Here is a 56211-nt window from a genome sequence, read left to right as displayed (position 1 = left end):
TGATCACCCATGCGATGGGCGTCGTCGCCGAGACCGCGCAGCGTGTTGTCGTGATGTATGCCGGCAAGGTGGTGGAGGAGGCGCTCGTCGACGACCTCTTCGGCGATCCCCGCCATCCCTATACGCAAGGGTTGATCCGCTCGATTCCCCGCATCGACCTCGACAGCGAGCACAAGACGCGGCTGGAGGCGATCGGCGGCTCGGTGCCGATCCTGATCAATCCGCCGGTCGGCTGCCGCTTTGCCCCGCGCTGCAAGTTTGCCATGAAGGTCTGCACCGAGAAGGAGCCGCTGCTGCGCGAGATCGCGCCCGGTCACCGCATGGCCTGTCATCTGGGAGATACTAATTTGGGAGGCGCGGCATGAGCGAGCCCTTGCTCCGCGTCAACGGCCTGAAGAAGCATTTCCCTGTGCTCGGCGGCCTGCTGTCGCGCCAGGTCGGCACCGTCTATGCGGTCGACGGCGTGTCGTTCTCGGTCAATCGCGGCGAGACGCTTGGTCTCGTCGGCGAGTCCGGCTGCGGCAAGTCGACGACGGGACGCTGTGTGCTGCGCCTGATCGAGCCGACCGACGGCGAGGTCACCTTCGACGGCCAGGATGTGCGCAAGCTCGGCGGCAACGATCTGCGCGCGATGCGGCGGAACATGCAGCTGGTGTTCCAGGATCCGTTCGCCTCGCTCAATCCGCGCATGACGGTCGGCGCGATCCTCGGCGAGGCCTTCACCATCCACAATCTCGCCTCGTCCGCGAAAGAGCGCGAGGAGCGCGTCGCGGCTCTCCTGGTCAAGGTCGGGCTCAAGGCCGAGCACATGCGGCGCTATCCGCACGAATTCTCCGGCGGCCAGCGCCAGCGCATCGTGATCGCGCGCGCCCTCGCGGTCGAACCGAAGCTGATCGTCTGCGACGAGCCGGTCTCCGCGCTCGACGTATCGATTCAGGCGCAGGTGATCAACCTGTTGGAAGATCTCCAGGCCGAGTTGAACCTCACCTATCTGTTCGTCGCGCACGATCTCTCTGTGGTCGAGCACATCTCTGACCGCGTCGCGGTGATGTATCTCGGCCGCATCGTCGAGCTGGCGAAGGCGAGCGACCTCTACCGCAACCCGCAGCATCCCTACACCAGGGCGCTCCTATCCGCGGTGCCGGTGCCCGATCCCAAGCTCAAGCGCGAACGCATCCGCCTCAAGGGCGACGTGCCGAGCCCGATGAAGCCGCCGTCCGGCTGCCACTTCCACACCCGCTGTCCGATCGCCCAGCCGCGCTGCGCGGAAAGCGCGCCGGAGCTGAGAGAAGGGTCGGGCGGGCATTTTGTCTCGTGCCATCTGGCTTGATGCCGGCGGAGGGCCGCGCGGATCATTGGTGAAGCAGGCCGTGCTCCGAAAGGGCGTGCCTGAAGCTCTCCACTGACGTGTGGTGATGCGCGAACAGACCCGCCTCGCGTGCGCCGGCGACATTGGCCATGAGATCGTCGACGAACAGGGCGGTCTCCGGCCTCACGTTGAGCTCCGACAGACAGAGGCGGTAGCAGCGCGGGTCCGGCTTCGCGGTCTTGAACTGGGCCGAGGTGTAGATTCGGGAGCCGAACAGCGGGCGCAAGTCCGGCAGCAGCGTGTCGATATGGTCAGCGACCAGCGTGCTGTTGTTGGTCAGGACGGCAATGTCGACGGTCTTACGCAAGCTGCCGGCAATCTCCAGCATCGCGCGTTTGGCCTGCATTGAACGGCGCCGCGCCTCGACCCATTCGTCGAGCGAGAGCGGATAGCCGATGCGCTCGCCGAAGCCCCGCAAATAGTCGGCTGCATCGAGAGCCCCGCAATCGCCGAGCAGCTCGAATCCGCTGTCCCAGATCGCCTTGTGGATGAACTCGTTGGTCGATCCCGCAAGCTCCGCCAGACGCGCAACACGTTTTCCCCTGTCGTAGTCGCACAGGACATTGTCCATATCGAAGAGGACGAGCTTGATCCCATTAGTCACAGCAGCAACCTCGGAGTGGCCGAACATCCGGCCGTGATCCGAGTCATATCCTGTGCGAACACGGGCGACAAACGCGGAGCAAAGACCTGCCGATGCGAGGCCCGACGTCGGCGAGTTTCGAGGGCGAAATCTTCGTCACGCGCTCTTCGCGGGCCAGGGGACCACCTGTCCCGACATCACCAGCCGGTCACGGCCGCTGTCCTTGGCGGCGTAGAGCGCGCGGTCGGCGGCCGCGACCAGCGTGCTGCAGTCCATCGTGGTCTGGGACGGAAGAGCAGCCGCGCCGCCGACGCTCGCAGTCACCAGCCGGGAAGGCGGATTCTGCGCGTGCAGCATGGCGAGATCGAGCAGCGCCTGGCGGATTCCTTCGCCGACCTCGGCGCAACCATCCGGGCCGGTGTTCGGCAACAGCACCGCGAATTCCTCGCCGCCGTAACGCGCCGCGAGGTCGGCCGGACGCCTCGCGTAGGTGGACAGAATCCGGCCGAGCGCGCGCAGGCAGGCGTCGCCCGCCAGATGTCCGTAATGGTCATTGAACTTCTTGAAATGATCGACATCGATCAGCAGCAACGAGAGCTGCGTGCCGTCGCGCCGGGCACGCGCCCATTCGTCGGCAAGGCGTTCGTCGAATGCGCGCCGGTTGGCGAGACCGGTGAGGCCGTCGGTCGTTGCCAGCGAGGCAAGTTTGTCCTGAAGGTCCTTCTGCTCGGTCATGTCGCGCACCACCGCGACGACGCCGTCGATCGCACCGCTGTCCGACGCCAGCGTCACGTGCAGCGCCGCCTCGGCCCAGATCTCGCCCTTGTCGCGATGATGCTGGCGATAGACGAACCGCGCCTCCTCGGCCTCGCCGTTCCTCAGCGCGGTGATGGCCTGCCGGACCCGTTCCATGTCGTCCGCGTGAATGCCGGCGAGCGCCGACGTGCCCAGCAATTCCTCCGCGGACCAGCCGGTGATGCGCGCGCATGAGGGAGAGACGTAGAGTACCCGGTTGTCCAGTCCGATCCGGGTCACCATGTCGCTGGATTGCTCGGCCAGCAGGCGGAAATTTGCTTCCTTGGCGACCAAGGCCTGAGCCATGCGCTGCCGCTGCACCAGTTGACGGACCAGGTAGGAGCCGATCAATGCGATCAGCACAACGAGGCCGAGGACGAAGGTCATGCGTGTGGTCGCTGCGCGCCGCCAGGAGGCCAGCACGTCGTCTTGCGACTTGCTCGCCAGCACCATCAGGGGATAGCGGCTGCTGCGCTGGTAGTAGCTCAGCCGGTCCATGCCATCGATCGGCGACCTAAAATAGTAGACCGCCCCGGGGGGGCGGCTTTTCCAACTTCTGAACAAGGGCGCATTGGACAGGTCGCGTCCGACGAAGGCGCCTCTCTCGTCGCGACTGCGCGCCAGCATGGTGCCGCTATTGTTGAGCAGCGAGGCCGAGCCGTTCGGCCCGAAGTCGAAGCGCTCGTAGAATTTGACGAAATAGCTGACGTCGATCGTGAGCAGGGCAACGCCGGCGAAGCCGCCGTCGGAATCGTTGATCCGGCGGGACACGGTGATAATCCATTGGCCGCCGGCTTTGCTCTTGACGGGCGGTCCGATCAGCGTGCCCGTCGCCGGCGAGTCGCGATGGTGACGGAAATAGTCGCGGTCGCTGTTGTTGAGCTTGGAGAAGTCGACGTGTTCAGTCGTGGCAAGCCACCCGCCGGTCGCATCGTAGATGAAGATGCCGCGGATGCGGTCCGATGATTTGCGTGTCGGCAGATAGGCCTGGAGTTTCGCAATCGCATCCGGACCCGTCCCGTCGATTTCGAGCCGATGTACCAAACCGACCAGGATCGTATCGGCGAGTTCGAACGTATCGTCCGCGTGCTGGATCAGCGAATGCGCCAGATTGGTGACGTCGATCTCGGCGGTCCTGAGATCGGCATTGCGCGCTTCCCATTCGCGCCAGGCGCTCAAGCCGAGGATCTCAACGCAAATCAGCACGATGAACCCCGCCGCCCAGAGCGGAAGGCGCGTCTTGCCGAGTTCGCGGCTCGTCACCATCAGGCTTGCTCCATCTCGGAGCAAACCTCTCACTTTGGCCTTAACGGCCTATTGCAACTTCTGCGATGATTTTGCGCGTCCGTATTCACCCGGAGGGAGTTGACGATATCTTGATTGACTCTCCTCGGCGGTTGTTAACCACCGCGCCGCAGGGCGAACTTCGTCCGCGTTCGCTGCGTCATCCCTCCAGCGTGAAGCCGACGCGCAGCGTCACTTGATAGTGACGGACGGTGCCGTTCTCGATGTGACCCCGTGTCTGCACCACCTCGAACCATTTCATCTCGCGAATGGTCTTGGCAGCGCGGCCGATCGCGTTCTTGATCGCATCCTCGATCGACGTCTCGGATGATCCGACCAGTTCCAGGATCTTGTAGACGTGATCATGTTCGGCTGTGGGCATGATGAGCCTCCTCGGTTGCGCCGCGGCACGCGGCGCAGCGTGCGCTCTCATCTGAACGAGCGCCGGCCGATCCGGTTCCGTCCTTCGCATTTGCAGTGGGCTGGAGGCCTTACTCGGTGGCTTGCGCGGTTCGCGGCAGCGCGGGCGACGGCTGCATCCCGCGCAACAGCAGTCGCAGCAGCAGAACCAGCAGTGCCATCAGCGCGAAGCCGCCGATGGCGGGTGCGAAATGCTGATCGGGATCGGCCTTCTGCCCGAACTGCACCGCCAGCCGCCCCGATTGCAACAATCCATAGGCCCCAGCGAGCAGGACCAGCCCGTAAATCGCGCTGCGCTCGCGCTGGCTCGCCAGCTTGGCGAGCTCGGGCAGTATCAGGGCCAGACCGATTCCGAGCATCGGCAGATCGTAGTCATAGGCATAGGGACTGATCATCACCGACACCATCACGGTGACGCCGAGGGCGAACTTCGACGATGCGTTGCGCACCGGGCCGAGAAGGACGGCGAGCAAGGCTGCTCCCGCGACGGCCGCCTGCCCCCAGAAGGCAATGCTCGCCGGCAGGCCGGCCTTGTACAATGCGGCGTAGGCCGAGATCATCCGGAACAGCGGGTAGAAGCCCTGCTCGAGAAAGCTCGCCGATTCCCTGATCGCGCCAAGCCAGGCTGTCCAGATCTGCCAGCCGAACAGGAGCGTGCAGAGCAGCGAGCTCACCAGAACGACGGTCGCAGCCGTTCCGAGCGCAATCCAGCGCCGCGTCATCAGCAGATAGAGGCCGGCGGCAATCGCAAGGTGCGGCTTGATCACCATGGCCCCGAGGGCAAAGCCGGCGAGCCACTGCCGCCGTTCCACGTTGAGGCATACGAGCCCGATCAGCGCGCCGGTGAGGAATCCGTTCTGCCCGCAGCCGATGGTGATCGCCAGCGCCGGAAACAGGATCACGAGCACTTGTGCGAAGTTCCTGCCGGCTATCGCGCGGAGCGTCACGAGATAGAGCGCGAGTGTTGCGGTGGTGAAAAGGAGGTAGCCGACGCCGACCGGCAGGAAGGCGAACGGCGCGACCAGGAGGTCGTATTGTGGCGGATAGGTCCAGGGCATGAAGCCGGTGGCGCCGCCGGCGGCCTCCATCTGCATCTTCAGCAGCGCCTCGAAATGATAGACCTGGTCGAGATCGCCGCGCCAGACGTGCAGCGCGACGATGTGAAAGGCATCGAAGTCGGCGAGCTCGCGATCCGTCCAACCGCCCCAGCGTGCGAACCAGAAAGTCTTGAAGAGGACGATCGCCGCCAGAGCCACCAGCACGAAGCGAACATAGGCCGCCCGCTTCGACGGCGAGGACTGAACCGCTTCGAGCGTCTCGGCAAACATGAGCGACGACCTTAGACCTGACCGACCGGCGGCTGGGCAGGCGAGCGCGCGGATCCCGCCCAAACTGCCATTGGAGCCTTAAGGGACGGTAACGAACCGGAAACGATTCCGGGTTCGTGCTGGATTGCGGCCGAGGCGGAAATCTGCGGGTAAGCCGAAGCAGCCGGTCACCGTGGTTAACAATGAACTGACGCAATCGATCAGAATCGAAGACGCGGAAAATCCAGGATTAAGCCCTTGTGCCGTATGGTCATAACTGACGGCGGGGTCCTCGCGCAGGCCGCGCTTTGACTGGGGGAGTCGTGTGACGGTCATCGTTGGTGATTTCGGTCGCCTGAAAGAGGCGCGTGGGTCGTCGCCTGCGGGCCTGGGCGCTGTGTGGAGAAGCCCTTCAACGATCGCCGTACTGCTTTGGCTGTCGCTATTTGCGGCGGCGATCATCGTCAGCGTGGTTCTCTGCGACTTCAGGCTCGTATTCACGCTGGACGACGCCTACATCCATCTTGCGGTTGCGGATCAAATTCTCTCAGGTGGCTACGGCATCAACGCTGGGGAATATTCGTCGCCCAGTTCGTCGGTCCTTTGGCCATATATTCTGGCATTGACCGAGGCGATGCATCTCGGCGTTTTCGGTCCGCTGCTGATCAATGCTGCCGCGGCGTGTGCGACAATTTTTGCCCTGCTGCGCCTGTTCGAAACGAGTCGGCTGTTCGATGCGGGTCCACTTACCTGCGTGATCGTCCCGCTTCTCGTTTTCAACACGAGTGCCGTCGCGCTACCCATGACCGGCATGGAGCACAGCGTTCACGTTTGGGCATCCGTCGTGACCTTTGCTGGCCTTGCCGCGGCGGCGCGCAAATCCGCGCCAACCTCGCTGCATTTTCTCGCTCTGGTGCTTCTTCCCTTGATCCGCTTCGAAGGGGCAGCATTCGCCTGTGCCGCGACTGCCGGCTTCGCGATGCTTGGTTACAGACGCTTTGCCGCCGGCGCGGCATTTGTCATGATCATCAGCCTGTTGGGCTATTGCGCGCTGATGTCGTCGCGTGGCCTGCCGCTTCTGCCGAGTTCGGTGCTGTTGAAGGGGTATCTCGCCAACCTCGATGAGACCGCAGGCTCATTTTCGGCGATTATCAACAACGTGCTGCGGAGCTTGACGAACGTCTATGGTCTGCGGCTGATCATGCTCGGGCTTGCAGTTGCGATCTGCGCGAACTGGCTGCGCACAGATCGCGAGGCACTGATTGTCCTTCTGAGCGTCATAGCTGCCATCAGTGCGCATCTAGTCTTTGGCCAATACGGCTGGCTCAACCGGTATGAGGTCTACATCATGGCGCTTGCGACGGCTGCCCTACTATGGGCTGCCGGGCAGGTGAGGCCGCATCTCTCGGCGTTGCGGTGGTCGATTGCGAAGGTCGCCCTGGCCTTCGGGCTTGGCACTGCGGCCATGCCGTACGTGACCTCCGCGATAGTCTCGCCGATCGCCGCAAGCGATATCTACGAGCAGCAATATCAATTGGCTCGCTTTGCCCGTTCGTTCTACAGGCATGCGGTCGGGGTCAACGATTTGGGTCTGGTCGCCTACGGCAATACCGATTACGTGCTCGATCTCTGGGGCCTTGGTTCGGAGGACGTGCGCAAGGCGAGGATCGCGGGAGAGTACGGGCCGCCCGAGATGGCGGCTCTCGCGAGCAAGCATGGGGTCGGCCTGGCGATGATCTATGACGCCTGGTTTCCGAAGGGGGTACCTGCGGACTGGACAAAGGTCGCCGTTCTCGAGACAAAGACCGTGACCCTGTCACAAAGAAACGTCGCACTCTATCGAACGCCACTGGGCAACGAGGCGGAAGTGACCTCAGCGCTTCGTGCATTCAGCACGACGCTTCCGCCGCGGGACACGCTGCACATCATTGCGCCGTAGCGCGTGCGAGCCGGGGGAACGCGCGCCCTTACGGATCCAGCTCGGTATCCCAGTAAAGATAGTCCAGCCAGCTGTCGTGCAGATAGTTCGGCGGAAACAGGCGGCCGTTGCGGTGGAGCTGGTGCACGGTCGGCGCGAACGCGCTCTGGCGCGGAAACATTTTTGCTTGCGCCGGCGTGAGATTGCCTTTGCGCAGATTACAGGGCGAGCACGCCGCGACCACGTTCTCCCAAGTGGTCTGGCCGCCTTTGCTGCGCGGGATGATGTGATCGAAGGTGAGGTCTTCGGGCGAGCCGCAATATTGGCAATTGAAGCGGTCGCGGAGGAAGACGTTGAAACGGGTGAAGGCGGGATGGGTGGTCGGCTTGACGAAGGATTTGAGCGAAACCACGCTCGGCAGTTGCATCTCTAACGTCGGACTTCGAACCGCCTGGTCGTAATGCGCGACGATGTTGACGCGGTCGAGGAACACCGCCTTGATCGCGTCCTGCCACGACCACAGAGACAGTGGGTAGTAACTCAGCGGCCGGAAGTCCGCATTCAGCACCAACACCGGCCAACTGCCTTGCGAGACATGTGCGTTCAAGTAACGCTCCCGGCCTCCAATATACGCTGCGAAGCAGCATGTACTGACATACTACATGCAGCGTGACGGGATTGTGAAGCCCGTTGAGCGACTTATTCAGTCGCGAGCAATGCGGCGGCGGGGTGGCAAAAGCGCCCAAAAAGCCGCGATTCCGGGGGGCCATGCGGCAGGCCCGGAACCGCCTTCACGGTGCGTTGCGGCCCTGCCTTGGCTACTCCCGCACCCGCTCCAGCTTCTGCAGGCACCGAGTCGTGCGCACCGCGGCCGGCATCTCCTCGTCCGGAAAGCTGGTCTTCCAGTCGGTGACGCCGACCTCGCCGACATAGATGTCGCCCTTCGAATCCAGCGCGATGCCGTGGGGCGCCAGGAACTTGCCGCTGGCGACGCCCGGACCTTCTTCGCCGCCGAGCCGGGCAATACGCTTGCCCTTGTCATCTACGATCGACAGCCGCGGACCGAGATTAGGCACCTTGCGGTTGACGGCCATGCCGGGGCCGAACTCGCCGATCACGAAGGTCGGGCTCTTAGCCGCGCCGCAGCAGCACAGCGCGCAGGGGCGGTGCAGGTTGTTCCACTGCGTCTCGTATTTGCCCTCACCGTTGAACACCTGCACCCGATGGTTCTCGCGGTCGGCGACGTAAACCCAGCCGTCGGCGTCGGTGGCAATATTGTGCACGATGTTGAACTGCCCGGGGTCGGTGCCGGGCTCGCCCCAGCTCTTGAGCAGCCTGCCGTCGGGCGTGAACTTGTGCACGCGCGCATTGCCATAGCCGTCGGAGACGTAGATCTCGCCCTTCGGCGACAGCGCGGTGTGGGTGCAGCGATGGAAAGGATCGCCGCTCATGAATGGCGCCGGCTTCTCGGGGATGCCGATCGTCAGCAGCACCTTGCCACCAGTGGTGCACTTGCGCACCGTGTGGTCGCCGTCATCAGTGCAATAGAGATTGTCGTCCGCGTCGATATGCAGGCCATGCGCGCGCGAGAACAGGCCTTCGCCAAAACTGCGCAGGAAATTGCCCTGGCGGTCCAGCACCACCATCGGATGGGCACCGCGGTTGAAGACGTAGATCTGGTCCTTGCTGTCGACCGCGACCGAGGCGACGTCGGTGAGCTGCCAGCCGTCCGGCAGTTTTGCGAAGTTGTCGACGACGCGGTAGCGGTGCTCACCGGTGCCGAGAATGGCTGGCATTGGTCAGTCTCCTTTTTCGTAGCGGCGATGCGCGATCGTCTCCACACCGTCATTGCGAGCCAACGGGTCCGCGCGAAGCGCGGCCCGATGACAGGCTCCGCGAAGCAATCCAGACTGTCTCTGCGGAAAGATTCTGGATTGCTTCGCTGCGCTCGCAACGACGAGAGGCTTAAGCTGTGCTCACCTCACGTCCCAAAATCCCTTCCTCGATCGCCTTGATCTGCAGCGCGAGATATTTCGAGTTGATCCGGCACTGCGCGAGGCTGCCGGCGATGAACCAGAGACCCGGCTGTTTCGTGCGGGCGTACATGTTGCGCAGCTCGAAGCCGTCGCCAAAGCCCCAGACCGGACCGACGCGGTCGGCGATGGCGTCGCCAAACAATTTCCGCACCAGGTATTCCTGCGGCTTGTAGCCGGTGGAGAGTACGATGAGATCGGCCGGAATGATCGAGCCGTCCTTCATCCGCGCGCCCTCGGTGACGAAGCTCTCGATGTCGGAAAACTGCTTCAGCTTGATCGCGCCCTCGATGATCAGGTTGGAGCAGCCGACGTTGAAATAATAGCCGCCGCCGCGGGTGAGATATTTGAATTGCCAGCCGGTGCTGGCCTCGCCGAAGTCCAGCTTGAAGCCGACCCGCTGCAGGCCGTCGAGCAGCTCCTTGTCGAGCTCCTTCGACTGCTCCGTCAGCATTACATGGGTCTTCCTCGCGAGCGGTGTCGGCATCGAGGCCGCGATCAGATCATTGTCCTCGAGCGTGCCCTCATTGTAGGTCGCGTAGGCGAGCTGTGCCGAGGGCTCGATATTGGTGACGAGCGTCGGCGAACGCTGCACCAGCGTCACCTCGGCGCCGCTGGAGTAAAGGTCCTGCGCTATGTCGTGGCCGCTATTGCCGGTGCCGATCACGATGGCGCGCTTTCCCGTCCAGTTCTCGCCGTCCTCATAGCGGCTGGAATGCAGCAGCGTGCCCTTGAAATCGGCGAGGGTCGGAATATCAGGCATGTTGGCGATGCCGCTCACGCCGGTCGCCATCACGACATGGCGTGGATGCATGGTCCGCTTGCTGCCGTCGGCGCGCCGCAGCGTCACGGTCCAGTGCCCCTTCGCCTCGTCATAGACGCCGCCCTCGAATTCGGTGCCGGTCCAGAAGTTGAGCTCCATGGCCTCGACGTAAGACTCGAACCAGTTGGCGAGCTTGTCCTTGGGGATATAGGTCGGCCAGCTCGGCGGAAACGGCATGTAGGGCAGATGATTGACCTGCACTTGGTTGTGCAAGGTCAGGGCATGGTAGCGCTTGCGCCAGTTGTCGCCGATCCTCATCGCGCGATCGGCGATCAACGTGTCGACATTCAACTGCTTCAACCGCGCCGCAATGGAGAGCCCGGCCTGGCCGCCGCCGACCACCAGCACAGCCGGGTCGCGATCGGCGTAGTCACGTGCGGCGTTGCGCTGGTCGAGCCAGTTCGGCCCGCGAAAATCGCGCGAATAGGCCTGACCACGCGGCCGCGACGTGCCGAGCTGCTCCTCGAACCCCCTGAGTTCGTCGAGCGCGGTGAGCAGTGTCCACGCCTTCAGGCGGTCGCCATCGGCAGTATCGGGAACGAGCCGCACGATGCCGCTGCCACGTCCGATCGCGGTCTCGAAATTGAAGATCGCCTCGATAGTGCTGGTGCCGGCGCGCGTGACCCAACGTGGCGGCGCGCGGTTCTGCGCGATTTCGAAGTTGGTCGGCGCCGCTTCGCCCGCGAGCATCGCCAACGCCTGTGCGATCTCATCTCGTACGGCAAGCGTTTGCAGGTTCCAGCTCAGCGCCAGCACATCGCGCCAAAAGCTGTCGGCGAGGAACAGGCTGCTCAGCGCGTGGGGCTCGGGCTCGCCCAGCATGCGCTCGAACGCGTCGAACCAGGCTTGCGCGGAGACAGAAATATCCTTCGTCCTGTCCAGCATGCGCGACCTCGTGGCCGTCTTCGCGGCGTTTCCTCGCGAGCATGATCTGCAAAAGTGTGCAGCGGTTTTCCGAAGAGATCATGCTCCAATCATGGAGATCGAGGCTATACTGGAATAGCCTATGTCAAAAGCGCTTTACCCAAGCAGCGAAAGCATGTGGCCCTGCTCAGGCGGAATGCGGCCCCTCAGCGTATTGAGATAAATGCGCCGCACCGCCTCCGGCCCGCGGCTCTCGACCACGTCCAAGCACGTCTCCAGCAACGGCGCGAAGCCGGACCATGCCGCGCCAAAACGCTGCTCGATGCCGCCTGGGCCCCAATCCTTGGCACGCTTGCGGATGTGGTCGGGCGCGAAGAACCAGCGTGGCTTTGCGCCGGGCAGCGTGCCTTCGTCGGGATCAGTGGCGCGGTGCGTCAAGCCGACGCGCACCGAGCTTTTCATCTGGTCGTGGAAATGGTGATGCAGTTCGGCCCGCAACGCGCTGCTGCCGGCCATGTCGACGAAAGCAACCGGCGCATCCGTCGGCAGCTCGCTGACGCGATCATAGGTGACGACCTCGTCGTAGCAGGGCAGCGAGCCGACGAAGCCGGCATTGCCCGCCGAGGTCAGCCCGATCACCTTGCGGCCGCGCGCATGCAGGAGATGGGCGAGCCCGAACGCGGTCTTGCTGGAGGCGCTGGAGAGCAGCACACAGCGCGCGCCAAAGTCGTCGTTCTCCGCGAGGAAGTCGTCGACCAGGAACGACAGCATGAACAGCGGCCGCAGCAGCGCCTGAAGATCGCCCTGATGTCCGGCAAAGGCGGGGTCGCCGGTGACGCGGGAATAGAGGTTGTAGACGGGCGAGACCTGCTTGCGATGCTCGGCGCCGTCACGAAGCGCGCGCTTGCTGACGTCGGCCGCCTCGATGACGAGATGCGTCGCCATCGGGAAATAGCCGAACAACCGCTCGTCCACAGTGACGCCGGGATGTTTCGAGGCGATCACCTCGCCAAAACCCCACACCGGGATGTTGCCAAAATCCTGTGGTGCCGGAAATATCTGCCAGTATTTCAGCGCATCACCCATCACCGCATAGGTGATGTTGTTGGCGGTGAATGCGAAGCGCTCGACCTTCACCAGCAGCGCATCCGCCGGCAGTGCGGCTGCATCTGGAACCACGGTTTCGATCAGCTTGTACTGCTCGAGATCGTTGCGCGCGACGACGAAATCGGTCGATGTCATGGTGAAGGCCTCGGCTTTTTCCGTGCGGCCATCTTCTCTTTCACCCGTGAGGGCTTTGCAACAGCAACATTGTTTGAAACGGTGTTCGCCTCGCCGGCGATGATGCCCTCGCGTTTCTTCACCGCACGATAGTAGCTCCACCACAGATGCGCCGCCGCGCCGCGCAGCGGACGCCAGGGCTCGGCGAGCGGTGCCATCTGCTTCTCCGTCGGCCGCGTCTTCAGGCCGAGACCAATCTTGATCCCCTCCTGCACGGCGAGGTCGCCGGCCGGCCAGGCGTCGCCATGGCCCAGGCAAAACAGCAGATAGACGTCGGCAGTCCAGGGGCCGATGCCGGGCAGCGAGATCAACGTGTGATGCGCGGCGTCGGCATCCTCTTCGGCGAGCACCTCGAGGTTCAGCCGTTGCGCCGTGATCTCGCGCGCAAGGTGCTTCAGCGTCTTGATCTTGGCGGCGGACAGGCCGAGCCGCCCCAGCCGGTCGGTGCGGGCGCGGCGGACCGCCTCATGGTCGAACGGATCGAAGGCGGCGGCCAGCCGCCCCCAGATCGCCGCCGCGCTCGCCGTCGAGAGCTGCTGCCCACACACGATATGGGCAAGCCCCGCAAAACCCGGCTCGCGCCGCCGCAAGGCGGGCATGCCGGCGATTTCCAGCACGGGCTTGAGGCGCGGATCGCGCTTGATCAGCGCATGGACGGCCTCTTCGAGATCGGACTGGGATTCGAGGTGGATGGTCATTGCTTGCTCAACTCGTCATGCACGGGCTTGCAGTCTCTGCTAAAGCTGCGCTGGCCCAATACCGTAAAGCCCGCCGAAGCCTTCGGCGTAGGCGGGACCCGCGCATCCATCTCCTGACGAGAGTCCTGGAAGATGGATTGCCGGGTCAAGCCCGGCAATGACGAATACACCGAGAACTCATGCCACCCGTTTTCCGATTTGCCCCAAGCCCGAACGGCTTCCTGCATCTCGGCCACGCCTATTCCGCGCTGCTGAACTTCGAACGTGCACGCGAGACCGGCGGGCGGCTGTTGCTGCGGATCGAGGACATCGACGCGACGCGCTGTCGGCCGGACTATGAGACGGCGATCTACGAGGATCTCGCCTGGCTCGGAATCTCCTGGGAGACACCGGCGCGGCGACAGTCCGAGCATCTTGCCGACTATCGCGCCGCGCTGGAAAAGCTCTCTGCGCTCGGTCTCGTCTATCCGGCCTTTGAAAGCCGCGCCGAGATCGCAAGGCTTATAGCCGCGCGCGAGGTGGATGGGCCGTGGCCGCGCGATCCCGACGGCGCGCCACTTTATCCCGGCGACGCCAAGTCGCTGTCGGCCGGCGAGCGCGAGCGGCTGATGACATCCGGCGCGCCTTATGCGCTGCGGCTCGATATGGCGGCGGCCCGTCGGCGCGTCGCCGGCCTGAATTGGAACGAACTCGGCGCGGGGCCGGATGGCGAGCGCGGCATCGTGTCGGCGCGACCGGAAGCCTGGGGCGACGTGATCCTGGCCCGCAAGGAGACGCCGACCAGCTATCATCTGTCCGTGGTGGTCGACGACGCCCTCCAGGGCGTCAGCGAGATCGTGCGGGGCCAGGACCTGTTTCATGCCACATCGGTACACCGCCTGCTGCAGGTCCTGCTTGGCTTGCCGGAACCGGCTTATCGCCACCATGCTCTGATCCGCGACGGCGAGGGGCGGAAGCTGTCGAAATCGACCCGCTCGACCGGCCTGCGGGAATTGCGCGCCGCCGGCGCCACGCCGGTCGGCATCCGTCGATCGGTGGGATTAGGTTAAGTTTCTCTGGGGGTTAGCCAAACGCCGCCGTGACTCCCGGTGTTCCGCCGTGCCATGCTTGCTCGAGAGCCCGGGGTTCGAAGGGGATCTATGGCGGCGAAAACGCGCCCAATGCGCACCACGCGAACGTCCAGGCGACCGCCTCGGAAGCGGTCCGGGGCGGCCGGCCGGTTGCGTAAGCGCAGCACCAAGGCGGTCGCGCCTGATGTGGTCCAGGCCGCGCTCGCCGCCTTTGCCCATGAGGTCCGCACCCCCCTGACCGGTATTCTCGCGATCAGCGACCTGCTCGCGACCTCCGATCTCGGTGAGCGGGAGCGGCGCTGGGCCGACACTATCAAGGCCGGCGCCGAACATCTGGCGAGCCTTGCGACGCTGTTTGTGGACGCTGCCCGGACAGGTAAGGGGGGAAGCACGCTGCGGCAGGACCTATTCGACCTAAAGACGCTTGCCCGCAGCGCCGGCGATTCGCTGGCCGGCCGCGCCGCGGCCAAGGGTCTTCAGGCCCAGGTCGACATTTCCGAGAAGTTGCCGGGGTTGGTGGTGGGCGATCCCGTCCGCCTGCGCGCTGCGCTCGAGAACCTGATCGACAATGCCGTGAAATTCACCGATCGGGGCGGCGTGGCGCTTGCGGTGGCGCCCTGGCGTCCCGCCAAGGACGAGCGCAAAGGCAAAGCCAAGGATAAGGGCAGGGTCGGCATCGCCTTCGCGGTATCCGACAGCGGCATCGGCCTTACCATGGCCGAAATCAAGCGGCTGTTCCGCCCGTTCACCCAGGCCAATGTCACCATTGCCTCGCGCTTCGGCGGCGCCGGTCTGGGGCTATCCTCGGTGAAGCAGCTGGCGCGCGCAATGGGCGGCGACATCACGGTCGCTCCGCGCCGCGGCGGCGGCGCCACGTTCACGCTGACGGTGTCGCTGGATGCGGCGGGATCGGGCAAATCGCGCAAAGGAAAGAACGGTAGCGAGCCTGAGGCGGTGACCGCCCTCCGCGTGCTCAGCGTCGAGGACAATCCGTTCGGGCGCGTGGTGCTCAACACCATTTTGACCGAGCTCGGCCATCATGCCGAGTTCATCGGTCGCGGCGAGGATGCGGTCGGTCGGCTGGCGCAAGGAGGGTTCGACGCGGTGCTGATGGATATGGTGCTGCCGGGCATCGACGGCGTCGAGGCCATCAGGCGAATCCGCACGCTGCCGACGCCGCTGGCTCAGATCCCCATCATCGGCGTTTCCGGTCGCGGCGAGGACGAGGCGGCCTCGCGCGAGGCCGGTGCCGACGCCTTCCTGGTCAAGCCTGTGTCTCCGCGGGCTTTAGCGACTGCGCTGCTTGAAGCGACACGCCGTGAGGCAGCCGCGACTTGATGATCGCGGCATTGAGCTCGCCGCCGTACACGAAAATCGCGGCGATGAAATACAGAAACACCAGCGCGATGATGACCGAGGCGAGCCCCGCATACATCGTCACGTAATTGTTGGCGAAGCGCGCCAAGTATTGCCCGAACACGACGCCGGAGACCAGCGACGCCACCACCGTGAAAACGATGCCCGGCATGATCTGGAGGAAGCTGCGCCGTCCCGCCGGCAGCCAGGCATGCAGGATGAACAGCGCCACCACCAGCGCGCTGATGGTGATGCCGTACCGCACCCAGGTGAGGATGCTCTCGTTGGACTCGACGAACAGCGGGATATGGCGTCGCGCCGCTTCGATCAGGAGCGGGCCGAGCACGATCAGGAACGCCATGGCAAGCGCAGTGAAAGCTGCGATCAACGTGTAGGCAATCGATTCCAGCCGCAGCCAGTACCACCGCCGCATCTCCACCACGGCATAGGCGCGGTTGAGCGCGACGCGGAGCGCCTCGACGCCGTTGGAGGCGAAATAGACCGACAGCGCCGCGCCGATGGTCAGAACGCCGGTGCGGGTCGTGGTCAGCACGTCGTGGACCTCGCCGGAGATCGAATCTGCGACCTGCTTGGGCCAGATCTGGAGCATCAGGCTGGCGGCCTGGTCGGCCAGTTCCTTGGAGCCGAAGAAGCCGGCAAGCGAGGTTAGCACGATCAGGAACGGGAACAGCGCCATCAGCGTCGACAGGGCGATGTGGCTCGCGATCGCCCAGCCGTCGTCAGCGAGGAACGTGTAGAACGCGTCCATCACGACGACGTAGATGTAGCGGATCGCTTTCATGCGCGACCTGTATTGGCTGTCGACTCTCTCCTACGCTCGCAGCGTCGTTCGCCTCGCCCCGCTTGCGGGGAGAGGCCGACGCGCTCGGCAGCACAACTGGGCGCCAGAGCGCGGCGGGTGAGGGGAAGCCTCCGCAAGGATGGTGAGAGTTGGATTCGCGGAGAGCCGCCCTCACCCGAATTCGATCTGCGATCGAATTCGACCTCTCCCCGCAAGCGGGGAGAGGTGAAGGGCGGCTGCATCAAATCCAAGATCATCCAGCTAGCTTCTGATATTATTGGCCTAAAAGCCAGATCGCGCAGGCGATAGCCTGTCCCTCTCCGGCGTCATTCCGGGGCGCGCGCAGCGCGAGCCCGGAATCCATTTAGCGGCAAAGTACCTGGAGCGATGGATTCCGGGCTCGATGCTCCGGGTCGCGCGTCGCGCGGTCCCGTCGCATCGCCCCGGAATGACGCCGGTGCCTGCCGCAGCACCATGGCGCATCTGCAAGCACGGTGTTATCTACCCCTAATGGCATCTATCTTGAGTACTTTCATCCTGCCGATCGCGGTCGGCGCCGTGGCGCTCGTGCTGCTGCTCGGGCTCATCAACATGATGCGTGGCGGCTCGCCCAACACCTCGCAGAAGCTGATGCGCTGGCGCGTGCTGCTTCAGTTCGTGGCGATCATCCTTGCTATGCTCGCAGTTTGGGCCATGGGGCGGTAGAGCATGATCCGGACCCGAAGGGCCGCGTTCGCGCAAAGTGTGAAGCGGCTTTCCGACGAGATCATGCCCCAAAATTAAGAGGTCTACGTGGTCACGTTGAACCGCATCTACACGAAAACCGGTGACGACGGCACGACGGCGCTCGGCTCGGGCGAGCGTCGTCCGAAATACGATCTGCGCATCGAGGCCTATGGCACCGTGGACGAGACCAATGCCGCGATCGGCGTGGTGCGGCTCCACACCTCGGCTATGCCCGAGCTCGACGCGATGCTTGGCCGTATCCAGAACGATCTGTTCGATCTCGGCGCCGATCTTGCGGTGCCCGAGTGCGAAGGCAAAGCGGAGCGGCTGCGGGTGGTGGCGAGCCAGGTCGAGCGGCTCGAGCGCGACATCGACGCACTCAACGACAAGCTCGCGCCGCTGACCTCCTTCGTGCTGCCGGGCGGCACGCCGGCTGCGGCTCATCTCCACGTCGCGCGCACAATATGCCGCAGGGCGGAACGGGTGATGGTGAAACTGGCGGCTCAGCCCGGCGAGCCGGTCAGTGCGGCTGGCATCCAATATATGAACCGCCTGTCGGACTTCCTGTTCGTGGCCAGCCGAGCCGCCAACGGGAATGGCGCCGGCGACGTGCTCTGGGTTCCCGGCCAGAACCGCTGACCCATTGAGCGGGCGCATTTCTAAGGTCTAAAATTTGGCTCGTTCGCGCGTTGACCGGGCCTGATCAGGCCTTTAGGTTCCGCGCCAGTTGATAACTCCCCTCCCAAATTGAGTGAAAGAGGATCGATGAAGGTCTTAGTGCCGGTAAAGCGGGTGGTCGATTACAACGTCAAGGTCCGCGTCAAGAGCGATGGATCGGGCGTTGAACTCGCCAACGTCAAAATGTCCATGAACCCGTTCGATGAAATCGCGGTCGAGGAAGCGCTGCGCCTGAAGGAAGGCGGCAAGGCGACCGAGGTCGTGGTGGTCTCGATCGGACCTGCGCAGGCATCGGAGACGATCCGCACCGGTCTTGCGATGGGCGCCGACCGCGGCATCCTGGTGAAGGCCGAGGGCAATGTCGAGCCGCTCGCGGTCGCCAAGATCCTGAAGAAGGTTGCTGAAGAAGAGCAGCCGGGCCTGATCATCCTCGGCAAGCAGGCGATCGACGACGACTCCAATCAGACCGGCCAGATGCTGGCCGCGCTACTCGGCTGGTCGCAGGCGACCTTCGCCTCCAAGCTCGAGGTCGAAGGTTCTGACTTCAAGGTCACACGCGAAGTCGACGGGGGTCTGCAGACCGTCAAGCTGAAGGGACCGGCGATCGTCACCACCGACCTCCGTCTCAACGAGCCGCGCTATGCCTCTCTGCCCAACATCATGAAGGCCAAGAAGAAGCCGATTGCGGAAAAGACCGTCGCCGATTACGGCGTCGACGTCGCCGCGCGTCTCGAGATTCTCAAGACGACGGAGCCGGCGGGCCGCAAAGCGGGCGTCAAGGTCAGGGACGTCGCCGAGCTGGTGTCGAAACTCAAGAACGAAGCCGGGGTGCTCTGATGACGACGCTTCTGATTGCCGAACACGACAATGCGTCGTTGAAGGACGCGACCAACAAGGCGCTCACCGCGGCGGCCGCGCTCGGCGCGGACGTCGAGGTGCTGGTGGCCGGCCAGAACGCCAAGGCCGCGGCGGATGCCGCCGCCAAGCTTGCCGGCGTCAAGAAGGTGCTGCTCGCCGATGGCGAGACCTACGCGCACGATCTCGCCGAGCCGCTGGCCGCACTGGTCGTGTCGCTGGCGTCTAGCTATGACGCGATCGTCGCGCCCGCGACCTCGCGCTTCAAGAACGTGATGCCGCGTGTCGCAGCCCTGCTCGACGTCATGCAGGTCTCGGAGATCATCAAGGTGGTCGCCCCCGACACCTTCGAGCGTCCGATCTATGCCGGCAATGCCATCCAGACGGTGAAGTCGAAGGACGCCAAGAAGGTCATCACGGTCCGCACCTCCACCTTCGCCGCAGCAGGCGAAGGCGGCAGCGCGCCGGTCGAGAACGTGGCGGCGGCGGCCGATCCCGGCCTGTCGTCCTTCGTCGGCGAGGAAGTCGCCAAGAGCGACCGTCCCGAGCTGACCTCGGCCAAGATCATCGTCTCCGGCGGCCGCGCCATGCAGAGCCGGGAAAACTTCGCGAAATACATCGAACCGCTCGCGGACAAGCTTGGCGCCGGCGTCGGTGCCTCGCGCGCGGCGGTCGACGCCGGCTATGCGCCGAACGATTGGCAGGTCGGCCAGACCGGCAAGGTCGTGGCCCCCGAGCTCTATGTCGCAGTCGGCATTTCCGGCGCGATCCAGCATCTGGCCGGCATGAAGGACTCCAAGGTGATCGTCGCGATCAACAAGGACGAGGACGCGCCGATCTTCCAGGTTGCCGATTACGGCCTGGTGGCCGATCTCTACCAGGCAGTTCCGGAGCTGACGGCCGAACTCGGCAAGCTCGGCAAGTAAAACGAGCCAAAAACACCGGCCGGAGCTATAAACTCCGGCCGGTGTTGCTTTTTTGAGGCGTTTTCTTTGGCGTGGGGCCGCCTTCGAAGCGATCCAATCTAGGTTTCGAGCCAAGGTTCTGATTAAATCGGACCTCCCGGCTCAAGGGGATAGGCAGGCGCGACATGCGCGCCGTTCCGGTGGATGACATTTATGGCGGCAGTGATCAAGAAGGTCGGCGTGATCGGCGCGGGTCAGATGGGCAACGGCATCGCGCATGTTGCGGCGCTGGCCGGCTTCGACGTGGTGCTCAACGACGTCTCGGCTGACCGCCTCAAGTCGGGCATGGCCACCATCAACGGCAATCTGGCGCGGCAGGTCTCCAAGAAGGCCGTCACCGAGGACGACAAGGCCAAGGCGATGGCGCGGATCAAGCTTGCCGAGAAGCTGGACGACCTCGCCGATTGCGATCTCGTGATCGAGACCGCGGTCGAGAAGGAGGAGGTCAAGCGCAAGATCTTCCACGAAGTCTGCGCCGTGTTGAAGCCGGAGGCGATCGTCGCCTCCGATACGTCGTCGATCTCGATCACTCGGCTCGCCGCCGCCACCGACCGGCCCGAGCGCTTCATCGGCATTCACTTCATGAACCCGGTGCCGCTGATGGAGCTGGTGGAGCTGATCCGCGGCATCGCCACCGACGATGCGACCTTCGAGGCGTCCAAGGAGTTCGTCGCCAGGCTCGGCAAGCAGGTCGCGGTCTCCGAGGATTTCCCGGCCTTCATTGTCAATCGCATCCTGCTGCCGATGATCAACGAGGCGATCTACACGCTGTACGAAGGCGTCGGCAACGTCGAGGCGATCGATGCCGCGATGAAGCTCGGTGCGCACCATCCGATGGGCCCGCTGGAGCTCGCCGATTTCATCGGGCTCGACACCTGCCTCTCCATCATGCAGGTGCTGCACGAGGGCCTGGCCGACTCCAAGTACCGTCCGTGCCCGCTGCTCGTGAAATACGTCGAGGCCGGCTGGCTCGGCCGCAAGACCCAGCGTGGCTTCTACGACTATCGCGGCGCCAAGCCGGTTCCGACGCGCTGATCCGTTCCCGGTGCCGTAGGGTGGGCAAAGCGAAGCGTGCCCACCGCTTCAATCCAATTTGCGGACAGATGGTGGGCACGGCGCAAGGTGCGCCTTTGCCCACCCTACGGCACCACGGATCTGTGACAATTCATGTCCCATTAACCCCTCGCGCCTAGGTTACGGCCGGTAAGAGGGTTCGCGTAATGGACATGATGGCGATGGTCAGCACCATGCTGGCCGCTCAGCAAGGCGCGCTGCAATCGAATATCGCGGCGACGCTGACCAAGCAGAACATGGACATGGAGAAATCCACCGTCCTGACGCTGCTGGGCGCCGGTCAGCCCTCGCTCGCCAATATCGGCCCCGGCGTCGGCGGCAATCTGAACGTGACGGCCTGAAATCTTAAAGCGACGCGGCGGCCTTGCCGGTCGCGGCGCGGATCAGCTTGAGCGCGTCCTCGCTCGCCCACTCCGCCGGCCCCGCGATCGTCGCGATCTCGCAGCCTTGCGGATCGACCAGCACCGATGTCGGCATCCCCAGTGCCCGGCCTATTGCCTTAAGATCCTGAAAAACCTTGGCTTTCTGGTCGTTGAAATAGCCGAGCCGGGTCAGATTGGCCTCTTTCAGGAAGGTCTTGGGCTTCTCCGAATCGCGGGTGTCGATATTGATCGCCACCACCTCGAAATTCGGGCCCGATAGCTTGCCCTGAAGCTCGTCCAGCGCCGGCATCTCCTTGCGGCAGGGCACGCACCAGGTGGCCCAGAGGTTCACCAGCAGCGTCTTGCCGCGGAAATCGGACAATTTCTTCGGCTTGCCGTCGGCGTCCTCGAAGGCGAGGTCGGGCAGCTTCAACGGAGCGCTCGCCATGGTCAGCGCCGCCACCTCGCCATGGGCGAGCGGCGCGATCTTCTGCGCGGTCGCCACCGCGGACCGGCAGGATGGATCGCCCGACGGCACCCGGCTCAGACCCAGCCCGTACAGCGCGGCGAAGCCGGCCACACCCCCGATCGCCACGGTGGCGATGACGAGGGGGATCCGGCGCGTGGCGGAGGGCGTCTTGTCGAGCATATCGTTTGTCATCCGGTCGCAGATATGGCTATCAGGGGCCTCTTAATACGGCTGGCGGCGGCCAGCAAACGTGCGGCAAATCAAGGCGTGAGCAGGGGATCATGAGCAACAAGATGTGGGGCGGCCGGTTCTCGGAACGTCCCGATGAGATCATGGAAGAGATCAACGTCTCCATCGACGTCGATCGTCACCTCTTCGCCCAGGACATTGCCGCGTCCAAGGCCCACGCCGCGATGCTCGCCAGCCAAGGCATCATCACGGCTTCTGATGCGAAAAATATCGGCAAGGGTCTAGACACGATTTTGTCAGAGATCGGCGAGGGCGGCTTCGCGTTCAAGCGCGCGCTCGAGGACATTCACATGAATGTCGAGAGCCGCCTGTCCGAGCTGATCGGCCCCGCCGCCGGAAGGCTGCACACGGCGCGCTCGCGCAACGACCAGGTCGCGACCGATTTTCGCCTGTTCGTCCGCGACGTCATCGACGAGACCGATGCCGCGCTCGCCGCGTTCCAGCAGGCGCTGGTGGAGCGCGCGCTGGAGCACGCCGCAACCGTGATGCCCGGCTTCACGCATCTGCAAACGGCGCAGCCCGTCACCTTCGGCCACCACCTGCTTGCCTATGTCGAGATGGCCGCGCGCGACCGCGGCCGCTTCCAGGACGCGCGCAAGCGGCTGAACGAATCCCCGCTGGGCGCGGCCGCGCTCGCTGGCACCTCATTCCCGATCGACCGCCACGCCACCGCGAAGGCGCTCCTCTTCGACCGCCCGATGGCGAACTCGCTCGATGCGGTGTCCGACCGCGACTTCGTGCTGGAGACGCTGTCGGCAGCCTCGATCTGCGCCGTGCACATGTCGCGCTTTGCCGAGGAGATCGTGATCTGGACCTCGCCGCTGGTCGGCCTGATCCGGCTCAGCGACAAGTTCACGACCGGCTCGTCGATCATGCCGCAGAAGCGCAACCCGGATGCCGCAGAGCTGGTGCGCGCCAAGACCGGCCGCGTCATCGGCGCGCTCAATGGTCTCCTGATCGTGATGAAGGGCCTGCCGCTCGCCTATCAAAAGGACATGCAGGAGGACAAGCAGGGCGCCATGGAGGGTTTCGCCGCGCTGTCGCTGGCGATCCGCGCCATGACCGGCATGGTCCGCGACCTCGTGCCCGACGAAGCGAAGATGAAGGCGGCCGCAGGCGAGGGCTACGCCACCGCGACCGATCTTGCCGACTGGCTGGTCCGGACGCTGAAGATGCCGTTCCGCGAGGCCCACCACGTCACCGGCCGCATCGTGGCCAAGGCCGCCGAAGGCGGCGTCGCGCTGCACGAGCTGCCGCTGAAGGAGATGCAGGCGATCGAGTCCAAGATCACCAAGGACGTGCTCGGTGTGCTCTCGGTCGAATCGTCGGTGAAGAGCCGGACCAGCTTCGGCGGCACCGCGCCGAAGAACGTGGCCTCGCAGGCCAAGGCCTGGGCGAAGCGGCTGGAAAAAGAGCGAAAATCGGGCTGAGGGCAAAATTTCGCTTATGTTTCATGGTCATCCGGCTCTCGCCAGAGCGCGCCAATCTCTGTATGGTGCGCGCCGCGTAGTGGGGATTTCGTCGTGACGTCAAAGTTTCGCCCGGCCGGCTCGGGGTGGGCCATCATTGTCCTTAGCCTGACGGCGCTGGCGCTCGCCGGTTGCGGCCGCAAGGGCCCGCTGGATCTGCCGCCGACCGCCTCCAATGCACCCACGGCCAACGGTGCTGCGCCTGTTGACACCGAGACCGAAGCCCAGAGGACGCCGAGCGTGTTCAATCCCACCTACGGTGTGGACGCCGCGCCTGCGGCGGCCAAGGGCAGGAAGAAACCGTTTATTCTTGACCCGCTCCTGGACGAACCTCCCGGCAATAAATAAGCCGGGACAACCGAGCCTGCGCCATGAACCATTTCGACTATCGCAACGGCGTGCTGCACGCCGAGGCGGTGAACCTGTCCGAGCTGGCCGCAACCGTCGGCACGCCGTTTTATTGCTATTCGACTGCGACGCTGGAGCGGCACTACCGCGTCTTCACCGAGGCCTTCGCCGGCGAGAAGGTGCTGGTCTGCTACGCCATGAAGGCGAACTCCAACCAGTCGGTGCTACGCACGCTGGCCAAGTTGGGAGCCGGCGCTGACGTCGTCTCCGGCGGCGAGTTGAAGCGTGCGCTGGCCGCCGGCATTCCGGCCAGCAAGATCCTGTTCTCCGGTGTCGGCAAGACCGAAGACGAGCTGCGCGCTGCGCTTGCCGCCGACATCCTCTGTCTCAACGTCGAATCCGAGCCTGAGCTCGAGCTGTTGTCGCGGCTTGCAACCGAGATGGGCAAGACCGCGCGGATCTCCGTGCGCGTCAATCCCGACGTCGATGCCGGCACGCATGCAAAAATCTCCACCGGCAAGTCCGAGAACAAGTTCGGCATTCCGATCGCCCATGCCCGCGAGGTTTATGCGCGCGCCGCAAGACTCCCGGGCATCGAGGTGACCGGCACCGACGTGCATATCGGCAGTCAGATCACCGATCTCTCCAAGATGGAGACCGCATTCCGTATCCTCTCCGAATTCGTGCAGACGCTGCGCTCCGACGGCCACAACATCAGCCATGTCGATTTCGGCGGCGGCCTCGGCATTCCCTATTACATGGATCGCGAGGCGCCGCCGGCACCCGACGCCTATGCCGCCATGGTCAAGCGCGTCAGCCACAATCTCGGCTGCACGCTGATGTTCGAGCCGGGGCGCATGATCGTCGGCAATGCCGGCATCCTGGTCACCAAGGTCATCTACGTGAAGCACGGCGACGGCAAGAATTTCGTGATCATCGACGCGGCCATGAACGATTTGATCCGCCCGACGCTGTACGAGGCGCATCACGACATCCTGCCGGTGACGCAGCCCGCCAAGGGCACTGGCACCATCATGGCCGACGTCGTCGGCCCGGTCTGCGAGACCGGCGACTACCTCGCGCTCGACCGTACGTTGCCGGCGCCGAAGGCTGGCGACCTACTCGCCATCATGACCGCCGGCGCCTATGGCGCGGTGCAGGCCGGCACCTATAACACGCGGCCGCTGGTGCCGGAGGTGCTGGTGAAGGGCGACCAATACGCCGTGGTGCGCCCGCGGATCGAGGTCGAGCAGCTGATCGCGATGGATACGCCGGCGCCTTGGCTGTGAGGCGCGTCGGCGGCTCAACAAATCCGATGTCGTCCTGGCGAAGGCCAGGACCCATTACCCCAAGGGGGCGTTGTGGCGCGAAGCTGCTAACCACGAATCTTCGCCAAACCTCTCGCTGGGGTAATGGGTCCTGGATCTGCGCTTCGCTTGTCCAGGACGACATCGGGGGAATTGCGCGCGATGCTACTTCCCAGCCAACCCACCCTTCGCTCCGACCACCACCCCCGCCTTCCGCTCGATCGGCTTGATCGCCGCGGTGAAATCGGATTCTGCGCCTTCCGCGCTGATCACCGTCTCCCACAACCGCCCCACGGCATCCGCGACTTCCATCGACAGGCCGAGCTGCTTCATCTCCTCCAGCGCCAGCCGCACGTCCTTCACCATCAATCCCGTGGCAAAACCGAAATCGAACGTACGCGGCAGCACCGAGCGCGGAAACTTGTCGCGGCTCGCGGTGTTCATGCCGGAGCCCGCATTGATGACGTCGATCATCACCGCGGGATCGAGCCCGGCCTTGACGCCCATCACCACGGCTTCCGACGTCGCCACGATCGCGGTGGCCGAGAGGAAATTGTTGGCGAGCTTCATGGTCTGCGCCGCGCCCGGCTTCTCGCCGATGAAGAACACTTTTCCGATCACGTCGAGCGCGGGTTTCAGCAGCTCGAACTCCGCCTTCGGCCCCGAGACCATCACCGCCAGCGTGCCTTTCTCGGCGCCGCCGACGCCGCCGGACACGGGACAGTCGATCTGCACGATCTTGCGTTTGGCCAAGAGGCCGTGAATCTTTGTAGCCATCGCCGAGCCGACGGTGGAGAGGTCGATGAAGCGTTTCGCGCGCTTGCCCTCGATCACGCCGTTTGCGCCCGTCGCGACCTCGAGCGAAGCCTGCAGCGAAGGCAGGCTCACCATCACCGTCTCGACCTGGTCGGCGACGTCCTTCGGCGATGTCGCAGCAGTGGCACCGCGCGCCACCAGCTTGTCGATCATCTCCTTGCGCGCGTCGAACACGACGAGCTTGTGTCCGGCCTCGATCAGCCGTCGCGCCATCGGGAAGCCCATGTTTCCAAGCCCGATGAATCCGATGTCCATGGTGTTTCCTTGTGGTTGTTGTTCGTTGTTGTGAAAGATGCGCACTCCACCCTCGGTGTCGTCCCGGACCAGCGCGCCTTAAGCGCGCGCCGATCCGGGACCCATAACCACAGGCAGGAATTGTTGCGCGAAAGCGGTAACTCCGAGTCCCCGCAACCACATCGGCCTGTGGCTATGGGTCCCGGATCTGCGCTTACGCTTGTCCGGGACGACGGCGGAGGGTGGCTTGCCGCTCACGCTTTCCCATCGATCTCCGAAAACACCTCGCGCGCGATACGGAAACTGTCGACGGCGGCCGGCATGCCGCCATAGATCGCGACCTGCATCAGGATCTCGCGGATCTCCTCGCGGGTGACGCCGTTGGTCAGCGCGCCCTTCAGATGTGCGCGGAATTCGTGCTGACGGTTGAGGATCGCGATCATCGCGATGTTGAGCATGCTGCGGGTCTTGCGCGGCAGTTCCTCGCGGCCCCACACCGTGCCCCAGCAATATTCGTTGAGCATTTCCTGGAACGGACGGTTGAAATCGTCGACGTTCTTCAGGGCGTTGTTGACATAGGCCTCGCCCAGCACCGCTTTGCGGACTTCCAGGCCCTTGTCATGCATCTTCTTGTCCATGGCGTTTCCTTCGTTTTCCTCGGGATGGCGCCACGGAAATTACGGGGTCGAGCCGGGCCAGTCACGTCCTCGTGTTATGCGGGAAAAGGGGTGTCTCCCGTCCAGGAACGGATGCCTCAGTGCTGCCGTTGTGATAGGCTTCTCTCTACCGGGCAACCTGGAGAGCTGATTGAACGGCGTCACCCCCGACCCGTCAGACCCGATCCGCGATGGGGACGCTCTGTCGCGGCTGAAGCTGGCGCAGGCCCTGGATCGGGCCATTTATGCCATTGCATGGGAGCGTGCCTGGCCGAACCTGGCGCGGGTTCTGACCGTCGTCGGCCTGTTCCTGGTGGTGTCCTGGGCCGGCCTCTGGCTGTCCTTGCCGTTCGTCGCCCGCGCCATCGGTCTCGTCATTTTCGCCGGCATCGCGATTGCCGCCCTGTTCCCGTTGATTCGCTTCCGCTGGCCGAGCCGCGAGGAGGCGCTGAGCCGGCTCGATCGTGGCTCCGGCATCCGTCACCGCCCGGCCACCACGCTCACGGACACGCTGACCTCGCAGGACCCGGTTGCCAAGGCGCTGTGGCAGGCGCAGCGCGAGCGCACGCTGGCCTCGCTCAAGCGCATCCGCGCCGGCCTGCCGCATCCGCGGCTCGCGCTCCACGATCCCTGGGCGCTGCGCGCGCTCGTCATGGTGATGCTGGTTGCGACCTTCTTCGCCGCCGGCGACGAACGTGCGATGCGGCTCGGGGCCGCCTTCGACTGGAACGGTGTGCTGGCCCCGACCAATGTTCGCGTCGACGCCTGGGTGACGCCGCCGCTCTACACCGGCAAGCCGCCGATCATCCTGTCGGCCGCCAACAAGGAGGCCGCGGCACTGCCCGCCAGCGGCCCGCTTGCCGTTCCCGCCGGCTCGACCCTGATCGTACGTTCCTCCGGCGGCAGCCTGGATGTCGCGGTTTCCGGCGGCCTCAAGGAGGTCGCCCCCACGGAAGCCGCGCCCAAGGGCACCAACGAAAAGCACTTCGCCATCGCCGCCGACGGCACCGCGCATGTCCGCGCGCCCTCGGGCCAGCCGCAATGGGCCTTCGCGGCAACGCCGGACCGTCCGCCGACGATCGCGCTTGCCAAGGACCCAGAGCGCCAGGCGCGCGGCGCGCTCCAGCTCTCCTACAAGATCGAGGACGATTACGGTGTCACCGGTGCCGATGCGCACATTGCGCTGCGCCCCGCCGACACCAAGGATAACGCGGCCAAGGATAACGCGAAGGACAACAGCAAGGACGCCGACGCCAAGGGCGCGGCGCGGCCGTTGTTCCAGCCGCCGCAATTCCCGCTCGTGCTGCCGAACGCGCGCACCCGTAACGGCGTCGGCCAGACGGTGAAGGACCTCAGCGAGGATCCCTATGCCGGCGCCGACGTCACGCTGACGCTCACCGCCAAGGATGAGGCCGGCAACGAGGCGCGAAGCGAGCCCTTCAACCTGCGCCTGCCCGAGCGTCTCTTCACGAACTCGCTCGCGCGAGCGCTGATCGAGCAGCGCCGCATCCTCGCGCTAGACGCCAACAGGAATTCCGAGGTCTACACCGCGCTCGACGCGCTGATGATCGCGCCCGAATTGTTCACGCCGGACGCCGGCTGCTATCTCGGCCTCCGCAGCCTGGCGTCCCAGCTCGAGGCGGCCCGCACCGACGACGCGCTGCGCGAGGTGGTGGCGAGCATGTGGGCGTTCGCGGTCACCATCGAGGACGACGGCGTCGCTGGCAGCGTCAACGCGGCGCTGCGCTCGGCGCAGGATGCACTCAAGGCGGCACTGGAACGCGGGGCCAGCGAGGACGAGATCAGGGTGCTGACGCAAAAGCTCCGCGAGGCCATGGCCGGCAAGGTGCGCGACCTCGCCCGGCGCGCCGAGCAAAATCCGCTCGGACCGCGGCAGCCGTTCCCCGCGGAGGTCCAGCTCATCCTCGACAAGGCCGTCGAGTTGCGACAGAAGACCCAGCATGCGACGCCCGAGCAGCTCGAAGAGCTGGCGCAGCAGCAGGACGCACTTCGCCAGCAGCTTCAGGCCTATCGGAAGTCGGCGAACAGCCGGGCCAAGGCGGGTAACGAGGGGGCCAACCAGTTTACGCGAGACCGGAAATGCGGAAGCTAGCACGCGTGCCAGTCTTGAGGGCGATGTCGATCGCCAGTCTCGCCTTCTTGTTGGGAGGCTTGTCGCCTGCGGCTGCCCAGCTGGATCAGGATCCCGATGCGCTGCTCGACGGCGCCGAAAAGGCCATGCAGGATTCCGGCGACAGCCTCAGACAGAAGGAATCCGGGAAGAGCCTGAACAACCAGTCCGATGCCATCCAGAAGCTCGAGGACTACAAGCGGGCGACGGAACGGAGCCAATCCTCCAGCCGTGATCGCAACGTCATCACGCAACGCGATCTCGACGAGCTGCTGAAGCAGATCGAGAAGGCGGCGCGCGAAGGCAATCGCGAGGCGGCCCAGCGCATGCTCGAGCAGCTCGCGCAGATCATGGAAAATCTCCAGATGGCGCAGCCTGGGCAATCCGGCGACAGCGACATGGAGCAGGCGCTCAACGAGCTCAGCGACATGATCCGCAAGCAGCAGCAATTGCGCGACAAGACATTCAAGCAGGGTCAGGATTCCCGGCGTGACCGCTCACGCGGCAAGCAGGGCGATCAGTCGATGTCGGACCTTCAGCAGGACCAGCAGGCGCTGCGCGACCGCCTGAAGAAGTTGCAGGACGAGCTCGCCAAGCGCGGCCTCGCGCAGAAGGGACAAAAGGGTCAGAAGCAGCAGGGGCAGAAGGGGCAGCAGGGCGAGCAGGGCCAGTCCGGCCAGAATGGCGATCAGGACGGCGACCAGGGCGATGACGACAGCAGTCTGGATGACGCCGACGGGGCCATGGGCGATGCCGGATCGAAGCTCGGCGAAGGCAATGCCGACGGCGCCGTGGATTCGCAGGGCAAGGCCCTCGAGGCCTTGCGCAAGGGCGCGCAGAAGATGGCCGAGGCGATGCAGCAGGGTGATGGCGACGGGCAGGGCGATGGTCCCGGCAATCGGGCCGGCCGTCAGCAGAGCGGCGGCAATCAGACCGATCCGCTGGGCCGTCCGCTTCACGGCCGCGATCTGAGCGACGATTACACCGTCAAGATCCCCGGCGAGATCGACGCCCAGCGTGTCCGCCGCATCCTCGAAGAGCTCCGCCGCCGCTTAGGCGATACCTCGCGCCCGCAAATCGAGCTCGACTATCTCGAGCGGCTGCTGAAGGATTTTTGACAACTCGATTTCTGGCCGCACACCCAGTGTCATCGCCCGGCTTGACCGGGCGATCCAGTATTCCAGAGACGGAAGTGATTGAATCGAGAGGCCGCGGCGTACTGGATGCCCCGGTCAAGCCGGGGCATGACAGCGGAATGTGTAGCTCGCCCCGCCGCTACCTCTTCTTCGCCGCCAGCGCATCCGCCACCGCGGTGCGGATGTCGGCGACCGAGAACGGCTTGGTCACGACGTCGTGCACCAGTGCGTTGAGGTTCGAGGCGCGCTCGCGCTGGTCGGCAAAGCCGGTCATCAGCAGGATGGTCAGCTCGGGGAAATCGCGCGCGGCGGAGAGGGCCAGTGCGATGCCGTCCATGACAGGCATCTGGATGTCGGTGAGCAGCAGGTCGAACGCGCCGTCCTCGCGAGTCAGGATCTCCAGCGCCTCGGCGCCGTCCTGCGCGGTGACGGTCTCGTGGCCGTCCATGGCGATGGCGCGCGCCACCAGCGTGCGCATCGAATCCTCGTCGTCGGCGATCAGGATTTTCGGCATGAGAGCAAACCTTGGGACCAACTCCCGCTTGCGAGGCTGATTATACGCTGCCGCCGGCAATGTCGCGGCGGTTGAAGAAGCGAACGTCGATATTGCGGCCCTCCGCCGGCGGCGAGGCCAGGCGCGAGCGGAAGAAGGCGCGCTCGCCGGGCCGCAGCACGGTCTGCTCCAGCACCGTGTTCCAGGCGTAGATCTCGGCGCCCTGCGCGTCGCGCACGGCGAAGCGCAGGCGCGGGATGTCGAGCGGCTTCTTGCCCTCGCCGACGATCACGCCTTCGATCACCAGCACCTGCTTACCGTCGACGGTTTCGCTGGACAGCTTGACGTCCTTGAACGCTAGTCCGCGCAAATTAACCTCGAGCCCGACCAGCTTGTAGAACGCCGCCGTCTGCGGCAGCAGCCGCACCATGTCGCCGCGCCAGATGACCAGCGCCAGAACCAGCGCGCCCATGGCGGCGCAGGCGGTCGGCAGGCCGAAATAGGATTTTCGCGGCGCCGCGGCGGCAGCCGGGCGGCTGACCCGTGCGCCGCGGCGACGGAACAGGCCGCGGAACCAGGACTGATGCTGCGCGCCAGCGACGTCCTCCTCGGCGGCCCGGGCCGCCGCCGACCACTCGTCCTCGATCTCCTTGGTGTCCTCGGTCGGCCAGTCGCTGGCGATCGAGGGGCTTTCGACCATCGGGGTGTCGGCCGCGCTGTCGTCCTTGGCGTAGGAGTTCCAGTGCTCGGCGAGGTCGGACTGGTCCTCGGCTTGGCTTGCCGCGGCCATGGCCGGGACGGACGCCTCCTCGATGGCATCCTCAGCATGGGCGACCCAGGTCTCCTTGCAACGGGAGCAGCGCACCGTCCGGCCGTTCGCGCCCAAGCTCGCGGGCTTGATGGCGTAGGATGTCGTACAATGGGGGCAGACGATATGCATGGACGAGCCTTGATGCATGAACGAGGACTTGGACTGGTCTTGACGATGCCACGGTCGTGGAGAACCGGGCGACCCTTATGCTACCGGGCGAGCGTTAACGAACCGGAAACCATAACGGTCGCAAAACCCGTTAATCGCGTATGGCGGGGCACAGCCGTGTGGCCCGCGCCCCCTCTCGAACGGAGCTGAGCTTGGTTCGGTTCGAAAATGTCGGATTGCGTTACGGTCTGGGGCCGGAGATCCTGCGCGACCTCAGCTTCCAGATCCCGGCGCATTCGTTTCAGTTTCTCACCGGACCGTCCGGTGCCGGCAAGACCTCATTGTTGCGCCTGTTGTTCCTGTCGCATCGGCCGACGCGGGGCCTGGTCAATCTGTTCGGCCACGATATCTCGCGGCTCGGCAAGGACGAGATCGCCGACCTGCGCAAGCGCATCGGTATCGTGCTCCAGGATTTCCGCCTGCTCGACCACATGACGACCTATGAGAACGTCGCGCTGCCGTTCCGCGTCATGGGGCGTAGCGAGTCGAGCTATCGCAAGGAGGTCATCGATCTCCTGCGCTGGGTCGGCCTCGGTGACCGCATGGATGCGCTGCCGCCGATCCTGTCGGGCGGCGAGAAGCAGCGCGCGGCGATCGCGCGCGCGGTGATCTCGCGCCCGCGGCTGCTGCTCGCGGACGAGCCGACCGGCAGCGTTGACCCGACGCTCGGCCGCCGCCTGCTGCGGCTCTTCATCGAGCTCAACAAATCAGGCACGGCCGTCATCATCGCGACCCACGACATCGGCCTGATGGACCAGTACGAGGCGCGGCGCCTGGTGCTGCATCAGGGACGGCTGCACGTCTATGAGTAGGACCGACGAGCGCGGCGTGTTGGTCGACCTCGGGCAGGAGCGTCCGCAGCTTCCGGCCAAGGCACGCAATATGTCGCCGATCGTGCCGCGTGCCTCGATCCACGGCCGCGCGCTGGTCGCCGTCGTCGCCATCATGACCTTCCTCGCCTCGATGACGACAGGCACGGTGCTGCTGGTCAGCGCTTCCGCCGCCGAATGGCAGTCGGAGGTCGCCAGCGAAATCACCATCCAGGTCCGTCCGCTGGCTGGCCGCGATCTCGAACGCGACACCGCGGCGGTGACGGAGGCGATGCGCGCGCAAGCCGGCATCGTCGAGGTCAAGCCGTTCACCAAGGATGAAAGCGGCAAGCTGCTCGAGCCCTGGCTTGGCACCGGCCTGTCGATGGACGATCTGCCGGTGCCGCGCATGATCATCGCGCGCGTGCAACCGGGCACGCCGCTCGATCTCGGCGCGCTGCGCGCACGCGTCACCCAGGTGGCGCCGAGCGCCAGTGTCGATGATCACCGTGCCTGGATCGAGCGCATGCGCTCGATGACCAATGCCACCGTCCTCGCCGGCATCGGCATCCTCGCGCTGGTCATCATCGCCACCATCATCTCGGTGTCGTTTGCGACCCGCGGCGCCATGGCGGCGAACCGCCCGATCGTCGAGGTCCTGCATTTCGTCGGCGCCGGCGACCGTTACATCGCCAACCGCTTCCTGCGCCATTTCCTCAGGCTCGGCCTGGAGGGCGGCGTGATCGGTGGCGGCGCCGCCATGCTGCTGTTCGGCTTCTCCGAGTCGATCGCCGGCTGGTTTTCCGGCACCCCCGTCGGCGACCAGTTCGCAGCCCTGCTCGGCACCTTCTCGCTGCGGGCATCCGGCTACATCGTGCTCGCGGTCCAGGCGGTGCTGATCGGCGCCATCACGGCCGTTGCCTCGCGCCAGACGCTGTTCGCGACGCTGAACGATGTCGATTGAGTTCTTTTTCTTCCCTTCTCCCCTTGTGGGAGAAGGTGGCGCGAAGCGCCGGATGAGGGGTATCTATCCATGCGCACGAACGTCCAGACGAATGTGCGGAGAGACACCCCTCACCCGTCTCGCCGCTAACGCGGCGAGCCACCCTCTCCCGCAAGGGGAGAGGGGAATCGAGCTCGCCGCCTGAGTATTCTTCGCGTTCGTAGCCCGTCAAACCAGACTCCACTTCGCCTCAAAACGTCTTAAAATCACCTCAGGGAAGGGATCACCGACATCGCATGACCTCGCCGACCGAAGATCGATCGCCGAAACTGCCGCGCGGCTGGCTGCGCGCGACAATCGTGTCGACGATCGCGCTTGCCTTCGTCGGCGCGGCGGCAGGCTTCGTTGCGTTCCTGTCGCAATTGCGCGGCGCCGAGATGGTGCCGGACCGCAAGGCTGACGGCATCGTGGTGCTGACCGGCGGGTCCTCGCGGGTGTCGGACGCGATGGAGCTGCTCGCTGCCGGCTACGGCAGGAGGCTGCTGATCTCGGGCGTGCATCCGACCTCGACGGCGAGCGACATCTCCCGGACCCTGCCGGAAAACCAGTCCTTCATGACCTGTTGCGTCGACCTCGACCGCACCGCGCTCTCGACCCGCGGCAATGCGGCGGAGGCGCGTCGCTGGGCCGATGGGCGCCGGTTCAAATCGCTGATCGTGGTCACCTCGAATTATCACATGCCGCGCGCGCTGGTGGAATTCTCGCACGCGATGCCGCAGACGACGCTGATCCCGTTCGCAGTCGTCGGCGACAAATGGCGCGAGGAGCCGTGGTGGACTTCGCCGTCGACGTTGCGGCTGCTGCTGTCGGAATATGCCAAGTACGTCGCGGCCGAGGCCAGGGTGCGGCTGGAGAATTTCGGGATTGACCTTTCGCCCGAAGTGTCGGAGCAGCCTTCAGGCTTGCAGCCGAAGCGGCCTGCCACCGCACAGGCCAATTGACCGGCAATGATCGGATCGTCGATGTTTCTGATTTTCCTGCGCTCGCTCGTGTTCAACGTGCTGTTCTACGCCGTGCTGGTATGCCTGGCGATCGTGGCGCTGCCGACCTTTGCGCTGCCGCCGCGCGCCATGCTGACAGTCGCGGAAGGGTGGGCGAAGGCGACGCTGGTCCTGATGCGCGTGATCTGCAACATCAAGGTGGAATTCCGCGGGGTCGAGAAGATTCCGCAGGGCCCATTGCTGATCGTGGCCAAGCACCAGTCGTTCTGGGAGACGTTCGTGCTGCCCGGCTTCTTCGACCGTCCGATCTTCATTCTCAAGCGTCAGCTGATGCAGATCCCGGTCTTCGGTCAGTTCCTGGTCAAGACCGGCATGATCGCGATCGACCGCAATGCCGGCGTGAAGGCGCTGCTGGACATGACGCGGCGGGCGCGCGTAGCCGTGCGCAGCGGCCGCCAGCTCGTGATCTTTCCGGAAGGCACGCGCCGCGCGCCGGGCGCTGCCCCCAACTACAAGACCGGCTTTGCGCAGATCTATTCCTCCTGCGGCGTGCAGTGCCTGCCGATCGCGCTCAATTCCGGCCTGTTCTGGCCGCGCCGCACCTTCATGCGCTATCCCGGCACGCTGGTGGTGGAATTCCTCGATCCACTGCCGGCGGGCCTACCGAAGGACGAGTTTCTCGCGCGCGTGCAGACGGCGATCGAAGACGCGACCGGCCGCCTCGTCGAAGCCGGCCGGAAAGAGCAGGAGCAGTTGATCGGCTTCGCGCCGAGCTATGCGCCGTCGGAGAGTTAGCGATTCTCGCGATCTTCGGCCGGCGCCGGCGCGTGCAGAGAATGCGCATCACCGTGCAGCATCGTCGCAAGCCGGTGCAGCTGCGTGTCGCGAAAGCCTTCGGCCTCGATTGCTTTCACCGTCGCGGTGACGTAGTCCCGATTGGCGCCGGACTGGCCATGGCCCTGGATGACATGGCTGTGCTGCTCGGTGAGCGACAGCCGGCCGGCATATTGGACATGGCCGCGGTCGACGACATAGGTGAGTGCGGAGACGCGCTGGCGCGCATCGTTCTCCAGCCACACCGAGCGCATCACCTCGCGGTAGACCGAGGTGACCTGCTCGCGTTCGCGCAAATAGGCGACGACCTCGGTGCGGTTCTTCTCGGCGACGCGGAAGGCAATGCCGCGGCAGGCGCCGCCGCGGTCGAGCCCGAGCACCAGGCCCGGCTTCTCCGGCGTGCCGCGGTGCACGAAGGAATAGACGCAGAGCGCGCGATGCTCGCCGACCAGCCGCGCCGGGACGCGCTCCTCGAATTCGAAGCCCGGCCGCCACATCAGCGAGCCGTAGCCGAACACCCAGAGGTCGTCCTTGGCTGTGGTGATGGAGGGGAGGGGGATTTCCGACATTTCGGGCACGGCTACCAGAACCGTGCCCCCAAGCGAAGCGAATTCTCCGCCTTTCGTCGCAGGCGGGCCTCGCTTACATTTGCCAAAATCCGGGGTCAAAGGGTCGCCGCATGTCCAATATGACCGTTGCCGCAGGCCGCCGCTCCCGTTGGGGCCTTTTCATTGCACCCGTTCTCGTCCTGATCCTCGCCGTCGCCTGGAGCTGCTTCTGGTTCTATGCGGCGTCGCAGGCCGAAATCGCCGCAGACGCCTGGCGCGCGCAGGAGGCCAAGTCAGGCCGCATCTATGATTGCGCCAAGCGCTCGATCGCGGGCTTCCCGTTCCGCTTCGAGGTCCAGTGCTCCGGCGCCAGCGTCGCCCTGGTGTCGCAGAATGCGAGCAAGACGCCGTTCACGGCGAAGCTCGACAACATCCTGGTCGTCGCCCAGGTCTACGACCCCAAGCTCGTCATCGCCGAGTTCTCCGCGCCGGCGACGCTGACCGACGGCGTCACGCAAAACACCTTCGTGGTGAACTGGAGCAAGGGCCGCGCCAGCGTGGTCGGTCTGCCGGCTGTGCCGGACCGCGCCTCCATCGTGTTCGACGATCCCGGCCTCAACCGTCGCGACGGCAGCGTGCAGGTGCCGCTCGCGCGTGCCAAGCAGGTCGAGCTGCACGGCCGCCTCGCGGATGGATCGCCGTCCGATCACCCGGTGATCGAGACCGTGCTCCATGTCGCGCAGGGCAGCATCCAGGGCGTTCATCCCTTGCTCGCCGAGCCGTTCGAGGCGGACACGCGCGCGAAGGTCACCGGCCTCTCCGACCTCACGCCAAAGCCCTGGCCGCAGCGCTTCCGTGAGATCCAGGCCGCCGGCGGCCATATCGAGATCGTGCAGTCGCGGATCCAGCAGGGCGAGATGATCGCGGTTGCGGCCGGCACGCTTGGCCTTTCAGCCAATGGCCGGCTCGACGGCGAATTGCAGATGACGGTGGCGGGCCTCGAGCGCGTCATCCCGGCGCTCGGCATCGAGAAGATGCTGGAGGAGGGCGTGCCGCAGGCAACGCTCGACCGCGTCGCGCCGGGCGTGAAGTCGCAGGATCTCAACAATTTGTTCGGCGCGCTCGACCGCGCCGTGCCGGGCCTCGGCAAGGTCATCAAGCAGAACGCCAATGCCGGCGTTGCCGCCGGCATCAATTCGATCGGCACCGAGAGCACGCTGGAAGGCAAGAAGGCGAGAAGCTTTCCGCTGAAATTCGTCGACGGCGCCGTGCTGCTCGGCCCGGTCAAGGTCGGCCAGATCCCGCCGCTGTATTAAGGGCGGTGATTTGCGCCAGAACTCTCCACACCGTCATTGCGAGCGCAGCGAAGCAATCCAGACTGTCTCCGCGGAGGTATCCTGGATTGCTTCGCTACGCTCGCAATGACGAAGAATGAGCAGTTTCGCTACGGCTTCTTCAGCGCCGCATGGGGCCGGCCGAAATCCGGCGCGGCCGAATCCTGGCCGATCTCCACGATGCCGCGGCGGATGGCGCGGGTGCGGGTGAAGTGGTCGAACAGGGCTTCGCCGTCGCCGCGGCGGATCGCGCGGGTGAGCTTGGCGAGATCCTCGGTGAAGGTGCCGAGCATCTCCAGCACGGCCTCCTTGTTGGCGAGGAAGACGTCGCGCCACATCGTCGGGTCGGAGGCCGCGATGCGGGTGAAATCGCGAAAACCGCCGGCGGAGAATTTGATCACCTCGGATTCCGTCACCTGCGCCAGCTCGTCGGCGGTGCCGACGATGGTGTAGGCGATCAGATGCGGCAGGTGACTGGTGATCGCGAGCACGAGATCATGATGATCCGGCGTCATCACCTCGACCTTGGCGCCCATCGCCGCCCAGAAGGCACGCAGGCGATCGGTGGCAGCCGCATCGACGCCTTCCGGCGGTGTCAGGATGCACCAGCGGTTGATGAAGAGCTCGGCGAATCCGGAATCCGGACCCGAATGCTCGGTGCCCGCCACCGGATGCGCCGGCACGAAATGAACGCCCTGCGGCAGATGCGGGGCCATGTCCTTGACCACCGCGCCCTTGACCGAGCCGACGTCGGAGATGATCGCGCCCGGCTTGAGATGCGCGGCGATCTCCCGCGCCACCTCGCCGCAGGCGCCGACGGGAATGCAGAGGATGACGAGATCGGCATCCTTCACCGCCTCCGTATTGGTCGCCACGACGTGGTCGACGATGCCGAGCTCGGCGACCCGTGCGCGCGTCTTCTCCGAGCGCGCGGTGGTGACGATCTCGCCAGCTAAGCCCTGGAGCTTCGCCGCACGCGCGATCGAGCCGCCGATCAGGCCGAAGCCGATCAGCGCGACGCGCTGGAAGTGTGTCTGCGCACTCATTTGCCGGCCATGAAGTCGCGCAGGGCCTCGATCACGAGGCGGTTAGCCTCCTCGGTACCGATGGTCATGCGCAGCGCATGCGGCAGGCCGTAGTTCTTCAGCGCGCGCAGCACCAGGCCCCGTTTGGTGAGGTAAGCGTCGGCATCGTCCGAGGTCTTGCCCCTGTCGGTCGGGAAGTGGATCAGCACGAAATTGGCGACGCTCGGCGTCACCTTCAGCCCGAGCTTGCCGATCTCTTCGGTGAGCCGATTGCGCCAGGTCTCGGTGAACTGCTTCGACATCGCCTGGTGCGCGGTATCCTCGATCGCGGCGACTGCGGCATACATTGCCGGCGTCGACACGTTGAAGGGACCGCGGATGCGGTTGACCGCGTCGATGATGTGCTCGGGGCCGAACATCCAGCCGATGCGCAGCGCCGCAAGACCGTGGATCTTGGAGAAGGTGTGCGTCACCACGGTGTTCTCGGTGGTGGCGACGAGCTCGATCCCCATCTCGTAATCGTTGCGCGAGACGTAGTCGCAATAGGCGGCATCCAGCACCAGCAACACGTGCGAGGGCAGGCCGGCGCGCAGGCGCTTGACCTCGTCGAACGGCAGATAGGTGCCGGTCGGGTTGTTGGGATTAGCGAGCCAGATCAGTTTTGTCCGCGGTGTCACGGCCTTGAGGATGGCGTCGACGTCGGCGGTGAAGTTGGTTTCGGGCGCGACCACGTTCTTGGCTCCGTTCGCCATGGTCGCGATCGGGTAGACCAGGAAGCCGTGGGTGGTCGAAATCGCCTCGTCACCCTGGCTGAGATAGGTGTGCGCGAGCAGATTGAGGATCTCGTCCGACCCGGCGCCGCAGATGATGCGGTTGGGGTCGAGCCCGAAGCTGCGGCCGATCGCCTCGCGCAGCACGCGCGAGGTGCCTTCCGGATAGTCTTCCAGGTGATCCGCCACGTGCTTGAACGCCTCGATTGCCTTCGGCGAGGGTCCGAACGGCGTCTCGTTGGCCGAGAGCTTGAACACCTTGCGGCCCGGCTCCGGCACCGGGCTCTTGCCGGGCGTGTAGGGCGCAATATCGAGAATGCCGGGATTCGGCACGGGGCGGGACATCTTAAACTCCGGATTGGCGGGACGGCTCGCGACTTACGATTTCGGCCCGGTCGGGGGCACCGTATAGCGCGTTGCGTGGCTGCCGACGAGGGCCGTGGAGCGCACCGAGGCCCCCGCCTCGATCAGGGCAGCCTTGATTTTGTCGATGCTGGTCGCGCTCGTGACCGAGACCAGCAATGCCGCGCCGTCGAAGGCGGCATCGGGCACTGCCACGATCTCGGCAAGCGGCGACAGCGCGCGCGCGACCTCGGCGTTCCACCCGGAGACGCGCACGCTGAAGGTCTCGACCTCCGTCACCAGGGCGCTGTCGGCGACGCGCGAGATCGCGAACACCGGCAGTGCGGCCGGATGGTCGGCGCGCTCGACGAACGGCATCCGCGCGATGATCTTGGGCGCGCCGTCGGCTTCCAGCTCCAGCCACCACGGCGTGCGGCTCGAGGTGGCCGAGACCAGCGCCAGGTCGCCCTTGGATTTCGCCGCCGCCTCCACCGCGGCCTGCGCGCTGAAATGGGCGACGTAAGGCACGGTGAAGCCGAAATGAAAGCGCGCGGAATCGCGCATCGCCGGCTCGCTCACCGAGATGTCGGCATGCACGGAGAACGGCGCCTGCACATAGGTGAAGGTCGAGATGATCACGCGCCAGATGCTCTCGACCGTATCGAGCGGCAGGATGCCGCGATGGCGCTGCACGAGGTCACGCATCATGGCGGCCTCACGCGCCGGGCGGAACGCCGAGCCGACTTCCTGGGTCTGCTTCACCTGGATCAGACGGTCGATGATGTCGCCGCGCTGCATCAGGAGGCGATGCATGCCCTCGTCGATCGCGTCGATCTCCTTGCGCAATTCCTGAAGCGATGGTGGCGCGGGCGGACGTTGGGACATGACTGACAAAGAGCTGTTGAGAGGTGCCGATCCGCAAAAGCGGTCAGCTGCGGTCTATCCTGATTAGGCAGGATAGGCAGCGAAAGCAAAGAGAAATGACGGCCTTTTCGATCGACCGCTCGGAGGCAAATCCGGTTGACCTGGGCCGCGACTTGACGAAAACCGCCCCAGACGGTAGTTTTTGCCCGTTCCGTGGTCATTTGAGCCGGCCGGCTTGCAGCCACGTTAAAAAACTCGCTAAACAGGCCGGGGACGCTTCCGATCCCGGCCGAACCTATCGTTCAGGCCGGGTTTTTCATGGCCTGATGTCACTGCGGTCTGAAGTCCGATCGCAAACGAGGTCGATGGTCAAAATGGGTAGCGTCAAGTCGATACCGAGTCCTGCGATCAGCACCGATGATCGGTCACATGAGGTCGATCATCCGAGTTCGCAGGTTATGCGTTTCGGCGCCGATCAGCCGCTGCGGCTCGATTGCGGCATCGATCTGTCGCCGTTCCAGATCGCCTACCAGACCTATGGCGAATTGAACGCCGATCGCTCCAACGCCGTTCTGATCTGTCATGCGCTGACCGGCGACCAGCATGTCGCCAATGTGCATCCCGTCACCGGCAAGCCCGGCTGGTGGGAGACGCTGGTCGGCCCCGGCCGACCCATTGATCCCAAGCACTACTTCATCATCTGCTCCAACGTGATCGGCGGCTGCATGGGCTCGACCGGTCCGGCTTCGATCAATCCCGCCACGAGCAAGGTTTGGGGCCTCGATTTCCCCGTCATCACCATCCCCGACATGGTGCGCGCGCAGGCGATGCTGATCGACCGGCTCGGCATCGACACGCTGTTTGCGGTCGTGGGCGGGTCGATGGGTGGCATGCAGGTGCTGCAATGGACCGCGGCCTATCCTGCTCGCGTGTACTCCGCACTGGCGATTGCTTGCTCGACGCGGCACTCGGCGCAGAACATCGCGTTCCACGAACTCGGCCGCCAGGCAGTGATGGCCGATCCCGACTGGCACAATGGCGGCTATGCCGACCGCGGCATCCATCCGCATCGCGGGCTTGCGGTGGCACGCATGGCGGCGCACATCACCTATCTTTCCGACGCCGCGCTGCACCGAAAATTCGGCCGCCGCATGCAGGACCGTGAGCTGCCGACCTTCTCGTTCGACGCCGACTTCCAGGTCGAGTCCTATCTGCGCTACCAGGGCTCGTCCTTCGTCGAGCGCTTCGACGCCAATTCCTATCTCTATCTGACGCGCGCGATGGACTATTTCGATATCGCCGCCGATCATGGTGGCGTGCTGGCGAAGGCGTTTGCCGGCATCAAGACCCGCTTCTGCGTGGTCTCCTTCACCAGCGACTGGCTGTTTCCGACCTCGGAATCGCGCGCGCTGGTGCACGCGCTGAACGCGTCGAGCGCGCGCGTGTCGTTCGCCGAGATCGAGACCGATCGCGGTCACGACGCCTTCCTGCTCGACGTGCCCGAATTCTTCGACATCTCCCGCGCCTTCCTGCAATCGGCAGGCAAGGCACGCGGTCTCGACGGCAAAGGTGGCTAAGATGTCGGTACAGGAAGTGCTGCCGTTGAACGGCGTTGCCGCCGGGCCGTCGGGTCAGTTTCGCGCCGACCATCTGCTCGTGGCCGATATGGTCAAGCCGGGCTCGAAGGTGCTCGACGTCGGCTGCGGCGAGGGCGATCTGCTCCAGCTGCTGGAAACGCGCGGCATCGACGGTCGCGGCATCGAGCTGTCGCGCGAGGGCGTCAACCGCTGCGTCGCCAAGGGGCTTGCGGTGGTGCAGGGCGACGCCGACACCGATCTCGTCAACTATCCCGACGATGCCTTCGACTATGTGATCCTGTCGCAGACGCTGCAGGCGACGCGGCAGCCGCGGGTGGTGCTGGAAAATCTGCTGCGCATCGGCCGCCGCGCCATCGTCTCGTTCCCGAATTTCGGCTTCTGGAAGATGCGGCTCCAGCTCCTGATCGGCGGACACATGCCGCGCACCGAGAACCTGCCGGCGACCTGGTACGACACCGCCAACATTCATTTCTGCACCATCAAGGATTTCGTCGAGCTCTGCGACGAGATCAACGTCAAGATGGAGCGTTCGGTGGCGCTCGATCTCTACGGCCGCCCGGTGCCGCTGAACCTGCCGTGGTGGGTGTGGAACATGTTCGGCGAGCAGGGCGTGTTCTTGCTGAGTCGCGGGCAGGGAAAGTAGTTTCTCGTCATTGCGAGCGCCGCGAAGCAATCCAGAGTCTTTCCGCGGAGGGATTCTGGATTGCTTCGCTACGCTCGCAATGACGGCGTGTGTGGCGACGCCTTCGTTCTAGTGCGCCACTGACCGCGGATCGCGCACCGGCCATCGTCCGGCTTCCACCAGCATCACAAACCGCTCCACGCTCTCGTTGAACCGCGCGGGTTCTTCGAGATTGAGCACGTGGCCCGACTTCGGAAACATCGCGAGCCCGGCCGCCGGAAGGTGCTTCTTCAAGAACAGGCTCGGGCCGACGCACGGGTCGTCCTCGTCGCCGCAGATGATCAGCGCCGGCGTTGAGGCGCGCTTGATCGCGTCCGTCATCGTGTAGATCGAGGGACGGCCGCCCTGGAAGCCGCGCATCGTGCGTGCCGAGCCGCTGGCATCGTGCCGCGCCAGCGCGGCGTAGAAATCGGCGTGGCCGCGCGGATCCTTCACCAGGAAGGGAATCCGGCTCGGCGCCTCGCGCGTAATCTTTGCGACTTCCGCGGAACCTGATGTCTCGAACTGCTCGGCATTGGCGCGGCACTGCTTGCGCCAGGCATCGAGGTTCTCGATCTCTGAGCCGGAGCCGACGCCGGCCAGCGTCATCGACAATGCGCGCTGCGGCGTGTTGAGCCCGATCTGGAGCGACGAGTAGGCACCCATCGACAGGCCGACGAGATGCGCGCGCTCGATCCCGAGATGATCGAGCACCGCGAGCGCATCGGTGTAGAAATGCGTGTAGGTATAGACCTCGCCCTCAGGCACGTCCGAGGGCGTGTAGCCGCGCGCAGAGTAAGTGATGCAGCGATGACCGCGCGAGAAGTAGCGCATCTGCGGCTCCCAATTGGTGTAGTCAGCCGCAAACTCGTGCAGAAAAATGATCGGCGATCCCTGGCCCGCCTCCTCGAAATAGATGCGGACGTCATCCCTGGTCGTGGCGTGGGGCATTAACCGTTTCCCTCTGTTCAAGCCGCATTTGGAGGATCGCAGTTAATGCTGTTGTCCGCAATACGGCAGCATCAGACGAGTATTGACGCAAAATCATCGCAGCTATTCGCCGACGCGGCGTCTTTTTCTCGCCACATGGGACGGCTTAACGGCCTGACGGATGTCGGCCGCCGCACTGGCCGGCGGGAAGCGGGGGTGTCAGTCAAGGATGAAGAATGTTTGAGTTGTTTGCGTATCGCCTGTCGCGTTGTGTTGTCGCGCCGGCGCTTTTCTTCGCGGCGGTCGCCGTGTTCGTCTCTCCGGCCTCAGCGCGGCCGCATCATCGTCATAGCGCAGAGCGGCACGTGCACGTGCATCACGCCAGACATCATCACTACCGCCACCATGCACGCAGCTCGCGCTTCGAGCGCAGCGCGGCGCAGTTGCAGGCGAGTGGATTCGCCAACACCCAGGCGAGCTATGATCCGAACGCCAATAGCGGCGGCATGGCCAACAACGCGATGAGCAACGGCGGCTTCGGCGGCGGATCGGGCCTCGTGTCCGAGGCGCGCCGCTATCTCGGCGGCAATCCGACCGGACGCGGCAGCCTGTGGTGCGCGCGTTTCATGAACATGGTGCTGCAGCACACCGGGCATCAGGGCACCGGCTCCGACATGGCGAACTCGTTCGCGCGCTACGGCACGCGCGTCTCCGGTCCGCAGGTCGGCGCCATCGCGGTGATGTCGCGCGGCGGCCGGGGCGGCCATGTCGGCATCATCACCGGCGTCGATGCAAAGGGAAATCCGATCATGATCTCCGGCAACAACGGCAACCGCGTCCGCGAGGCGCCGGTCTCACGTGGCCAGATCTATGCGTATGTGATGCCGAACTAACGACGGAGCCGTAGGGTGGGCAAAGGCGCAAGAGCGCCGTGCCCACCGGCGGTGCGTCAGCGTTCGCTAGCAGGAACGGTGGGCACGCTTCGCTTTGCCCACCCTACGGCAGCGGTGCCTCGTCACACCAGCTTCGGCTCTTCCACCGCGACCGCATCGCCGACGCCGATCTCGCCACCTTCGATCACCTCGGCATAGATGCCGCAGTCCATGTGGCCGAGATTGCGCGAGAGCGTGGGCGGGATTTCGAGATCGCGCTTTGCTGTGACGGGGTCGACATTGGTGGCCGGGCAGCGGACGATGCGCTTGACCACCTTCAGCCGGGCATCACCGATCGCAAGCGTCTGGCCGACGAGGTCGAGCTCCGACCAGGCCGGCCAGCCCTTCAGGTAGAGATTGGCGCGGAAGCGCAGGGGGTGGACTGCGGCGCCGCCCAGCATGGTCTCGATGGCGCGGACGCTGTCGAGATTGATGATGGACACGACCTTGCGGGCGACGTCGGAAAAGCTGTGGTCGCGGCCGGACAGGACCTTCGGCGGTCCCTTCAGCTCCGGCTGAAAGTTCTCGCTGAAATAGCTCTCGATGGCGGCGCGGCCGGCAGCGGTTTCGAGATCGCCGCTGGCGACGATCTGGCCGTCCTTGCGGATGGTCAGGCGGTTGGTCGCGTCCTCGAACTGGCTCTCGAGGGAGGCCAGCCGCTCATTGCGCGCCAGCATCAGAAACTGGATTTTCGGCTTCCACTGCGGCGCCTCCGGGTCGAACCCGCTCGGCCCGTTCTCGATGGCGTAGCGGCGGTCGGCGGGCAGGGTCTGGCCGCTCCGCAAGGTGACGCGGGTCAGGCGTTCCGGGGTCAGGCCCTTGATCGGGTAGCGGTAGAGGCCGGTAATCTCGGCGGTACGGCTGGCTGTCATGCCGCTACTTAGGGGATTCGACGGGCCCGCGCCAAGCGGCCCATGAGCGCACGAAATTGTGAACTCGCCTCTTTCGCATCCGCAACCCGCTTCCCACATTTGCCTCAGGCCGGCGGCCACGCCGGCAAAAGAGACCCGTTACCGGTTGAGAAACGTCAATGCGGTAATCGGAAACCCAGTGAAGATGCCATTTGGGGTGCCTTAGAGGGCCCCAGGGGCAGGCCGAGGGATAGAAAAGACATGAATATCGAGAAATACACCGAACGCTCCAGGGGCTTCATCCAGTCCGCGCAGTCGCTTGCGATGCGCGAGGGGCACCAGCAGTTCTCCACCCTGCACATGCTGAAGGTCCTGCTGGACGACACTGAGGGGCTGGCTTCCGGTCTGATCGACCGAGCCGGCGGCAATTCCCGCGCAATCCTGAAGGCGACCGAGGACGCCCTGAACAAGGTGCCGAAGGTCTCCGGCGGCGGCGCCGGTCAGATTTATCTGGCGCCCGAGCTCGCCCGTACCTTCGACGCGGCCGAAAAGGCCGGCGAGAAGGCCGGCGACAGCTTTGTCACGGTCGAGCGGCTGCTGCTCGGTCTTGCGCTGGAGAAGACCAGCGAGGCCGGCACGATCCTCAACAAGGGCGGTGTCACCCCACAAAATCTCAACGCGGCGATCGAGGCGCTGCGCAAAGGCCGCACCGCGGACTCTGCGACCGCCGAGAACGCCTATGACGCGCTGAAGAAATATGCCCGCGACCTGACCCAGGCGGCGCGCGACGGCAAGCTCGACCCGGTTATCGGCCGCGACGAGGAGATCCGCCGCACCATCCAGGTGCTGTCGCGCCGGACCAAGAACAATCCGGTCCTGATCGGCGAGCCCGGCGTCGGCAAGACCGCCATCGCTGAGGGCCTCGCGCTGCGCATCGTCAATGGCGACGTGCCGGAGAGCCTGAAGGACAAGAAGCTGCTCTCGCTCGACCTCGGTGCGCTGATTGCCGGCGCGAAATACCGCGGCGAGTTTGAGGAGCGCCTCAAGGCCGTGCTCCAGGAAGTCACCGCGAGCGAGGGCACCTACATCCTGTTCATCGACGAGATGCACACGCTGATCGGCGCCGGCAAGGGTGACGGCGCGATGGACGCCTCCAACCTGCTCAAGCCGGCGCTCGCCCGCGGCGAGCTGCACTGCATCGGCGCGACCACGCTCGACGAGTACCAGAAGCACGTCGAGAAGGACGCGGCGCTGGCACGGCGCTTCCAGCCGATCTTCGTCAGCGAGCCGTCGGTCGAGGATACCATCTCGATCCTGCGCGGGCTGAAGGACAAGTACGAGCAGCACCATGGCGTGCGGATCTCCGATTCCGCGCTTGTGGCCTCCGCGACCTTGTCCAATCGCTACATCACCGACCGCTTCCTGCCCGACAAGGCGATCGACCTCATGGATGAGGCCGCGGCGCGGCTGAAGATGCAGGTCGATTCCAAGCCGGAAGAGCTGGATTCGCTGGATCGCGAGATCATCCGGCTCAAGATCGAGCAGGAGGCGCTCAAGAAGGAAAGCGATCCCGGCTCCAAGACCCGGCTCCAGACGCTGGAGAAGGATCTTGCCGAGCTCGAGGAGAAGTCTGCGGCGCTGACGGCGCGCTGGAGCGCGGAGAAGAGCAAGCTCTCCGATGCCCAGAAGCTGAAGGCCGAACTCGACGGCTTGCGTGTCGAGCTGGCCAACGCCCAGCGGCGCGGCGAATTCCAGAAGGCCGGCGAGCTGGCCTATGGAAGGATTCCGGAGCTCGAGAAGAAGCTCGCGGATATCGAGGCTAAGGAGAACGCCGGCGAGATGATGGAGGAGGCGGTTACCGCCAACCACATCGCGCAGGTGGTCTCGCGCTGGACCGGCGTGCCCGTCGACAAGATGCTGGAAGGCGAGAAGGAGAAGCTCCTGAAGATGGAGGACCAACTCGGCAAGCGCGTCGTCGGCCAGGCCGAGGCCGTGCGTGCGGTGGCAACCGCCGTGCGCCGCTCGCGTGCAGGCCTGCAGGACCCGAACCGGCCGACCGGCTCGTTCATGTTCCTGGGGCCCACCGGCGTCGGCAAGACCGAACTGACCAAGGCGCTCGCCGAGTATCTGTTCAACGACGAGACCGCGATGGTCCGCCTCGACATGTCCGAATACATGGAGAAGCATTCGGTCTCGCGTCTGATCGGCGCGCCTCCGGGCTATGTCGGCTATGACGAGGGCGGCGCGCTCACCGAAGCGGTGCGGCGCCGGCCCTACCAGGTGGTGCTGTTCGACGAGATCGAGAAGGCGCATCCCGACGTCTTCAACGTCCTGTTGCAGGTGCTCGACGACGGCCGCCTGACCGATGGCCAGGGCCGCACCGTCGATTTCCGCAACACGCTGATCATCATGACCTCGAACCTCGGTTCGGAATTTTTGGTGAACCAGCCGGAAGGCGAGGACACCTCGGCCGTGCGCGAGCAGGTGATGGGAATGGTGCGGGGGCATTTCCGCCCCGAATTCCTCAACCGCGTCGACGAGATCATCCTGTTCCACCGCTTGCAGAAGAGCGAGATGGGCCGGATCGTCGAGATCCAGTTCGCGCGGCTGCAGAAGCTGCTCACCGATCGCAAGATCGTGCTGACGCTCGATGCCGTAGGGCGCGACTGGCTCGCGGCCAAGGGCTGGGATCCTGCCTACGGCGCACGCCCGCTCAAGCGTGTGATCCAGCGTCACCTCCAGGACCCGCTCGCCGAGATGATCCTGGCCGGCGACGTCAGGGACGGCGACAGCGTTGCGATCTCGTCCGAAGGCAACGTGCTGACCTTCAACGGCAAGGCGCCGCAAACCGCGGAGATCGCCCAGTTTGAGGCGCCGGTGTCGAAGCGGAAGTTGAACTGATCGCTTCTGCCGCCTGAAACAACAAGCCGCCCCGGAGAGGTTCACCTCTCCGGGGCGAATTGTTTGGTGGGATATTGGCTAGCTTGCTGCGGACGCGGAGCCCGGAGAGGCCGGACCTTCCTCGTCGTCAACCTGCTCGAGCTCCGAAAGAATATCCACGAGCTCCCGCACCCGTCCCTGCGCCAGCGGACGGAGATCGTTGATCATCGGCTCGTCATTGGCGAGCCAAGCCTGGGCTTCGGCGAGTTCCTCGACGGTCGCGCCGGTTCCGATGATCTGGGCAATGGTGACGTCGTCGGCCCGGTCAACGGCCTTGACGACGTCGTCACGTGAGAGGCGCGTCATGGGCGATCCTCCTGCTGCTCAGCTTCCGTCAGCGTCTAACCGGGGACCCCACGCGTGGGTTCCCGGTCATGTTTTGCCCGGCGAATGTTACTTCTTCACCGCCTTGTAGATCGCGTTCTCCACGTCCGAGCTGAAGTAGATGACGCCGCTTGCGCCGGTCGCGACGCCTGTCGGGATATGCGTCGGCAGGCCGCCGGGCGCGCCCACGAGGCCGATCGGAAGATTGGCCGCGATCTCCGTCACCTTGCCGGTCTCCGGCGCGATCTCGATCAATCGTTTGGCGCCGACTTCCGCCACGATCAGCTTGCCGTCGCTGGCGCGCGCGATGCCTTCGGGCATTTTCAGCTCCTTGGCGAGCACGGTCTTTGCGCCGTTCTGGTCGATCCGGGAGACCACGCCGGAGAAGGCTTCGGTGACGTAGACCTCGCCGTCCGAGCCGCCGACGAGACCCACGGGTCCCTCGAGATCGCCGATCAGCGTGGCGCGATCCTTGCCATGCTCACCGCTCACCTTGACCAGCGATTTGGTGCCGAGCTCGGCCACCAGAATGCTGCCGTCCGCGAGCACGATCGCGTCATGCGGGGCCTTGAAGCCGTGCAGCATGTCGCGCGTTGCGCCGGTCTTGCCGTCGATCACCTGCACGGTGCCGGTGAACCAGCTCGACAGCACCACGTCGTTGCCCTTCGCCGTCGCGCTCATCGGATATTCGAGGGTGACGCCGGCGGCGTGCATGCGCGCCTTCTCGGTGACCTCGCCGGTGGCACCGTCCACCGTGCGATAGGCGAATACGTCGGCGACATGGATCGTATCCTTGCCATTATCCGAGGTGACGCCAATGCCGCCGGGCAGGGCCAGCTTGCCGCTGATGATCTGCTTCGCCTGGCCGGTCGCTGGATCGACCTCCTGGATGCCGTTGTCGGCCATGTTGGAGACGTAGATGCGGTCCTTGTCGTCGATCGCGAGATTGTCCAGCGACGGCTTCAGTTGCGCGACCATGGTCTTGGTGCCCGATTTGGGATCGACGCGGACGAGCTGGCCGAGCGCGGTGTCGACCACAAACAGGTTGCCCTTGGAATCGAAGTTCACCGCGGCCGGGACCTTGAAGCCGTCGGCGACGACTGTCAGCTCGGCCTTGTCGACGTCGACCTTTGCGACCTGTCCCTTGAACCAGAGCGGACCGTAGAGCTTGTCGTCCGGGCCGAACTCGAAACCGTTGAGGCCGCCCATTTTCTCCATGATCTGGCGGGGCGGTTTGACGCCCTCTACGTCGATCTCGTAGAGCGTGTCGCCGAGGAAGACGGTGGTGGCGTAGAGCCTGCCGTCCTTGCGGAACGCGAGCGAGTTGATGCCGGGAAGACCGGAGGCAAGCTTCTTGATCGGGCCGTCGCCCTTGCGCGCATAGAGATCGCCGGCGAGGAAGCCGGTCCAGGCCATGGTGCCGTCGGGCGCGAACGCGATGTCGTCGGCCATTCCGATCGGAGCGGGGATTGCAACCTTGGCGGTACCGCCGGCAATGTCGACCTCGTAGAGCGCGGCGCCCGCGACGCTGCCGGCGAACAGATGGCCGGCCTTGTCGATGCCGAGCCCATGTACGCCGTGGAATGCGGAGCCCGGGACGAGTTTGGTGACCTTCCAGGTTGCCGGCAATGTCTCGGCCGATGCGCTCGTGATGGAAAAAATTGCACCAACCAGAGCTGCGCAGGCGAGCCTGTTCTTCATGGCGAGACCTCCCATTTTTCGGAAAGTATTCGCCCATCACACGGCTTTGGCAAACGAAACTTGACGTTGTGACGCACTGAAGCGACTTCATTTCACTGGTGTTGTGATTCCGACAGTTCATTCCGTCATTCCGGGCCCGAGCGGGGTCGAGGGAGCCCGGAATCCATTGGGCCACAGAGTACGCGAGGTAAATGGATTCTATGATGCGCAATTGCGCTTCATAGCTCTCACGACTTCGTTGCGGCCCGGAATGACATTGAGTGAATCAGACGTCAGAGACACAGCACTCGCGTCGCATCCAACTCGCATTCAATATCCGGGTGATGGCGCCGTTGCGGCCGCTCATCATCGCTTCGAGCCCGCCGCGGTCTTTCGTGGTTTGCGTATCGGGCCTTCCAGCAAGTGGCCGCGCGGCAATCGCGATTGGGCGTCCAACAGTTCCATCGTCCCAGCCCGCCGAGGGGCGTCGGAACCCTTCGATTTGATGAAACTGGTGCGGTGGACTGGGGTTGCCCCAGAGCAGCGCAGGATATTTGCCATGAAACAAGATCTTGTCGCCCACAATCATCGTGTCTTTGACGAGCTTCATCCCAAGATCTACGGGGCAGCGGTCGGCCTTGTCGTATGGTTCGCGTTCATGGCCTGGGTGCTGTTTGACCGCAGCAGCGACGTCAGTCTTTCCCTCGGCCTCGTCACGTTGCTGTTCGTAGTCGCGATCCTGCTGCCCTGGGCCCTTTCGCGGCTCTGGAGGAGGTATCGGATGCCGTACGAGCCGCATCTGGGGCCGACATCACTGCACGACTGGGAGGCCGGCGAATTCAAGGTCTGGGGAGCAAGACTTCGCGGCTCGCATGCCGCGATCGACGTCCTGTTGCCGCTGGCGGCCGTCTCGTTCGGCCTGACGGCGATCGGGATCGTCTTCGTGATCGTGCGGGCGTGGGCGCTGCCGTAGCTCTCCGGCGCCGAATTGCCGGATACGGCGGAAGTGATATCTGCATAATGGCCCCGCCCGCGCCGTGGTGCGGACGGGGCTTCGCCTGCTACCGGCTTGTCGTCAGCCGCGGCGGGTTCTGGGACATCATCCAGAGTTCGACCGCAGCAAGCACGGCCACCAGGATGCCGACCACGACGTGCACCGTCACTGCCGTCTTGGCGCCCTGGAACCCGAGCACCCAAGGCGCAATAAGCGTCCACAGGCCGACGATCAGGTTAAGCCACTCCTCCCACACCGCGAAGGCTGCGAGCGCCGCGATGGCCAGGATCGCAATGACAATGCCCGCGACATACGCGTTCTGAGAGGCTACTCCGGCATCGAATCCGAATATCCAGGGCGAGAAGAACAGGAATGCGCCGAGGATCAGGTTCGCGACGTCGCACCATTTTGCGTTCGTCCAATTCTCCATGACATTCCTCCGTTAGCTCCGCCCCCTCATGCGAAAATAACCGGGCCACCGTCCAGCGTGTTCCTTGCGGTTCCAGCGAAATTGAATGAAGGAATGGAACGCGCGGCACCTGAGGTGACGCGGCAAGCCGCCTCGCCACGAAGTCCACTCAGCTGGCTTAGCGGTTGATGACCTGCAGCGGCCCGCCGGTTGCGTCCGACATGCGGGCGATGGCGCCGCCGCGGCCGCTCATCATGCCATCGAGCCGGTCGCGCTCCTTCTCGAAGCTCGCCAGCATCGGGCCCTCCAGCGACCGGCCGCGCGGCAGCTTCACGCGCATCGGATCGACGAAGCGGCCGTTGACCAGGATCTCGTAGTGGACGTGCGGGCCGGTCGATAGGCCCGACGATCCGACGAAGCCGATCACCTGGCCCTGCCGCACCTTCTTGCCGACTTCCATGCCCTTGGCGAAGGCCGACATGTGGCCGTAGGCGGTCTCGTAGCCGTTGGAGTGCTTGATGCGGATGTATTTGCCGTAGCCGCCCTCGGGGCCGGCCTTCTCGATCATGCCGTTGCCGGAGGCGAAGATCGGCGTGCCGTAGGCGGTGGCCCAGTCGACGCCGGTGTGCATCTTCACGTAGCCCAGGATCGGATGGCGGCGGCCGCCGAAGCCGGAGCGCATGATGGCGTTGTTGACGGGCTTCCTGACCAAGAACTTCTTCGCGCTCTTGCCGGTCTCGTCGTAGTAGTCGACGACGCCGTCGTCGGGGCTCTGGTAGCGGTAGTATTTCTTGGTCTCGCCGCCGACGGTGAGCGAAGCGAACAGCACCTCGTTCTTTTCGCTCGCGGTCACGCCCTCGTCTTCGCCGGCGTAGAACACGTCGAAGGAATCGCCCGGCTGCACCTTGCGCTGGAAATCGACGTCGTAGGAATAGATCTTGATCATGTCGTCGATGACCGGCATCGGCACCTTGTTGCGCATCGCGGTCTCGTAGATGCTCTGGTAGAGCCGCACGCCGGAGCCGTCATCGTCGTCATCGTCGTCGCTGTTGGGGTTGGCCGCAGCGTCCGCGACGGTGTTCATGCTGGAGACGTCGACCGCGACGTATTTGCCGAGATCGGACAGCGCCGCGATCGCTTCGACCATGGTGTCGTTTGCAACCACCACGCGATAAGGCTGCAGGCGGGCGCCGGGGCTTGCGGGTGCCATCAGGATGCGGAGCTTCTCGCCTTCCTTCAGGCCGCCGTCGCGGCCGCGCGGACCGAGCGTTGCGGTGATCGCCTTGATCTCGTCGGCGGTGGCGCCGAGATCGCGCAGCACGCCAGCGACGCTGTCGCCCTTCTTGACCATGTGGACGCGTTCGCCGTTGGGATTGCCGCCGGTGATCTGCTCCTTGGTCTTGGGCAGCAGCGTGACGTTTTCCGGGACTACGCGCGTCTCGAAGCCGGCATAGGGATCGGCCGACGACACTTCGGTGGCGTAGGCCATCTTCATGTCGGACGCGCCGGTCGCGCCGGAGACGTCGGCGGTGGCATTGGCGAGCGAGGCGTAGCGCACCCCGCCATTGCCGCGCCAATTGGCGGCATCGCGCACCCGCATCAGGATGTCGTCGAGCGCCACCACCGCGGAAATCTTGGCCTTCGGCAGCACCGGCGACAGGTCCTTGGTGACGAAGGAGACCTCGGCGTCGGGCTCGACCGCTTCCGGATTGTTCGGATCGTCGGAGGCGGTCTTCGGATCGGAGCCGACGTCGGTGAGCAGGCGCTGGGCATTGAATGGCGGGATCTTCGCCGACAGATCGCTCGTCGTCATCGACAGATTGCCGGCGATGCGGACGAAGGGGCGCACCCGCATCACGTCGCGGTTGCCGACGCGGGCGACCGTGGAGACGCGGACGATGTTGCGCGAAGCCGTGGATTCGCTCGGCGGCGGCAGCCGGTCGCTCTTGTGCAGCGAGGCGGCGCGATCGGCTGCGCCGAATGCACCGCGCAGCGCGCCTTCGACCCGCTCCGGCACCTTGGCGAAGGTCATCTCGCCGTCGAGTGACGCGAAAACGGCGCCGCCGATCAGGGCCGCGCCGCAGAGTCCGGTCAGAATTGTACCGCTGAACCATTGTACCGAGACGCGGCGGCGATCGATGACGGCGGCTTCAGAACCATCGACGGACAGCGGCGGCTCGTGGCCGAGATCGATGATCCCGGTCTCACGCCCGTAAGCGCCGCGTGACGTCCTGTGGTTCAACCCAAGTCCCCCAAATCAACGACCCAAAAGCCCCGCCTCGAGCCTCTTCCCGGTCGCCCTCTTCGAGGCGTATCGCAGGAAAAGGGCAGCCCGAATAGGCGTTCGCGGTCAGAAGGCCCCGATGACGGGCCGGCCGAAATTACGAACAGCTAAACGGAAAAAGGTCTCTCGATGTCTCTCGAACGCCGGAAGAAGGCCGCGTCATCTGCAAGATCGCCTTCCTCTGACCCCATGAAAACCGCCGGCAGCCCCCACTGGCATCCCCGCGATTCAAGCTTGTCTCTTATCAGAACGCCGCGGGATTGTGGCTCAAGTACGGCGCCAAATATGGAAAAAGTTTCCTGAAGGAACGGGCGCGGGAGGCCGCCTCGGAAGGGCGCCCCAAGCCGCCTCCCAAGCGTCCGTCCAGGCGCCCGACCAAGCGCCCGACCAAGGCCCTCCTAAGCCCCCTCCGGAGCCCGCAGGGGCGCAAACTTTTTTTCAGTTTTTTCTCCGCGCGACCTCCGTCCGTGCGCCCCATGCCCTTCTAACTGCCTGGAATCGCGCGAATTTTTCAGCCAATCCACTGTGCGACGATTTGTTGACGATTGGCGTTGACAGCCCGGAAGGTGGGGCCTATAAACCCAACCACTGAGCGCGGCGCCGCCGGGTCACTGACCAAGGCGAGCGAACGCGCCACTGATGCTCCTCACCTTGTTGAGTGACACAACAATCGACACCAGTCGATTGGAGTTCATTCATCGTCGGTAAGGGTGTCGGAGCCCTTCCTCCCAGGAAGGTTGGGGCCTCCACGGTCCCGGGCTGTTTGACAAGTGAAGATGAAGAAAGAGAAACGTGGACGGCGGAGTCCTTGCGGGTCTCGCTTCTGAAAAGCTTCGGCTTTTCTGATCGAGACCGGACGAAAGACTTCGGCGGTACACGTTTCAAAGGTAACACCATGGCCTCTTCATTGAGGTCAGTTCGCAAGCGATGTGAATCGCTTCGCGAGTATGGTGGGACCTCGTCAAACGTTGTGATCAGCCGGTTCAAAGTTCAAGTCCAACTTGAGAGTTTGATCCTGGCTCAGAGCGAACGCTGGCGGCAGGCTTAACACATGCAAGTCGAGCGGGCGTAGCAATACGTCAGCGGCAGACGGGTGAGTAACGCGTGGGAACGTACCTTTTGGTTCGGAACAACACAGGGAAACTTGTGCTAATACCGGATAAGCCCTTACGGGGAAAGATTTATCGCCGAAAGATCGGCCCGCGTCTGATTAGCTAGTTGGTGAGGTAATGGCTCACCAAGGCGACGATCAGTAGCTGGTCTGAGAGGATGATCAGCCACATTGGGACTGAGACACGGCCCAAACTCCTACGGGAGGCAGCAGTGGGGAATATTGGACAATGGGGGCAACCCTGATCCAGCCATGCCGCGTGAGTGATGAAGGCCCTAGGGTTGTAAAGCTCTTTTGTGCGGGAAGATAATGACGGTACCGCAAGAATAAGCCCCGGCTAACTTCGTGCCAGCAGCCGCGGTAATACGAAGGGGGCTAGCGTTGCTCGGAATCACTGGGCGTAAAGGGTGCGTAGGCGGGTCTTTAAGTCAGGGGTGAAATCCTGGAGCTCAACTCCAGAACTGCCTTTGATACTGAAGATCTTGAGTCCGGGAGAGGTGAGTGGAACTGCGAGTGTAGAGGTGAAATTCGTAGATATTCGCAAGAACACCAGTGGCGAAGGCGGCTCACTGGCCCGGTACTGACGCTGAGGCACGAAAGCGTGGGGAGCAAACAGGATTAGATACCCTGGTAGTCCACGCCGTAAACGATGAATGCCAGCCGTTAGTGGGTTTACTCACTAGTGGCGCAGCTAACGCTTTAAGCATTCCGCCTGGGGAGTACGGTCGCAAGATTAAAACTCAAAGGAATTGACGGGGGCCCGCACAAGCGGTGGAGCATGTGGTTTAATTCGACGCAACGCGCAGAACCTTACCAGCCCTTGACATGTCCAGGACCGGTCGCAGAGATGTGACCTTCTCTTCGGAGCCTGGAACACAGGTGCTGCATGGCTGTCGTCAGCTCGTGTCGTGAGATGTTGGGTTAAGTCCCGCAACGAGCGCAACCCCCGTCCTTAGTTGCTACCATTTAGTTGAGCACTCTAAGGAGACTGCCGGTGATAAGCCGCGAGGAAGGTGGGGATGACGTCAAGTCCTCATGGCCCTTACGGGCTGGGCTACACACGTGCTACAATGGCGGTGACAATGGGATGCGAAGACGCAAGTCCTAGCAAATCTCAAAAAGCCGTCTCAGTTCGGATTGGGCTCTGCAACTCGAGCCCATGAAGTTGGAATCGCTAGTAATCGTGGATCAGCACGCCACGGTGAATACGTTCCCGGGCCTTGTACACACCGCCCGTCACACCATGGGAGTTGGCTTTACCTGAAGACGGTGCGCTAACCCGCAAGGGAGGCAGCCGGCCACGGTAGGGTCAGCGACTGGGGTGAAGTCGTAACAAGGTAGCCGTAGGGGAACCTGCGGCTGGATCACCTCCTTTCTAAGGATGATCCTTCAGCGAGCTCACGCTCACTATCGGATCGTTTTAGAAACATCAGTGGCCAACAGATCGCCAGATCGTTGAGCTGCATTGGCGGGATTT

General features: G+C 64.5%; 51 protein-coding genes, 1 rRNA gene and 1 riboswitch (1 of these 53 cut by a window edge). Of the genes, 27 read left to right on the top strand and 25 right to left on the bottom strand.

Annotated elements, in window-relative coordinates; all coding sequences use genetic code 11:
- Both BLV07_RS25715 and BLV07_RS25710 read left to right on the top strand, forming a co-directional pair.
- Positions 1-365 carry the 3' end of an ABC transporter ATP-binding protein gene (locus BLV07_RS25715; RefSeq protein WP_091891311.1) on the top strand. It extends 631 nt beyond the left edge of the window, so 365 of the gene's 996 nt are visible here — the last part of the coding sequence; its start codon lies off the left edge, out of view; its stop codon occupies positions 363-365.
- Positions 362-1330 carry an ABC transporter ATP-binding protein gene (locus tag BLV07_RS25710; RefSeq protein ID WP_091891308.1) on the top strand — a complete coding sequence of 323 codons (969 nt, stop codon included), beginning with the start codon at positions 362-364 and terminating at the stop codon, positions 1328-1330. Before BLV07_RS25715 ends, BLV07_RS25710 begins: the two co-directional genes overlap by 4 nt.
- 22 nt (positions 1331-1352) lie before the next feature.
- Here BLV07_RS25710 and BLV07_RS25705 read toward each other — a convergent pair whose 3' ends face one another.
- From BLV07_RS25705 to BLV07_RS25690, 4 genes are all read right to left on the bottom strand, one after another.
- Positions 1353-2000: an HAD family hydrolase gene (locus BLV07_RS25705; RefSeq protein ID WP_091891305.1), complete on the bottom strand. Its 648-nt coding sequence runs from the start codon at positions 1998-2000 to the stop codon at positions 1353-1355.
- A gap of 108 nt (positions 2001-2108) precedes the next feature.
- Positions 2109-4013, bottom strand: coding sequence for a sensor domain-containing diguanylate cyclase (locus tag BLV07_RS25700; RefSeq protein WP_091891302.1), 1905 nt, complete (start codon positions 4011-4013; stop codon positions 2109-2111).
- 178 nt (positions 4014-4191) lie between these two features.
- Positions 4192-4413 (bottom strand): dodecin, encoded by a 222-nt coding sequence (locus tag BLV07_RS25695; RefSeq protein WP_091891394.1) that lies wholly within the window; start codon positions 4411-4413, stop codon positions 4192-4194.
- 109 nt (positions 4414-4522) lie between these two features.
- Positions 4523-5779, bottom strand: a complete 1257-nt coding sequence (locus tag BLV07_RS25690) for a glycosyltransferase family 87 protein (protein ID WP_091891299.1) — start codon at positions 5777-5779, stop codon at positions 4523-4525.
- 304 nt (positions 5780-6083) lie between these two features.
- On the opposite strand from BLV07_RS25690, the gene BLV07_RS25685 reads away from it, so the two are divergent.
- Positions 6084-7697, top strand: coding sequence for a DUF8728 domain-containing protein (locus BLV07_RS25685; RefSeq protein WP_244551209.1), 1614 nt, complete (start codon positions 6084-6086; stop codon positions 7695-7697).
- Between the two features lie 28 nt (positions 7698-7725).
- On the opposite strand, the gene BLV07_RS25680 is transcribed toward BLV07_RS25685, so the two are convergent.
- The 5 genes from BLV07_RS25680 to BLV07_RS25660 all read right to left on the bottom strand — a co-directional run bounded on the left by BLV07_RS25680 (position 7726) and on the right by BLV07_RS25660 (position 13375).
- Complete coding sequence (locus BLV07_RS25680; RefSeq protein ID WP_018646514.1) at positions 7726-8283, bottom strand: HNH endonuclease; 558 nt, start codon at positions 8281-8283, stop codon at positions 7726-7728.
- Positions 8284-8494: 211 nt separating this feature from the next.
- Positions 8495-9472 carry a peptidyl-alpha-hydroxyglycine alpha-amidating lyase family protein gene (locus BLV07_RS47735; protein WP_091891296.1) on the bottom strand — a complete coding sequence of 326 codons (978 nt, stop codon included), beginning with the start codon at positions 9470-9472 and terminating at the stop codon, positions 8495-8497.
- Positions 9473-9641: 169 nt separating this feature from the next.
- Positions 9642-11417, bottom strand: coding sequence for a flavin-containing monooxygenase (locus tag BLV07_RS25670; RefSeq protein WP_143035490.1), 1776 nt, complete (start codon positions 11415-11417; stop codon positions 9642-9644).
- 135 nt (positions 11418-11552) lie between these two features.
- Complete coding sequence (locus tag BLV07_RS25665; RefSeq protein WP_091891293.1) at positions 11553-12638, bottom strand: DUF2855 family protein; 1086 nt, start codon at positions 12636-12638, stop codon at positions 11553-11555.
- A complete protein-coding gene (locus tag BLV07_RS25660) occupies positions 12635-13375 on the bottom strand; it encodes a DNA-3-methyladenine glycosylase family protein (RefSeq protein WP_091891289.1) in 741 nt (246 codons plus the stop codon). Before BLV07_RS25660 ends, BLV07_RS25665 begins: the two co-directional genes overlap by 4 nt.
- Before the next feature lie 179 nt (positions 13376-13554).
- Here BLV07_RS25660 and gluQRS point away from each other — a divergent pair, with 179 nt between their 5' ends.
- On the top strand, positions 13555-14424 hold the full coding sequence (gluQRS, locus tag BLV07_RS25655; protein ID WP_091891286.1) for a tRNA glutamyl-Q(34) synthetase GluQRS: 870 nt from the start codon (positions 13555-13557) through the stop codon (positions 14422-14424).
- 90 nt (positions 14425-14514) lie between these two features.
- Positions 14515-15783 (top strand): ATP-binding protein, encoded by a 1269-nt coding sequence (locus BLV07_RS25650; protein WP_091891284.1) that lies wholly within the window; start codon positions 14515-14517, stop codon positions 15781-15783.
- On the opposite strand, the gene BLV07_RS25645 is transcribed toward BLV07_RS25650, so the two are convergent.
- Complete coding sequence (locus BLV07_RS25645) at positions 15710-16603, bottom strand: YihY/virulence factor BrkB family protein (protein ID WP_091891281.1); 894 nt, start codon at positions 16601-16603, stop codon at positions 15710-15712. The two genes, BLV07_RS25650 and BLV07_RS25645, sit on opposite strands and share 74 nt — an antisense overlap.
- A gap of 510 nt (positions 16604-17113) precedes the next feature.
- Between BLV07_RS25645 and BLV07_RS25640 the strand changes: the two genes are divergently transcribed.
- From BLV07_RS25640 to BLV07_RS25615, 6 genes are all read left to right on the top strand, one after another.
- Positions 17114-17308, top strand: a complete 195-nt coding sequence (locus BLV07_RS25640) for a twin transmembrane helix small protein (protein ID WP_091891278.1) — start codon at positions 17114-17116, stop codon at positions 17306-17308.
- An 87-nt stretch (positions 17309-17395) separates the two neighbouring features.
- Positions 17396-17968 carry a cob(I)yrinic acid a,c-diamide adenosyltransferase gene (locus tag BLV07_RS25635; RefSeq protein ID WP_091891275.1) on the top strand — a complete coding sequence of 191 codons (573 nt, stop codon included), beginning with the start codon at positions 17396-17398 and terminating at the stop codon, positions 17966-17968.
- A 126-nt stretch (positions 17969-18094) separates the two neighbouring features.
- Complete coding sequence (locus BLV07_RS25630) at positions 18095-18844, top strand: electron transfer flavoprotein subunit beta/FixA family protein (RefSeq protein WP_091891272.1); 750 nt, start codon at positions 18095-18097, stop codon at positions 18842-18844.
- Positions 18844-19788 carry an electron transfer flavoprotein subunit alpha/FixB family protein gene (locus BLV07_RS25625; protein WP_091891269.1) on the top strand — a complete coding sequence of 315 codons (945 nt, stop codon included), beginning with the start codon at positions 18844-18846 and terminating at the stop codon, positions 19786-19788. Before BLV07_RS25630 ends, BLV07_RS25625 begins: the two co-directional genes overlap by 1 nt.
- A 192-nt stretch (positions 19789-19980) precedes the next feature.
- Positions 19981-20862, top strand: coding sequence for a 3-hydroxybutyryl-CoA dehydrogenase (locus BLV07_RS25620; protein WP_091891266.1), 882 nt, complete (start codon positions 19981-19983; stop codon positions 20860-20862).
- A 185-nt stretch (positions 20863-21047) separates the two neighbouring features.
- Positions 21048-21242: a putative motility protein gene (locus BLV07_RS25615; protein WP_091891263.1), complete on the top strand. Its 195-nt coding sequence runs from the start codon at positions 21048-21050 to the stop codon at positions 21240-21242.
- Between the two features lie 4 nt (positions 21243-21246).
- Here BLV07_RS25615 and tlpA read toward each other — a convergent pair whose 3' ends face one another.
- Complete coding sequence (gene tlpA, locus BLV07_RS25610; protein ID WP_091891260.1) at positions 21247-21912, bottom strand: thiol:disulfide interchange protein TlpA; 666 nt, start codon at positions 21910-21912, stop codon at positions 21247-21249.
- A gap of 101 nt (positions 21913-22013) precedes the next feature.
- Here tlpA and argH point away from each other — a divergent pair, with 101 nt between their 5' ends.
- The 3 genes from argH to lysA all read left to right on the top strand — a co-directional run bounded on the left by argH (position 22014) and on the right by lysA (position 25087).
- Positions 22014-23411 carry an argininosuccinate lyase gene (argH, locus tag BLV07_RS25605; protein WP_091891257.1) on the top strand — a complete coding sequence of 466 codons (1398 nt, stop codon included), beginning with the start codon at positions 22014-22016 and terminating at the stop codon, positions 23409-23411.
- 93 nt (positions 23412-23504) lie between these two features.
- Positions 23505-23798, top strand: coding sequence for an LPS translocon maturation chaperone LptM (gene lptM / locus BLV07_RS25600; protein WP_091891254.1), 294 nt, complete (start codon positions 23505-23507; stop codon positions 23796-23798).
- Between the two features lie 23 nt (positions 23799-23821).
- On the top strand, positions 23822-25087 hold the full coding sequence (lysA, locus tag BLV07_RS25595) for a diaminopimelate decarboxylase (RefSeq protein WP_091891252.1): 1266 nt from the start codon (positions 23822-23824) through the stop codon (positions 25085-25087).
- 183 nt (positions 25088-25270) lie between these two features.
- On the opposite strand, the gene BLV07_RS25590 is transcribed toward lysA, so the two are convergent.
- Entirely contained in the window at positions 25271-26176 is a 906-nt protein-coding gene (locus BLV07_RS25590) for an NAD(P)-dependent oxidoreductase (RefSeq protein WP_091891249.1), read from the bottom strand.
- Positions 26177-26409: 233 nt separating this feature from the next.
- On the bottom strand, positions 26410-26793 hold the full coding sequence (locus BLV07_RS25585) for a carboxymuconolactone decarboxylase family protein (protein WP_091891246.1): 384 nt from the start codon (positions 26791-26793) through the stop codon (positions 26410-26412).
- 169 nt (positions 26794-26962) lie between these two features.
- Here BLV07_RS25585 and BLV07_RS25580 point away from each other — a divergent pair, with 169 nt between their 5' ends.
- Positions 26963-28924 carry a TIGR02302 family protein gene (locus tag BLV07_RS25580; protein WP_091891243.1) on the top strand — a complete coding sequence of 654 codons (1962 nt, stop codon included), beginning with the start codon at positions 26963-26965 and terminating at the stop codon, positions 28922-28924.
- Positions 28912-30060, top strand: coding sequence for a DUF4175 family protein (locus BLV07_RS25575; RefSeq protein ID WP_091891240.1), 1149 nt, complete (start codon positions 28912-28914; stop codon positions 30058-30060). Before BLV07_RS25580 ends, BLV07_RS25575 begins: the two co-directional genes overlap by 13 nt.
- Before the next feature lie 157 nt (positions 30061-30217).
- Here BLV07_RS25575 and BLV07_RS25570 read toward each other — a convergent pair whose 3' ends face one another.
- On the bottom strand, positions 30218-30592 hold the full coding sequence (locus tag BLV07_RS25570; protein ID WP_091891237.1) for a response regulator: 375 nt from the start codon (positions 30590-30592) through the stop codon (positions 30218-30220).
- 40 nt (positions 30593-30632) lie between these two features.
- Positions 30633-31511, bottom strand: a complete 879-nt coding sequence (locus BLV07_RS25565; RefSeq protein WP_176945746.1) for an MJ0042-type zinc finger domain-containing protein — start codon at positions 31509-31511, stop codon at positions 30633-30635.
- Positions 31512-31702: 191 nt separating this feature from the next.
- Between BLV07_RS25565 and ftsE the strand changes: the two genes are divergently transcribed.
- The 4 genes from ftsE (at position 31703) to BLV07_RS25545 (ending at position 35098) form a co-directional block, all read left to right on the top strand.
- Entirely contained in the window at positions 31703-32362 is a 660-nt protein-coding gene (ftsE, locus tag BLV07_RS25560; protein WP_091891231.1) for a cell division ATP-binding protein FtsE, read from the top strand.
- Positions 32355-33323, top strand: a complete 969-nt coding sequence (locus BLV07_RS25555) for a cell division protein FtsX (protein WP_091891228.1) — start codon at positions 32355-32357, stop codon at positions 33321-33323. Before ftsE ends, BLV07_RS25555 begins: the two co-directional genes overlap by 8 nt.
- A 275-nt stretch (positions 33324-33598) precedes the next feature.
- On the top strand, positions 33599-34303 hold the full coding sequence (locus tag BLV07_RS25550; protein ID WP_091891225.1) for a YdcF family protein: 705 nt from the start codon (positions 33599-33601) through the stop codon (positions 34301-34303).
- A 21-nt stretch (positions 34304-34324) separates the two neighbouring features.
- Complete coding sequence (locus tag BLV07_RS25545; RefSeq protein WP_091891388.1) at positions 34325-35098, top strand: lysophospholipid acyltransferase family protein; 774 nt, start codon at positions 34325-34327, stop codon at positions 35096-35098.
- Here BLV07_RS25545 and BLV07_RS25540 read toward each other — a convergent pair.
- Positions 35095-35706 carry a gamma-glutamylcyclotransferase gene (locus BLV07_RS25540; protein ID WP_176945745.1) on the bottom strand — a complete coding sequence of 204 codons (612 nt, stop codon included), beginning with the start codon at positions 35704-35706 and terminating at the stop codon, positions 35095-35097. The two genes, BLV07_RS25545 and BLV07_RS25540, sit on opposite strands and share 4 nt — an antisense overlap.
- Before the next feature lie 110 nt (positions 35707-35816).
- On the opposite strand from BLV07_RS25540, the gene BLV07_RS25535 reads away from it, so the two are divergent.
- Complete coding sequence (locus BLV07_RS25535; RefSeq protein ID WP_091891219.1) at positions 35817-37001, top strand: DUF2125 domain-containing protein; 1185 nt, start codon at positions 35817-35819, stop codon at positions 36999-37001.
- A 128-nt stretch (positions 37002-37129) separates the two neighbouring features.
- Here BLV07_RS25535 and BLV07_RS25530 read toward each other — a convergent pair whose 3' ends face one another.
- Genes BLV07_RS25530 through BLV07_RS25520 form a run of 3 tightly spaced genes read right to left on the bottom strand, consistent with a single transcriptional unit; the run spans position 37130 to position 40041 of the window.
- The gene (locus BLV07_RS25530) at positions 37130-38065 is read right to left on the bottom strand and encodes a prephenate/arogenate dehydrogenase family protein (protein WP_091891216.1); all 936 of its coding nucleotides are present in this window, start codon (positions 38063-38065) and stop codon (positions 37130-37132) included.
- The gene (gene hisC, locus BLV07_RS25525; RefSeq protein ID WP_091891213.1) at positions 38062-39159 is read right to left on the bottom strand and encodes a histidinol-phosphate transaminase; all 1098 of its coding nucleotides are present in this window, start codon (positions 39157-39159) and stop codon (positions 38062-38064) included. The genes BLV07_RS25530 and hisC overlap by 4 nt, the downstream gene beginning before the upstream one ends.
- Before the next feature lie 33 nt (positions 39160-39192).
- Entirely contained in the window at positions 39193-40041 is an 849-nt protein-coding gene (locus BLV07_RS25520; RefSeq protein ID WP_091891210.1) for a chorismate mutase, read from the bottom strand.
- 182 nt (positions 40042-40223) lie between these two features.
- Positions 40224-40303: riboswitch (SAM riboswitch) on the top strand.
- Between the two features lie 91 nt (positions 40304-40394).
- Here BLV07_RS25520 and metX point away from each other — a divergent pair.
- Positions 40395-41597, top strand: a complete 1203-nt coding sequence (gene metX / locus BLV07_RS25515) for a homoserine O-acetyltransferase MetX (protein ID WP_091891385.1) — start codon at positions 40395-40397, stop codon at positions 41595-41597.
- Between the two features lies 1 nt (position 41598).
- Positions 41599-42261 (top strand): methionine biosynthesis protein MetW, encoded by a 663-nt coding sequence (metW, locus tag BLV07_RS25510; protein ID WP_176945744.1) that lies wholly within the window; start codon positions 41599-41601, stop codon positions 42259-42261.
- Positions 42262-42369: 108 nt separating this feature from the next.
- On the opposite strand, the gene BLV07_RS25505 is transcribed toward metW, so the two are convergent.
- Positions 42370-43230 carry an alpha/beta fold hydrolase gene (locus BLV07_RS25505; RefSeq protein ID WP_091891204.1) on the bottom strand — a complete coding sequence of 287 codons (861 nt, stop codon included), beginning with the start codon at positions 43228-43230 and terminating at the stop codon, positions 42370-42372.
- A gap of 215 nt (positions 43231-43445) precedes the next feature.
- Here BLV07_RS25505 and BLV07_RS25500 point away from each other — a divergent pair, with 215 nt between their 5' ends.
- Positions 43446-44102, top strand: a complete 657-nt coding sequence (locus BLV07_RS25500) for an NlpC/P60 family protein (RefSeq protein ID WP_091891202.1) — start codon at positions 43446-43448, stop codon at positions 44100-44102.
- A gap of 122 nt (positions 44103-44224) precedes the next feature.
- On the opposite strand, the gene BLV07_RS25495 is transcribed toward BLV07_RS25500, so the two are convergent.
- Entirely contained in the window at positions 44225-45013 is a 789-nt protein-coding gene (locus tag BLV07_RS25495) for an MOSC domain-containing protein (RefSeq protein WP_091891199.1), read from the bottom strand.
- Positions 45014-45253: 240 nt separating this feature from the next.
- Between BLV07_RS25495 and clpB the strand changes: the two genes are divergently transcribed.
- The gene (gene clpB / locus BLV07_RS25490; RefSeq protein ID WP_091891196.1) at positions 45254-47893 is read left to right on the top strand and encodes an ATP-dependent chaperone ClpB; all 2640 of its coding nucleotides are present in this window, start codon (positions 45254-45256) and stop codon (positions 47891-47893) included.
- Positions 47894-47971: 78 nt separating this feature from the next.
- Here clpB and BLV07_RS25485 read toward each other — a convergent pair whose 3' ends face one another.
- Positions 47972-48238: a hypothetical protein gene (locus BLV07_RS25485; protein ID WP_091891192.1), complete on the bottom strand. Its 267-nt coding sequence runs from the start codon at positions 48236-48238 to the stop codon at positions 47972-47974.
- Positions 48239-48325: 87 nt separating this feature from the next.
- Positions 48326-49957: a Vgb family protein gene (locus BLV07_RS25480; RefSeq protein ID WP_091891189.1), complete on the bottom strand. Its 1632-nt coding sequence runs from the start codon at positions 49955-49957 to the stop codon at positions 48326-48328.
- Between the two features lie 538 nt (positions 49958-50495).
- On the opposite strand from BLV07_RS25480, the gene BLV07_RS25475 reads away from it, so the two are divergent.
- A complete protein-coding gene (locus tag BLV07_RS25475; protein WP_091891186.1) occupies positions 50496-50909 on the top strand; it encodes a hypothetical protein in 414 nt (137 codons plus the stop codon).
- 88 nt (positions 50910-50997) lie between these two features.
- Here the strand turns inward: BLV07_RS25475 and BLV07_RS25470 are convergent, their stop codons facing one another.
- A complete protein-coding gene (locus BLV07_RS25470) occupies positions 50998-51360 on the bottom strand; it encodes an SPW repeat protein (RefSeq protein WP_091891183.1) in 363 nt (120 codons plus the stop codon).
- Positions 51361-51517: 157 nt separating this feature from the next.
- On the bottom strand, positions 51518-53581 hold the full coding sequence (locus BLV07_RS25465) for a M23 family metallopeptidase (protein WP_091891180.1): 2064 nt from the start codon (positions 53579-53581) through the stop codon (positions 51518-51520).
- Between the two features lie 1039 nt (positions 53582-54620).
- Between BLV07_RS25465 and BLV07_RS25460 the strand changes: the two genes are divergently transcribed.
- Positions 54621-56109: ribosomal RNA gene (locus BLV07_RS25460) — 16S ribosomal RNA — on the top strand.
- Positions 56110-56211 lie beyond the last annotated feature (102 nt).

The organism is Bradyrhizobium sp. Rc2d, assembly GCF_900099855.1.
Lineage (GTDB): Bacteria > Pseudomonadota > Alphaproteobacteria > Rhizobiales > Xanthobacteraceae > Bradyrhizobium.
The sequence above is the reverse complement of the archived record's forward strand: the minus strand, read 5'-3'. Positions and strand labels throughout refer to the sequence as shown.

Excerpts from the sequence above, each read along its gene's own strand:
- BLV07_RS25710 (WP_091891308.1), top strand. The coding sequence starts at position 362 with ATGAGCGAGCCCTTGCTCCGCGTCAACGGCCTGAAGAAGCATTTCCCT.
- BLV07_RS25705 (WP_091891305.1), bottom strand. The coding sequence starts at position 2,000 with ATGTTCGGCCACTCCGAGGTTGCTGCTGTGACTAATGGGATCAAGCTC.
- BLV07_RS25700 (WP_091891302.1), bottom strand. The coding sequence starts at position 4,013 with ATGGTGACGAGCCGCGAACTCGGCAAGACGCGCCTTCCGCTCTGGGCG.
- BLV07_RS25695 (WP_091891394.1), bottom strand. The coding sequence starts at position 4,413 with ATGCCCACAGCCGAACATGATCACGTCTACAAGATCCTGGAACTGGTC.
- BLV07_RS25690 (WP_091891299.1), bottom strand. The coding sequence starts at position 5,779 with ATGTTTGCCGAGACGCTCGAAGCGGTTCAGTCCTCGCCGTCGAAGCGG.
- BLV07_RS47735 (WP_091891296.1), bottom strand. The coding sequence starts at position 9,472 with ATGCCAGCCATTCTCGGCACCGGTGAGCACCGCTACCGCGTCGTCGAC.
- BLV07_RS25670 (WP_143035490.1), bottom strand. The coding sequence starts at position 11,417 with ATGCTGGACAGGACGAAGGATATTTCTGTCTCCGCGCAAGCCTGGTTC.
- BLV07_RS25665 (WP_091891293.1), bottom strand. The coding sequence starts at position 12,638 with ATGACATCGACCGATTTCGTCGTCGCGCGCAACGATCTCGAGCAGTAC.
- BLV07_RS25660 (WP_091891289.1), bottom strand. The coding sequence starts at position 13,375 with ATGACCATCCACCTCGAATCCCAGTCCGATCTCGAAGAGGCCGTCCAT.
- gluQRS (WP_091891286.1), top strand. The coding sequence starts at position 13,555 with ATGCCACCCGTTTTCCGATTTGCCCCAAGCCCGAACGGCTTCCTGCAT.
- BLV07_RS25650 (WP_091891284.1), top strand. The coding sequence starts at position 14,515 with ATGGCGGCGAAAACGCGCCCAATGCGCACCACGCGAACGTCCAGGCGA.
- BLV07_RS25645 (WP_091891281.1), bottom strand. The coding sequence starts at position 16,603 with ATGAAAGCGATCCGCTACATCTACGTCGTCGTGATGGACGCGTTCTAC.
- BLV07_RS25640 (WP_091891278.1), top strand. The coding sequence starts at position 17,114 with ATGGCATCTATCTTGAGTACTTTCATCCTGCCGATCGCGGTCGGCGCC.
- BLV07_RS25630 (WP_091891272.1), top strand. The coding sequence starts at position 18,095 with ATGAAGGTCTTAGTGCCGGTAAAGCGGGTGGTCGATTACAACGTCAAG.
- BLV07_RS25625 (WP_091891269.1), top strand. The coding sequence starts at position 18,844 with ATGACGACGCTTCTGATTGCCGAACACGACAATGCGTCGTTGAAGGAC.
- BLV07_RS25620 (WP_091891266.1), top strand. The coding sequence starts at position 19,981 with ATGGCGGCAGTGATCAAGAAGGTCGGCGTGATCGGCGCGGGTCAGATG.
- BLV07_RS25615 (WP_091891263.1), top strand. The coding sequence starts at position 21,048 with ATGGACATGATGGCGATGGTCAGCACCATGCTGGCCGCTCAGCAAGGC.
- tlpA (WP_091891260.1), bottom strand. The coding sequence starts at position 21,912 with ATGCTCGACAAGACGCCCTCCGCCACGCGCCGGATCCCCCTCGTCATC.
- argH (WP_091891257.1), top strand. The coding sequence starts at position 22,014 with ATGAGCAACAAGATGTGGGGCGGCCGGTTCTCGGAACGTCCCGATGAG.
- lysA (WP_091891252.1), top strand. The coding sequence starts at position 23,822 with ATGAACCATTTCGACTATCGCAACGGCGTGCTGCACGCCGAGGCGGTG.
- BLV07_RS25590 (WP_091891249.1), bottom strand. The coding sequence starts at position 26,176 with ATGGACATCGGATTCATCGGGCTTGGAAACATGGGCTTCCCGATGGCG.
- BLV07_RS25585 (WP_091891246.1), bottom strand. The coding sequence starts at position 26,793 with ATGGACAAGAAGATGCATGACAAGGGCCTGGAAGTCCGCAAAGCGGTG.
- BLV07_RS25575 (WP_091891240.1), top strand. The coding sequence starts at position 28,912 with ATGCGGAAGCTAGCACGCGTGCCAGTCTTGAGGGCGATGTCGATCGCC.
- BLV07_RS25570 (WP_091891237.1), bottom strand. The coding sequence starts at position 30,592 with ATGCCGAAAATCCTGATCGCCGACGACGAGGATTCGATGCGCACGCTG.
- BLV07_RS25565 (WP_176945746.1), bottom strand. The coding sequence starts at position 31,511 with ATGCATATCGTCTGCCCCCATTGTACGACATCCTACGCCATCAAGCCC.
- BLV07_RS25555 (WP_091891228.1), top strand. The coding sequence starts at position 32,355 with ATGAGTAGGACCGACGAGCGCGGCGTGTTGGTCGACCTCGGGCAGGAG.
- BLV07_RS25550 (WP_091891225.1), top strand. The coding sequence starts at position 33,599 with ATGACCTCGCCGACCGAAGATCGATCGCCGAAACTGCCGCGCGGCTGG.
- BLV07_RS25545 (WP_091891388.1), top strand. The coding sequence starts at position 34,325 with ATGTTTCTGATTTTCCTGCGCTCGCTCGTGTTCAACGTGCTGTTCTAC.
- BLV07_RS25540 (WP_176945745.1), bottom strand. The coding sequence starts at position 35,706 with ATGTCGGAAATCCCCCTCCCCTCCATCACCACAGCCAAGGACGACCTC.
- BLV07_RS25535 (WP_091891219.1), top strand. The coding sequence starts at position 35,817 with ATGTCCAATATGACCGTTGCCGCAGGCCGCCGCTCCCGTTGGGGCCTT.
- BLV07_RS25530 (WP_091891216.1), bottom strand. The coding sequence starts at position 38,065 with ATGAGTGCGCAGACACACTTCCAGCGCGTCGCGCTGATCGGCTTCGGC.
- hisC (WP_091891213.1), bottom strand. The coding sequence starts at position 39,159 with ATGTCCCGCCCCGTGCCGAATCCCGGCATTCTCGATATTGCGCCCTAC.
- BLV07_RS25520 (WP_091891210.1), bottom strand. The coding sequence starts at position 40,041 with ATGTCCCAACGTCCGCCCGCGCCACCATCGCTTCAGGAATTGCGCAAG.
- metX (WP_091891385.1), top strand. The coding sequence starts at position 40,395 with ATGGGTAGCGTCAAGTCGATACCGAGTCCTGCGATCAGCACCGATGAT.
- metW (WP_176945744.1), top strand. The coding sequence starts at position 41,599 with ATGTCGGTACAGGAAGTGCTGCCGTTGAACGGCGTTGCCGCCGGGCCG.
- BLV07_RS25505 (WP_091891204.1), bottom strand. The coding sequence starts at position 43,230 with ATGCCCCACGCCACGACCAGGGATGACGTCCGCATCTATTTCGAGGAG.
- BLV07_RS25500 (WP_091891202.1), top strand. The coding sequence starts at position 43,446 with ATGTTTGAGTTGTTTGCGTATCGCCTGTCGCGTTGTGTTGTCGCGCCG.
- BLV07_RS25495 (WP_091891199.1), bottom strand. The coding sequence starts at position 45,013 with ATGACAGCCAGCCGTACCGCCGAGATTACCGGCCTCTACCGCTACCCG.
- clpB (WP_091891196.1), top strand. The coding sequence starts at position 45,254 with ATGAATATCGAGAAATACACCGAACGCTCCAGGGGCTTCATCCAGTCC.
- BLV07_RS25485 (WP_091891192.1), bottom strand. The coding sequence starts at position 48,238 with ATGACGCGCCTCTCACGTGACGACGTCGTCAAGGCCGTTGACCGGGCC.
- BLV07_RS25480 (WP_091891189.1), bottom strand. The coding sequence starts at position 49,957 with ATGAAGAACAGGCTCGCCTGCGCAGCTCTGGTTGGTGCAATTTTTTCC.
- BLV07_RS25475 (WP_091891186.1), top strand. The coding sequence starts at position 50,496 with ATGAAACAAGATCTTGTCGCCCACAATCATCGTGTCTTTGACGAGCTT.
- BLV07_RS25470 (WP_091891183.1), bottom strand. The coding sequence starts at position 51,360 with ATGGAGAATTGGACGAACGCAAAATGGTGCGACGTCGCGAACCTGATC.